Below are 57,447 nucleotides of genomic sequence, written 5' to 3' on the forward strand. Positions count from 1 at the left end.
TTGCTCAGCGTCACAACCGCTGCGCTGTCGGCGGCATGAACTCATCCGCAAGGAAAAGTGAATTGTTCAGGGCCGACTACAGAAGACCGCTTGAAACGACCGGGCGGCCCGGCGGCGGGAAAAACGCGGCGGCCTGCGGGCCGTTGCGTTTTCGATGGACGAAAAAAAGCGGGCTTATTAGCCCGCTAAAAACCACACGCTACGGGGTTAGCGCGAGGAGACCAAAGATGAAACCGAATCCGGCGGGGGGCCGGAAACGACTCCAACAGGGATGCCCCTCGGAAGGGCTTCGGTACGTGACCGACTGGCTCGCAGCGCTTCGCGTCCGCTCACACTTGGCACACGAGACCGCATCCGTGTTGAAACCGTTGAGGCCATTGTGGGCGAATTAATGACCCCTCGCGGTAACAAAGTGTTTCAGGTTGTAACGCCCGCCAGATAAGGCTTCCCGGGATTTTTTGCTGTTTTCGGGGTCCTGAAAAAGGTCATATTTACTCATCTTTTCCGCAGAGTTTTCATCGGGTGCGCGCAGTGCGTTTTTCATGCGTATCGGCATCGATGAATTGCCGATTTACGCGCCGGAATGTGCATCGCACGACAGATAGCGCATATGACGATTCAATCGTCGGAAAGATTTTGAAACGTGATTGGCGTGCGCGGTAGTCGGCCATTCGGCCGGTTTTCGAGGTTTCACGCCTGCTGCCGGATGCGCCGATGTGTAACCGCGGGGCACCGGACCGCGGGCGGAATCCGCCGCCCGTATCCTGTTCGCCGACTGCAATAGCGGGGTCGGTGTGCGTAATCGGGCGCCGTTGCAGCGCACGATCGCGCTCACTTCAGCCATTTGTCGGCGATCGCCTGGTACTCGCCGGTCGACAGCGCGAGGTGCAGCCACTGGTCGACGTACTGCTGGAACACGACGTCGCCGCGCGGCACCATGTACGCCTTCTCGCCGAACTGGAATGGCTTGTCCGGGTGAACCGAGCACAAGCCCGGATTCAGCTTTTGCTGCAGCAGCGTCTCGGATGCATCCGTCACCATCACGTCCGCCTTGCCCGCGAGGATCTGCTTGAAGATCGTCACGTTGTCCGGATAGACGGTCAGGGTCGCATGCGTGAAGAACTGCTTCGCGAAGCGCTCGTTGGTGCCGCCCGGGTTCACGATCACGCGGGTCTCGGGCCGGTCGATCTGCGCGACGGTCTGGTACTTGTCCGCGTCCGCGCAGCGCACGATCGGCGTCTTGCCGTCGACCACGTACGGCTGCGTGAAGAACACGCGCTTCTGGCGCTCGAGCGTCGTCGATACGCCGCCCACCGCGATATCGCACTTCGCAACGAAGTCGGTGGTGAGGTTCGGCCAGCTCGTCTTCACGAAGTCGGCCTTCACGCCGAGCGATTTCGCGAGCGATTCGGCCATGTCGATGTCGATGCCCTCGAAGCGGGCGTCGGTCCGGTAGTACGAATACGGCTTGTAGTCGCCCGTCGTGCATACGCGCAGCGCGCCGCGTGCGAGCACGTCGTCGAGCCGTGAGCCGGCCGCGGCGGCGGTCGTAGCCGCGGTTGCCGGCGTGCCCTGCGCGTGCGCGGCAGCGCAGCAAAGCAGGGCGGCGGTGAGCGTGGCCAGCGTGGCGGATGTCTTCATCGGTCTCCTCCTTCGTTCGGTTCGATATCAGCGTCCGATCATAACGGAGCCATCGCGCGTGTCATATGGCCGCCATCGCATCGGGATACGCAGCCGTGCGGCCCCGCTCCGGTAAAATGCCGGTTTGCCTTCGCATCGTCGCTCCTACCGTGGCCCATAATCTGCTCAACGACACCTTCCTGCGTGCGCTTCTGCGCGAGCCGACCGACTACACGCCGATCTGGCTGATGCGCCAGGCCGGCCGCTACCTGCCCGAGTACAACGCGACGCGCGCGCGCGCCGGCAGCTTCCTCGGTCTCGCGAAGAATCCCGACTACGCGACCGAGGTGACGCTGCAGCCGCTCGAGCGCTTCCCGCTCGACGCCGCGATCCTGTTCTCGGACATCCTGACGATTCCCGACGCGATGGGCCTCGGCCTCGACTTCCAGGTCGGCGAAGGGCCGAAGTTCGCGCATCCGGTGCGCACCGAGGCCGACGTCGCGAAGCTCGCGGTGCCTGACATCGAGGAAACGCTCGGCTACGTGACCGGCGCGGTGCGCGAGATCCGCCGCGCGCTGACCGACGGCCAGGGCCGCCAGCGCGTGCCGCTGATCGGCTTCTCGGGCAGCCCGTGGACGCTCGCGTGCTACATGGTCGAAGGCGGCGGGTCGGACGATTTCCGCACGGTGAAGTCGATGGCATATTCGCGCCCCGACCTGATGCACCGGATCCTCGACATCAACGCGCAGGCCGTGGCCGCGTACCTGAACGCGCAGATCGAAGCCGGCGCGCAGGCCGTGATGATCTTCGATACGTGGGGCGGCGCGCTGGCGGACGGCGCGTACCAGCGCTTCTCGCTCGACTACATCCGTCGCGTGGTCGAGCAGCTCAAGCGCGAGCACGACGGCGAGCGCGTGCCGGTGATCACCTTCACGAAGGGCGGCGGGCTGTGGCTCGAGGAGATCGCGGCGACCGGCGTCGACGCGGTCGGGGTCGACTGGACGGTCAACCTCGGCGCGGCGCGCGAACGTGTCGCGGGGCGCGTCGCGCTGCAGGGCAACCTCGACCCGACGATCCTGTTTGCGCCGCCGGCCGCGGTGCGCGAGCAGGCGCGCGCGGTCCTGGACAGCTACGGCAATCATCCGGGCCACGTATTCAACCTCGGCCACGGCATCTCGCAGTTCACGTCGCCCGACCACGTCGCCGAACTCGTCGACGAAGTGCACACTCACAGCCGCAAGATCCGTAGCGGAGCGGCGGGCTGAGCGCAAGCGCTGTCATGCTGCACTGCGGGGTGACGGTGTTTCGCTGTCGGCGCTAAACAGGGCGCAACCCCGCCCCGGTTGCCGATTCATGGCTTGTCAAGACTTGACTTATGCACATTTTCCACGTTGCAGCGCGGTAGAGCCCTGTATCGGTCGAATTGTCTCGCTATGGTTGGGTAATTTGAATAGCAGCCTTATGGAATAAGGCTCCGCGGGGCGCGGCACACGGCGGCCGAAAACAGCGCAAAGCACGGCCCCGCGCGCTTTGCGGCTATTGAACGGCGAGTTCTCAACAAAGTTATCCACAGGCTGGTCAGGGTATACGGCGATTCCTAATGCGAATCCAAAACTTAGCGCCGAATCTGAAGTTTTACTTTAAGTTCGCCACCGTGACGCGGATTCGGGGGCAGGTCGTCCGTGCGCTGTGCGCTGCCGCCGGAGCCCGGTGATGGACGGTACCTACCTGCGGGTCGCCCTCGACCATCCGCTCGCCACCCTGTTCGACTACCGCTGCGACGTCCAGCCGGCGCCCGAGCCCGGCACCCTGGTGCAGGTGCCGTTCGGCAAGCGGCAGGTCGTCGGCCTCGTTTGCGAAGTGACGACTCACACCGACGTGCCGCCGTCCCGGTTGCGGGCGATCGATGCGATCTGTACCGAGTTGCCGCCGCTGGCGCCGGACTGGCTCGCGCTCGTCTCCTTCGCGGCCGACTACTATCAGCGCGGTCGCGGCGAAGTCGCGCTGCCGGCGCTGCCGCAGGCGCTGCGCGACGCGGAGCGCTGGGGGCGGCTGCTGGCGCCGGAGGTGCGTCATCGGCTGACCGAAGCCGGCCGCGCGGCGCTTCCCGATGCACTGCCTGCACGCGGGGCCGCGCTGCGGCGGCTCGCGCAGGCGCTCGCCGACACCGATTCGCTGACGTTGCCCGATGCACGCGCGTTGCATCCGAAGGCGGCGGCCACGCTCGACGACTGGGCGGCGCGCGGCTGGGTCGCGATCGAGGAGATCGGCTGGGCCGATGCGCCTGTGCCCAAAGCTGTGGATAACCTGTCGACAACCGGTGGACGAACTGTGCCGCCGGCGCTCACCGACCAGCAGGCCGAGGCGCTCGACGCAATTCGTGCCGGCCAGGGCTTCGCGCCGTTCCTGCTGCATGGCGTGACCGGGAGCGGCAAGACCGAGGTCTATCTGCATGCGCTCGCCGCGCTGCTCGATGCACGGCCCGACGCGCAGGCGCTCGTCCTCGTGCCCGAAATCAACCTGACGCCGCAGTTCGAGGCCGCGTTCCGCGCGCGTTTCGCGGGCACGCTCGCCGACGACGCGATCGTCACGCTGCACAGCGGGCTCGCCGAGGGCGAGCGTGCACGCAACTGGCTTGCCGCGCACACGGGCCGCGCGCGGATCGTGCTCGGCACGCGGCTCGCGGTGCTCGCGTCGCTGCCGACGCTCGCGCTGATCGTCGTCGACGAGGAACACGAGCCCGCGTACAAGCAGCAGGAAGGGCTGCGCTATTCGGCGCGCGATCTTGCCGTGTGGCGCGCGAAGCATCTCGGCATTCCGGTCGTGCTCGGTTCGGCGACGCCGTCGCTCGAGAGCTGGTGGCAGGCCGAGCAGGGCCGTTACACGCGGCTCACGCTGTCGCGCCGCGCGGTGGCCGACGCGACGCTGCCGACCGTGCGGCTGATCGATCTCGAAGAGGAGCGGCGGCGCGGGCGCGCGTCGATGGGCGGGCTGTCGGGGCCGCTCGTCGCAGCGCTGAAGGCGCGGCTCGAGCGCGGCGAACAGAGCCTCGTATTCCTGAACCGGCGCGGCTACGCACCACAGCTTGCGTGCGACGCGTGCGGCTGGGTCGCCGGTTGCCCGCGCTGCAGCGCCTATGTCGTGCTGCACAAGCCCGAGCACGCGCTGCGCTGCCATCACTGCGGCTGGGAGGCGCGCATTCCGCGTTCGTGCCCGGAATGCGGGAACGTCGATATCGCGCCGCTCGGGCGCGGCACGCAGCGCATCGAGGAGGCGCTCGCCGAGGCCGTGCCGGGTGCACGGATCCTGCGGATCGACGCGGACAGCACCCGCCGCAAGGGCAGTGCGCAGGCGCTGTTCTCGGACGTGCACGCCGGTGAAGTCGACATCCTGGTCGGCACGCAGATGATCGCGAAGGGGCACGACTTCCAGCGCGTGTCGCTCGTCGGCGTGCTCAATGCCGACACCGCGCTGTTCTCGCACGACTTCCGCGCGAGCGAGCGGCTGTTCGCGCAGCTGATGCAGGTGAGCGGCCGCGCGGGACGCGCCGGGCTGCCGGGCGAGGTGCTCGTGCAGACGCGATATCCGCGTCACGCGCTGTATCACGCGCTCGGCCGGCAGGATTACGTCGGCTTCGCCAACTCGACGCTCGGCGAGCGCCGCGACGCGCACCTGCCGCCGTTCGTCTACCAGGCGCTGCTGCGCGCCGAAGGGCGCACGCTCGATGCGGCGCTCGCGTTCCTGCTGCAGGCCGCGGCCGCGTTGCCGGGGCTGCCGGGCGCCGATCGCGTGACCGTGTACGACGCGGTGCCGATGACGATCGTGAAGGTCGCGAACGTGCACCGCGCGCAGCTGCTGCTCGAAAGCGCGTCGCGGGCCGCGCTGCAGCATGCGCTGCGCGCGTGGCAGCCGGAACTGCGCGCGCTGAAGGGCGTGCTCCGGTGGAGCGTCGAGGTCGATCCGCTGGATATCTGAACGGCGCGGCGGCAGGCGCCGTGCCGCTTCCCGGCACCGAACCCGCCGAACCCGCCGCGTGCGATCCCGTTACCGCCCCTCTTTCCACGCCTGTCTGCGGGACCCGCCGGCCGGCCCAGTGCAACCCGTTTTTCCCGTCCGCCGTGCGCACCGCGGGTTGCCCACGCGCGCAAACTCGCCCTCGCTCAGGGAAAACACCGATCCACCGACCACGGGCAACCCCTAGGTTGCAACCTTCTAAGTGGCTGATTATATTGAGTAACTTATGGGTGCAACCAATCTCTTAATTCGGTTGCACCTTTTTATTGCGTGCCGTAGGATTTCGCGCATCCTCTCACACCACATTGCCGGGCTCGCACCGGCGCACGAACCCACCATGGCAAGCACGACTCTCGGCGTCAAAGTCGACGACCTTCTCCGCTCGCGCCTGAAAGACGCGGCAGCGCGACTCGAGCGCACTCCCCACTGGCTGATCAAGCAGGCGATCTTCGCGTATCTCGAGCGGATCGAGCACGGCCAGCTGCCGCCCGAGCTGTCGGGCAGCAGCGGCGTGACGGAGCTCGCCGACGGTCAGGCGACGGACGGCGATGACGACAACTCGCCGCATCCGTTCCTCGAGTTCGCACAGAACGTGCAGCCGCAATCGGTGCTGCGCGCGGCGATCACGGCCGCGTATCGCCGTCCCGAGCCGGAATGCGTGCCGTTCCTGCTGGGCCAGGCGCGCTTGCCGGCGAACCTGCAGGCCGACGTGCAGACGCTCGCGACGGCGCTGGTCGAGGCGCTGCGCGAGAAGAGTTCGGGCGGCGGCGTCGAAGGGCTGATCCACGAATTCTCGCTGTCGAGCCAGGAAGGCGTCGCGCTGATGTGCCTGGCCGAAGCGCTGCTGCGCATTCCCGATCGCGCGACGCGCGATGCGCTGATCCGCGACAAGATCAGCAAGGGTGACTGGCGCTCGCACGTCGGCCACGCGCCGTCGCTGTTCGTGAACGCGGCGACCTGGGGGCTGATGATCACCGGCAAGCTCGTGACGACCAACAGCGAAGCGGGCCTGTCGTCGGCACTCACGCGCCTGATCGGCCGCGGCGGCGAGCCGCTGATCCGCAAGGGCGTCGACATGGCGATGCGCCTGATGGGCGAGCAGTTCGTCACCGGCGAGACGATTTCCGAAGCGCTGGCCAACAGCCGCAAGTACGAAGCGCGCGGCTTCCGCTACTCGTACGACATGCTCGGCGAAGCGGCGACGACCGAAGAGGACGCGCAGCGTTACTACGCATCGTACGAACAGGCGATCCACGCGATCGGCAAGGCGGCCGGCGGCCGCGGCATCTACGAAGGCCCGGGCATCTCGATCAAGCTGTCGGCGCTGCACGCCCGCTACTCGCGCTCGCAGCAGGACCGCACGATGAGCGAGCTGCTGCCGCGCGTGCGCTCGCTCGCGCTGCTCGCGCGCCGCTACGACATCGGCCTGAACATCGACGCGGAAGAAGCCGACCGTCTCGAACTGTCGCTCGACCTGCTCGAGGCGCTGTGCTTCGATCCGGAACTCGCTGGCTGGAACGGCATCGGCTTCGTCGTGCAGGGCTACCAGAAGCGCTGCCCGTTCGTGATCGACTACCTGATCGACCTCGCGCGCCGCAGCCGTCACCGCCTGATGATCCGCCTGGTCAAGGGCGCGTACTGGGATACCGAAATCAAGCGTGCGCAGGTCGATGGCCTCGAAGGCTATCCGGTCTACACGCGCAAGATCTACACGGACGTGTCGTACCTCGCGTGCGCGAAGAAACTGCTCGCGGCACCGGATGCCGTCTACCCGCAGTTCGCGACGCACAACGCGTACACGCTGGCCGCGATCTATCATCTGGCCGGCCAGAACTACTACCCGGGCCAGTATGAATTCCAGTGCCTGCACGGGATGGGCGAGCCGCTGTACGAGGAAGTCACGGGCCGCGACAAGCTGAACCGCCCGTGCCGCGTGTACGCGCCGGTCGGCACGCATGAAACGCTGCTCGCGTACCTCGTGCGCCGTCTGCTGGAGAACGGCGCGAACACGTCGTTCGTCAACCGCATCGCCGACAAGACGGTTTCGGTGAAGGAACTGGTCGCCGATCCGGTCGACGAGGCGTCGAAGGTCGTGCCGCTCGGCGCACCGCACGCGAAGATCCCGCTGCCGCGCCACCTGTACGGCGACGAGCGTCCCAACTCGATGGGTCTCGACCTGTCGAACGAACACCGTCTCGCATCGCTGTCGTCCGCGCTGCTCGCGAGCGCGCACCATCCGTGGCGCGCGGCGCCGATGCTCGCCGACGACGCGCTCGCCGACGCCCCGGCGCGCGACGTGCGCAACCCGGCCGACCAGCGCGACCTGGTCGGCACGGTGAGCGAGGCGACGGCCGAACACGTGAGCGCGGCGCTCGCGCACGCGGTGGCTGCCGCGCCGATCTGGCAGGCGACGCCGGTCGATGCGCGCGCCGACTGCCTGGTGCGCGCGGCCGACCTGCTCGAAGCGCAGATGCACACGCTGATGGGCCTGATCGTGCGCGAAGCCGGCAAGTCGTTGCCGAACGCGATCGCCGAAATCCGCGAAGCCGTCGACTTCCTGCGCTACTACGCGGCGCAGATCCGCGACGAATTCTCGAACGACACGCACCGTCCGCTCGGCCCCGTGGTCTGTATCAGCCCGTGGAACTTCCCGCTCGCGATCTTCATGGGCCAGGTGGCCGCCGCGCTCGCAGCCGGCAACACGGTGCTCGCGAAGCCGGCCGAACAGACGCCGCTGATCGCCGCGCAAGCCGTGCGCCTGCTGCGCGAGGCCGGCGTGCCGGCCGGCGCGGTGCAGCTGCTGCCGGGCACCGGCGAGACCGTCGGCGCGGCGCTGGTCGCCGATCCGCGCACGCGCGCGGTGATGTTCACCGGCTCGACCGAAGTCGCGCGCCTGATCAACAAGACGCTGTCCGCGCGCCTCGATCCGGACGGCAAGCCGATTCCGCTGATCGCCGAAACGGGCGGCCAGAACGCGATGATCGTCGACTCGTCGGCGCTCGCGGAGCAGGTCATCGCGGACGTGATGCAGTCGTCGTTCGACTCGGCCGGTCAACGGTGTTCGGCGCTGCGCGTTCTGTGTCTGCAGGACGATGTCGCGGACCGCACGCTGACGATGCTGAAGGGCGCGATGCACGAGCTGGCGCTCGGCAACCCGGACCGGCTGTCGACCGACGTCGGCCCGGTGATCGACGGCGAAGCGAAGCAGACGATCGACACGCACGTCGCGACGATGAAGGAGAAGGGCCATACGGTCACGCAACTGACGTCGCCGGAAGCCTGCGCGCACGGTACGTTCGTGCCGCCGACGCTGATCGAGATCGGCAGCATCGACGAGCTGAAGCGTGAAGTGTTCGGCCCGGTGCTGCACGTCGTGCGCTATCGCCGCAGCCAGCTCGACAAGCTGCTCGAGCAGATCCGCGCGACGGGTTACGGCCTGACGCTCGGCATCCACACGCGGATCGACGAGACGATCGCGCACGTGATCTCGAACGCGCACGTCGGCAACATCTACGTGAACCGCAACGTGATCGGCGCGGTGGTCGGCGTGCAGCCGTTCGGCGGCGAAGGACTGTCGGGCACGGGCCCGAAGGCCGGCGGCGCGCTGTACCTGCAGCGCCTGCTCGCGACGCGTCCATCGGGCCTGCCGCGTTCGCTCGCGCAGACGCTGATCGCGGACGGCGCGGTCGATGGTGAACAGCGCGGCAACCCGGCGGCGGCGCTCATCGCGCTGCGCGACTGGCTGATCGAGCAGCGCGAGCCGGCACTGGCCGCACGCTGCGACGGTTATCTGGCGCAGGTGCCAGCCGGCGCGACCGCGGTGCTGACCGGGCCGACGGGCGAGCGAAACACGTATACACTCGGCCCGCGCGGCACGGTGCTGTGTGTCGCGGCAACGCCGGGCGGCGCGCGCGCGCAGTTCGCGGCGGTGCTGGCGACGGGCAACCGCGCGCTGTTCGCCGGTGCGGCGGGCGAGGCGCTGGTGGCCGCGCTGCCCGCGGCGCTGAAGGCGCATGCGACCGTGCGCAAGCAGGCCGATGCGCCGTTCGACGCGGTGCTGTTCGAAGGCGACAGCGACGAACTGCAGACGCTCGTGAAGGACGTCGCGCAGCGGCCGGGCCCGATCGTGTCGGTGCAGGGCGTGTCGGCAGGCGCGTTCGAGAACGGCGATGCGGACGACTATGCGCTCGAGCGCCTGCTGACCGAGCGCTCGGTCAGCGTGAACACGGCCGCGGCGGGCGGCAACGCGAATTTGATGACGATCGGCTGACCATCCTTGCCGTTCGGATCAAACAAAGGAAGCGGCTAGGCGATCCCGAAGCCGCTCCATTTACCCTGGTACCAAGGAGATGCTATGCAACACACGATGAAAAAGCTGGCAGGCGCGACGTTCGTCGCTGTCATGTCGCTGGCGGGGACGGCTCATGCGGACGACGTGAAGATCGGTTACGCAGGGCCGATGACGGGCGCCCAGGCTCACTACGGCAAGGATATGCAGAACGGGATCGCGCTCGCGCTGGAAGACTTCAACGCGACCAACCCGAAGATCGGCGGCAAGCCGGTGAAGTTCGTGCTCGAGACGCAGGACGACCAGGCTGACCCGCGCACCGGCACGACGGTCGCGCAGAAGCTCGTCGACGACGGCATCAAGGGCATGCTCGGCCACTTCAACTCGGGCACGACGATTCCCGCTTCGCGCATCTACGCGAACGCCGGCATTCCGGAAATCGCGATGGCGACGGCACCGGAATACACGCAGCAGGGTTACAAGACGACCTTCCGCATGATGACGTCCGACACGCAGCAGGGCTCGGTGGCGGGCACCTTCGCGTCGAAGGATCTCGGCATGAAGAAGATCGCGATCGTCGACGACCGCACGGCCTACGGCCAGGGTCTCGCCGACCAGTTCGAGAAGGCCGCGAAGGCCGGCGGCGCGACGATCGTCGACCGTGAGTTCACGAACGACAAGGCCGTCGACTTCAAGGCGATCCTGACCAAGCTGAAGGCGGCGAAGCCGGATCTCGTCTACTACGGCGGCGCGGATTCGCAGGCAGCACCGATGGTCAAGCAGATGAAGACGCTCGGCATCACCGCACCGCTGATGAGCGGCGAAATGGTGAAGACGCCGACGTTCCTGAAGATCGCGGGCAACGCGGCCGACGGCACGATCGCATCGCTGGCAGGCCTCCCGCTGGAAGAAATGCCGGGCGGCAAGACCTACGCCGACAAGTACAAGAAGCGCTTCGGCGAAGACGTGCAGACCTACTCGCCGTACGCGTACGACGGCGCGATGGCGATGCTCAACGCGATGAAGAAGGCCGATTCGACCGATCCGGCGAAGTACCTGCCGGTGCTCGCGAAGACCGACATGGCCGGCGTCACGTCGTCGCACGTCGCGTACGACGCGAAGGGCGACCTGAAGAACGGCGGCATCACGATGTACAAGGTCGAGAAGGGCGAGTGGAAGCCGCTGAAGAGCATCGGCGGGAAGTAAGCAGTCAGTCTTGACGTGGGGAGCGGGCGGCGGCACAACGTTGCCGTCTCGCGCCTCGTGCGGAAAAGCCTCCAGTCCCGTCGGGGCCGGTGGCTTTTTCTTTGGGGGTACGCAGGCGGCAGGACATAGGGGGCTGGCTTGCAGGCGGTGGTGCAGGCGGGTCGCCGCATGCGTACGTGCCACCGCATCGCCGTGATCGGCGGCAGTATGACGTTAATTGCCGTCGCAGCACTTGTTAGGGCAATCGGGCAGGAAGGAAATTTCCACACGCCGCCCATTGTCCACGTCGCCATGCGAATAGACGCGAGCGCTCTTCTTGATGGTCCCGCGTAAAAAACCTAGTTCCTCCAACAGCGCATACGCGGTTTGCAATCTCGATTGCGCAAGGGCCAGTGCTCCCGGTTCACTTTCCTCGGCATGGCCGCTGATCAGTGTCGTTTCTTTGGTTAGGTGATTTGCATAATTGAGTTTTTAGTCGGCTACCCATTTTGCAATGCGGACGATCTCCGAATTCGATATGTGCGAGCTATCTCTCGAAAAGTAGACGTCGAAGTTCTCGCTGGCGATGCATGCGAATACCGGATTGGAGGTGAGGAGACTTAGGCCAAGAATAAACTTAAGCATTGTAAATGACGTATCCTGCAATACTGTCGGCATTGTTGATTGCTTGATTCGGATTTTCGGCTCCAAACGTCAAACACTCCTCCATGAAGTATCTGTGATCCTTGGTTCCCATTGTGTCATCGAAATGACTCACCTCATGAATCAGAGTGGAAACTACGGAATCTTTTCCCATGAGAAGTCTCGCATTGTACAAAAATCGGGATGTATTGCGATCGTATGAGTTAGGGTATCCGGCGAACACACTGATGCAGCGACTCCCGATTTGTTCGGATTTGGAACGCATCCAATATGTCTGAATCGCTCGCTATCCCATCGCGTGAAATTGTAGCCTGTGAGTGCCTTTAGTACTCGAGCGATTGCAGTCAGGCCTGTTAATGGCGTTATGCGGGTGCCTTCATCGGTTCTGCCGAACCACTGTAATACGCGTGCCTTGTCAGCGTTCGACCAGCGCTGCAAATCCTCGATTCTTTTGTCGACGAGAGAAATGGCTCGATCGCGCTTACTCAATACCATTTCCCGGAATTCCTTGTTTGTCATGTTGTGACATATTTTTTCGGTATTGATTGTTACTTCCACCATCGACCCCGGATTGGTGTTGGTGACTGCACCTGAGTGTACGAGGAACCACTCTCCGCCGTCATTCACATCAAAATTTTTCATTGCTTCAATGTTCCGTCGTATAGATTTTCAGAGTTGCAGAGTCGTCGGTGGCGATCCGATGTGTTTGCCCGGCCGTGTCCGTGGTGCCCGTGAAAATCTGGCCAGTGTCGGTAACGATTCGGTAGCGGATGTTCGCGAGCGGGCGGCGGGAGTCATCGAGCAAGGTGAATTGCTCGTCGTGTACGGCAGCCGATCGAGCAAATGACCGCACGGCTGCATCAGATTTGCGCCCATTCAGCGCCGCAGTCTCTCCAGCAGTAAAAATCATCCGCATGCCGCGCTCAGCATAGAAGATCGGCGGCGGGTTGCATCCGCAGACATTGATATCCCCGCTCAATGCCCACTGTTTGCCGTTCGGGCCGGTACCGGGCCAGCGCGGCCCTTGCGGTGCGATGTACCCTTCACGCTTGCAGGCCGTACAGTAGGTCTTCATATCGAGCGTGGCGATATGGACCCTCGGCGGAGGATTGGAACAGGTCACGGTGTCGAGGCCTTCGACAATCACCGCTTCCCCGGCGCGGTCGCCTTTGGCAAGAAAGTAGCGGATCATGGGCGCTACCTCAGTGGGGCATGGACGAGCGGGTGACGACGCTAAATACAACTGACGACGCTACGCCTTGTCGCTCGGGGCTATCGGTGATCGTGTCGCCGTTATCGAGTCCGCTGCCAACGAATGCGAGCGGCGCGAAGTCGGGCCCGTCGGCCAAACCCAGACCGCTCGTCACGCGCGCGGTTGAACCGTCCGGATAGTGGATCAGGTCACCCACCGTGGCAGCCTTTCCCAGGTGCGGCGCTACTTCCCACGTCCCGGAAGGCTCGCGCAATACACCACCGCGCGCTGTTGTCGCGCCACGTACCGCCAGTCTGTAGGCGGGCGGCGGCACATAGGTCGGATCGAACAGGCCCGCAACGCGTTGCCCATCCGCCACGTGAATGCCCCATGAACTGCGCAGCGTTTCGGTAATGCGGTCGCCGTTGCTCAACCGGCTGCCCACCAATGCGAATGGCTTGCCTCCGCTATGGTTGTTTCCCGCGCCGTCGATAATCGCGGCCTCGCTGCCGTCGTCATAGGTCACTACATCGCCGACGCAGGCGACTTCCAATCCAGCCAAGGTCAGGCCGCTGGTTGCGGTGGTGACACGTCCACCGCGTTCCGTGAGCGCGCCAACGGTGGCGAAAAGATGGGTCGGTGCTTTGAGTTCGTTTTTCATCCGGCTTCCCTGTTTCAGTAAATGAAACGGCTGCCTAGAGACGCTATTCCAGATAAGAAACGTCGATCAATCGGACGAATATGATTCAGTACGGGTAACTTCTATTACTTGTTCCGTTCCACTGGTTGCATTGACCGCGCGTGCGCGAATGCGTTAGGTCAGATGTCGCGGATAGGCAATGGTGCCGTATTCCGCTTTTGGGTTCGCAAGAGGGATATGAGTGTGCGAGCTACCAGTGCGCCGGCTCAATCGCGGATACTTAGTCTCTGCGCATGCGCAACAGGAACTTCTGCAGCTTGCCGGTCGGCGTGCGCGGCAGCGTTTCCGCGAACACGAATTCGCGCGGGATCTTGTACGCGGCGAGCCGCTCGCCGCAGAATGCGCGCAGCGCATCCGCATCGCGCGCTGCGCCCGCGCGCAGCACGACATGCGCGACGACCGTCTCGCCCCAGTCCGGATGCGGCACGCCGACGACGGCCGCTTCCGCGATGCCCGGATGCGCACCGAGCACGTCCTCCACTTCCTTCGAATAGACGTTCTCGCCGCCCGTCACGATCATGTCCTTCAGCCGGTCGACGATGAACAGGTAGCCATCCTGATCGATTCGCGCGATGTCGCCGGTGCGGTACCAGCCGTCCGGCGCGAACGCGGCGCGTGTCGCGGCCGCGTCGTCGAGATAGCCGAGCATCATGCTGTCGGCCTTCAGCCAGATCTCGCCGATGTCGCCCGGTTGCGCGTCGACACCGTCGAGCCGCACGACCCGCAGGTCGACGCCGGGGCCGCCCTGGCGGCCGATCGAGCCGGCCTTCGCGATCTGCTCGTCCGGATACAGCGTGGTGCCGGCCGGCCCCGTTTCCGTCATTCCATACACCTGGAAGAACGCGGTGCTGCGATACGCACGCATGAGCCGTTCGGCCTGCGCGGTGCCGATCGGGCCGCCGCCGTACAGCCACGCACGCACGGTCGACAGGTCGAACGCGGCGAAGCCGTCGATCGTGTCGAGCGGCAGCGTGTACGACACCGGCGCGCCGAAATACAGCGTCACGCGTTCGCGCTCGACGGCCTGCAGGAAGCGCAGCGGATGGTATTCGCGCAGCAGCACGACGGTGCCGCCCGCGTACAGCGTGCCGCCGAACCAGTTGTTCAGCGGCGACGAATGCCAGATCGGCATCGCCATCAGTGTGCGCTCGTTGCGGCCGATGCCGGTCGCGAGCGCCGCCTGCATCGCTGCGAGCGTCACGGTGCGGTGGCTGTGCACGCAGCCTTTCGGGCGGCCGGTCGTGCCGGACGTGTAGAGGATCTGCGCGACGTCGCCGTCGGCCGGCTCGATACCCGCGACGCCGTCCATCGCCGCGCGCATCGCGTCGAAGTTCGGCACACCGGCGGCGTGGCCTTCGGTGACGAGCCGCCGCACCGGATGGATCACGCGCGTCAGCACCGACGCGAGCGCTGCGTCGAACAGGAGGACCTTGCTGCCGCTGTGCTCGAGCACGTAGTCGACTTCCGGCGCCTGCAGCTTGTGGTTGATCGGCACGAACGCGGCGCCGATCCGCCACGCGCCGAACATCAGATCGACGAACGCGGGCGTGTTCAGGCACATCGCGGCGACGCGGTCGCCGGCCGCGACGCCGAGCGCACTCAGCACGGCCGCCGCGCGGTGCGAGCGCTCGCGCGCGGCGGCGTAGGTGATCGTCGTGTCGTCATGGATCAGGAACGGTTTGTCGGGCGTCGCGCGGGCGGCGCGGTCGAGGGCGGCGACGAGGTTCATCGGGGGCTCCGGGCTGGGCGGGCGAAGCGAGTGAGCAACCGGCCGGCCGGGCGTCAGGCCGGGTACGCGCGCTGCAGCAGCGCGGCGACGTCGAGCGCGCGCGGATCGAAACCGCCCGCGATGCGGCCCCAGTCGGGCGCGGCGAGCCGCGTCGCGACGAACGCGTCGGCGACGAACGCGGGCGCGTCGCGCCGCAGCAGGCACGCCTGCGCGACGAGCGCGAGCCGCTGCGCGAACACGCGGGCCGACGCCTCGAGCGTGTCGGCGGGCGCCGCGAGCATCGCGCGCAGCGCGTCGAGCGCCGCGCGGATGCGTGGTTCGCCTGCGCCGAAGTCAGCGAGTTCGGCGAACAGCGCGGCAGCCGCGTCGGGCTCGCGCGACACCGCGCGCAGCACGTCGAGGCACATCACGTTGCCGGAGCCTTCCCAGATCGAGTTGACTGGCGCTTCGCGGAACAGCCGCGCGATCGGACCGTCGTCGACGTAGCCGTTGCCGCCGAACACTTCCATGATCTCGCCGGTCAGCTCGACCGCGCGCTTGCAGACCCAGAACTTCGCGGCGGGCGTGACGATCCGCTTCCACGCGCGTTCGCGCGGCGAGTCGTCGCGTTCGAACGCGTCGGCGAGGCGCATCGCGAGCGCGAGCGCGGCCTCGCTTTCGAGCGCGAGATCGGCGAGCACGGTGCGCATCAGCGGCTGCTCGGCAAGCGCGCGGCCGAACGCATGGCGCTGGCGCGTGTACGCGATCGCCTGCACGACGCCCTGGCGCAGCATCGCCGCGCTGCCGAGCACGCAGCTCAGTCGCGTGTAGGTGGCCATCTCGATGATGGTCGGAATCCCGCGGCCTTCGTCGCCGAGCATGATCCCCCATGCGTCGTTCAGCTCGATCTCGCTGCTCGAGTTGCTGCGGTTGCCGACCTTTTCCTTCAGCCGCTGGATCTCGACCGCGTTCTTCGTGCCGTCGGGCCGCCAGCGCGGCACGTAGAAGCACGACGGGCTGCCGGCTTCGGTGTGCGCGACGACCAGGTGCGCGTCGCACATCGGCGCGGAGAAGAACCACTTGTGGCCGCGCAGCCGGTATTCGCCGCCGCGCCCGCCCGCGCCGACCGCGGTCGCCAGCGTCGTGTTCGCGCGCACGTCGGAGCCGCCCTGTTTCTCGGTCATCCCCATGCCGAACCAGATCGAGCGCTTGTCGGCGACCGGCACGTCGCGCGGATCGTAATCGTCGCTGTACAGCTTGTCGCGCAGCAGGCCCCACAGTGCGGGCTCCTTCTGCAGCACCGGAATCGCGGCCTGCGTCATCGTCGCCGGGCACAGCGTGCCGGCCTCGATCTGGCCGTGCAGGTAGAAGCCGGCCGCGTTCGCGGCCCAGCGGCCGGGGCGCGTGTCGCGGAACGCGAGCGACACGAAGCCCTCGTTGCGGTACATGCCGAGCAGCGTGTGCCACGCCGGATGGAAGTCGACGCGGTCGATGCGCCGGCCGCGCCGGTCGAACGCGTTCAGTTCCGGCGCGTGGCGGTTCGCCTCGTCGGCGAGTTGCGCGGTGTCGGCGCTGCCGAGCCGCGCGCCGTACGCGTCGAGCCGCGGCACGGCCCAGTCGGCGCCCGCGCGGGCGAGTGCCTCGCGCAGCGCGACGTCGGTGGCGAAGAGGTTATAGTCGACCAGTTCGTCGAACTGGTTCGTGACGGCATGGGTCGATTCGGTCATCGGGCTGTCTCCGGTCTCGTGCGTCGCGGTCTGCCGGTCAAACGCGTTTCCGCTGAATTTCAGAGTAGCAAATATGCCGCCGCGACATGTTCAGGTTCCGGCGCCGCCCGGCCAGCCGGCGGCGCAACCCGCGCCCGCATTGCGCCGCCGGCCGCGCCAGTCGCGCGCGCAGGCCACGTCCGAGGCGCTCCAGCAGGCATTCGTTCAGCTTTTGCTCGAGCGCGGCTACGCGAAGGCGACGATTCGCGAGATCGCGGCCGTCGCGGGCGTGAGCATCGGCACCTTCTACGAATACTTCGGCGACAAGCAGAGCCTCGCCGCGCTGTGCATCCACCGGCGCGTGCTGGCGCTGGCCGACCGGCTGCGCGACGCGGCGCACGGGCTGCGCGGGGTGCCGCGCGCCGAACTCGCGGCCGCGCTCGTCGACCTGCAGGTCGACGCGATCGGCGCCGACGCCGCGCTGTGGAGCGCATTCTTCGCACTGGAGCGGCAGGTGTCGCCGCTCGCCGCGTACCGCCGGCATTACGACGCTTATGTCGCGCTGTGGCGCGACGCGCTCGCGCAGGCCGCCGATCCGCCGCCGGCCGGGCGGCTCGACGGGATCGCCCGGATGGCGCATACGCTCTGCTACGGCGGCGTGTCTCAGGCGCTGCTCACGCTTGGGCCCGCGCTGGACTTCGATGCGTTGCGTGGCGAGTTGCTGGCCGTGCTGAGCGCCTATCTGGCGGCCGCGTGACGCGCGGCGTGACCGCACGCCTCCAGGGGAAATGCCTGACGCGCATGCGTTGCCGGCCACACGGTCTGGGCGTTGAGCCCTTCGTATGGCCAGTCATGAGAAAAATGCATGCTCTCCATGACGAAGTTTCGATTGTCCGCCGATATTGGCTCGGGCTAAATCATCCTGCATGAGAACGGGCTGCGCGCGTCGCGCGGGCTGGCCCGGAGGACATCAGAAGGAGGATTCATGCGAAGCGCCACCACGCCCCGATCGAAACTGCCGGACGTCGGGACGACGATCTTCACGGTGATCGGCCAGCTCGCCGCGCAGCACGATGCGCTGAACCTGTCGCAGGGCGCACCGAATTTCGCGCCCGATCCGGCGCTCGTCGAGGGTGTCGCGCGCGCGATGCGCGACGGCCACAACCAGTACGCGCCGATGGCCGGCATAGCGTCGCTGCGCGAGCGGCTCGCGGAGAAGACCGAGGCGCTGTACGGCACGCGCTACGACCCGGGCACCGAGATCACGGTGATCGCGAGCGCGAGCGAAGGGCTCTACGCGGCGATCAGCGCGCTCGTGCACCCGGGCGACGAAGTGATCTATTTCGAGCCGTCGTTCGACAGCTATGCGCCGATCGTGCGGATGCAGGGCGCGACGCCGGTCGCGATCAAGCTGTCGTCCGAGCATTTCCGCGTGAACTGGGACGAGGTGGCCGCGGCGATCACGCCGCGCACGCGGATGATCATCGTCAACACGCCGCACAACCCGACCGCGACCGTGTTCTCCGCCGACGATCTCGAGCGGCTCGCGCAGCTCACGCGCAATACGGACATCGTGGTCCTGTCGGACGAGGTCTACGAGCACGTCGTGTTCGACGGTGCGCTGCACCAGAGCGTCGCGCGTCACCGCGAGCTGGCCGAGCGCAGCGTGATCGTGTCGTCGTTCGGCAAGTCGTTCCACGTGACGGGCTGGCGGGTCGGCCATTGCGTCGCGCCGGCCGAATTGATGGACGAGATCCGCAAGGTGCACCAGTTCATGGTGTTCTCGGCCGATACGCCGATGCAGGTCGCGTTCGCGGAGTTCCTCGCGCGGCCCGAAAGCTATCTCGCCCTGTCGGCGTTCTACCAGGCCAAGCGCGACTTGCTCGCGCGCGAGCTGGCCGATTCGTGCTTCGAGCTGCTGCCGAGCGAAGGCTCGTTCTTCATGCTCGCGCGGTTCCGACACTTCTCGGACGAGCGCGACAGCGACTTCGTGTTGCGCCTGATCCGCGATGCACGCGTCGCGACGATTCCGCTGTCGGCGTTCTACACCGACGGCACCGACGCGGGCGTGATCCGCCTCAGTTTCTCGAAGGACGACGCGACGCTGATCGAGGGCGCGCGGCGGTTGCGTTCGCTGTAATCGCGGGCGCGGCCCGCACCCAAGCAGGCGACGGGTACGTCGCACCGAAAGTCACGGACGGGACCGACGCACGTGCTGAAGCACGGCGCCGACCGACAAGCCAGGAGATCATGATGAAGCATGCACACACCCTGAAACTCGCGTTCGCATTCGCGTGCGCACTCGGCTCCGGCGCGGCGTTCGCCGACGGGCAGACGCTGCGTTTCGGCCTCGAGGCGCAATACCCGCCGTTCGAGTCGAAGGCGCCCAACGGCGACCTCCAGGGCTTCGATATCGACGTCGGCAACGCCGTCTGCCAGACCGCGAAGCTGTCGTGCAAGTGGGTCGAGACGTCGTTCGACGGCTTGATTCCGGCACTGCAGGGCCGCAAGTTCGACGCGATCAACTCGGCGATGAACGCAACCGAGCAGCGGCGCCAGGCGATCGACTTCACGACGATCATCTACCGGGTGCCGACGCAACTGATCGCGCGCACCGGCAGCGGCCTGCTGCCGACGCCGGAATCGCTGAAGGGCAAGCGCGTCGGTGTGCTGCAGGCGTCGATCCAGGAGACCTACGCGAAGGCGCACTGGGAGCCGGCCGGTGTGTCGGTCGTCGCGTACCAGGACCAGAACCAGGTGTATGCGGATCTCGTGGCGGGCCGCCTCGACGCGACGCTGGTGCTCGCGCCGGCGGGCCAGCGCGGCTTCCTGTCGCGCCCGGACGGCAAGGGCTTCGCGTTCGTCGGTCAGCCGGTGCGCGACGACAGGATTCTCGGCAGCGGGATCGCGTTCGGCCTGCGCAAGGGCGACGACGCACTGAAGGGGAAACTCGATGCGGCGATCGACAAGCTCAAGGCGGACGGCACCGTGAAGTCGCTCGGCCAGAAGTACTTCGGCGATATCGACATCTCCACCAAGTAAGCGGACGCGCACGATGCAGAGCCTGGATACGGCCGCCGCGAGCGGCGGCCACGGTGCGGCGGCGCCGGCGGACGACGCGCTCGAGGCGGCGCTCGTCGCCGGCCTGGGCGACACGCTGGTCACGCGGGCGGCCGAGATCGATCCGCGCTATTTCACCGCGTACAACGAGCCGGCCGGCGTGCGGCCGCGCGCGCTGGTGCGGCCGCGCAGCGTCGACGACGTGTCGCGCACGCTCGCGCTGTGCACGCGGCTCGGGCAGCCGGTCGTGCCGCAGGGTGGCCTCACCGGGCTCGCGCGCGGCGCGGTCGCGCTGGGCGGCGAGATCGTGCTGTCGATGGAGCGTTTCGCCGGCGTCGAGTCAATCGACGCGGCCGCGGGCACGATGACGGTGCGCGCCGGGACGCCGCTGCAGACGGTGCAGGAGGCCGCGGACGCGGCGGGCTTCACGTTCGGTGTCGATCTCGGCGCACGCGGTTCTTGCCAGATCGGCGGCATGCTCGCGACCAACGCGGGCGGCACGCGCGCGATCCGCTACGGCATGATGCGCGAGCAGGTGCTCGGACTCGAAGCCGTGCTCGCCGACGGCACCGTCGTGTCGTCGATGAACCGGATGCTGAAGAACAACGCGGGCTACGACCTGAAGCAGCTGTTCATCGGCAGCGAAGGCACGCTCGGCGTCGTCACGCGCGCCGTGCTGCGGCTGCATCCGAAGCTGGCCGCACCGGCCACCGCGCTCTGTCGCGTGCACGGCTTCGACGCCGTCGTCGGATTATGGAACCGCCTGCGCGCACTGCCCGAGATCATCAGTTTCGAAGCGATGTGGCCGGCCTTCTACGACTACGTGGCGCGCCATACGCCCGGCGTCGTCGCGCCGTTCGCGGGCGACGGCGGCTTCGCGGTGCTGATCGAGTGCGCGACGAGCGCGCCGGGCGGCGATGCGCGCGAGGCGCTGGAAAACGGCCTCGCGGATGCGATCGACGCGCGGCTCGTCGACGATGCGGCGCTTGCAACGTCCGAGCGGCAGGCGCGCGACTTGTGGACATTGCGCGAAGGCCTCGCAATCGATGCGCTGCCGCATCTGGTGAATTTCGACGTGAGCCTGCCGACGGGCGAACTCGGCCTGTTCGCCGAGCGCTGCAAAGCCGCATTGCGCGCAGTCTGGCCCGACATCGTGTGCCTGTTCTTCGGCCACGTCGGCGACGGCAACGTGCATATCGGCGTATCGCTCGACGGCATGCGCGACGCGGACGCCGACGCGATCGATCGCTGCGTCTACGCGGTCGTCCGGGACATGGGCGGCTCGGTGTCGGCGGAGCACGGCATCGGCATGCTCAAGCGCCCCTATCTCGCCCACACGCGCAGCGAAGCCGAAATCCGCGTGATGCGGCGCCTGAAGGCTGCGCTCGATCCCGCCGGCCTGCTCAATCCCGGCAAGGTGCTTTGAGCGGCGCGTGCCGATGGTGACGCGCGTCAGCCGTCGACCCAGCGCAGCGCGCCGATCTTCAGGTGTTCGACGACGCTGCGCGCCCAGTCGAGTTCCGCGTTGAGCAGCACGAGCGCGTGCTCGTTCTGCAGCAGGAACAGGCGCGGCACCTGGTCGTTCTGCGCGGCGTTGCGCAGCGACTCGAGACGTTCGCGTTCGGCTTCGAGCGCGGCGATGCGGCGCTCGAGCTGCTGGCGCGCATCGTCGGCGTCGAGCAGCGGCAGGAACGCGAGGCCGGCGCCGAACGCCGGAAATTCGCGCGCGGGCTCGGCGAGCAGCGCATGCAGCCACGCCTGGCCGGCCGTATGTCCGGTCTCGGTCAGCGTGTACAGCGTGCGCTCGGGAAACGCACCGTCACGCTCGGTGTCGTGCACGGCGATCAGCCCGTCGCGCGCCAGCCGGTCGATCGTCTGGTAGAGGCTCGTGCGCTGCCGCACGTTGACGACTTCGTCGTAGCCGCGCGCCTTCAGTTGTTGCAGCATCCCGTACGGATGCATCGGCGTTTCGGTGAGTGTCGCGAGGACCGCGAGCGCGAGCGGAGACGGGCGGCTTGTTGCCATGAATAGTTGGAATATGTCTAGTTAGAATATAACTAGTATCGACTAGACCATCATATTCCACAAGGGTTTCAGCCGAGGTGCGAGCGCTTCGCGGCCGGTGCGACGGTTTCCATCGTCGCGAGACCGTGCACGATTCCGCAGTTCTCGACCGAATGTTCGCCGACACACTGGCGGCGCAATTCGGTGAGCTGGTTGCGCAGATGCGTCAGTTCAGCGAGGCGCGCGTCGACGTGGCCGATGTGTTCGTCGAGCAGTGCGTTGATCGAATCGCACGGGTCGGCCGGCGTGTCGGTGAGCTGCAGCAGCGCGCGGATTTCGTCGTGCGCCATGTCGAGCGCACGGCAGTTGCGGATGAAGCGCAGCCGTTCGACGTGCACGTCGGTGTAGTTGCGGTAGTTCGAATCGGTGCGCTCCGCATCCGGCATCAGGCCCTCCTTCTCGTAGAAGCGGATCGTTTCGGGCGTGCAGCGGGCCGCCTTGGCCAGTTCGCCGATCTTCATGCTTTCTCCGTTGTAAGGGTTGACCTTGTAGTGGCTTCAGGGTGTTAACTCTACACCGTCAAGCCATAGAGGAGGTTGTCATGACCGACGCCCAGCGTACCCCCGACCCACGACACCGTCACGCCGGCGGCGCCGATGCGTGCTGCGCCGATTCGCGCGCCACGCAGGCGGCGACCATTGCCGACGCGGCGCCGGTGGCCGGCGAGCACGCGCACGGCGATGCAGCGCACGGCGCGCAGTCGCGTGGATGTGGTCACGAGCATGACCATGACCACGATCACGCGTCCGCACACGGCACGGGACATGATCACGACCATGGTGACCACGCCGGCCACGTGCACGGCGACGGGCATGGCCATGGTGCGGCGTGCTCCCACGACCACGCGGCGCATGACCATGCGGGTCACGACCACGACCACGACCATGACCACGAGGCCGGCGCCTGCTGCGCGCCGGCCGCGCTGACGCTCGCGCCGCTGCCGGTCGCGCGGGCAACCGCGTCGGGTCACGTGCGCTCCGCGTTCCGGATCATGCAGATGGACTGTCCGACCGAGGAAACGCTGATCCGCAAGAAGCTCGGCGGGATGCAGCAGGTGTCGGCGCTCGAATTCAACCTGATGCAGCGGATGCTGACCGTCGACCACGTGCCGGGCGCTCAGCCGGCGATCGAAAGCGCGATCCGCACGCTCGGGATGACGCCGGAGGCCGCGTCGGCCGACGCGCCGACAACGCCGGTCGCGCCGCCGCCCGCGAAGCCGTGGTGGCCGCTCGCGCTGGCCGGCGTCGCCGCGATCGCATCCGAGGCAGTGAGCTGGGCCGGCCTGCCGGTGTGGCTGTCGGCGGTGCTGGCGCTCGCGGCGGTGCTCGCGTGCGGGCTGACCACGTACAAGAAGGGCTGGATCGCGATTCGCAACGGCAACCTGAACATCAACGCGCTGATGAGCATCGCGGTGACGGGCGCGATGGCGATCGGCCAGTGGCCGGAAGCCGCGATGGTAATGGTGCTGTTCACGATCGCCGAGCTGATCGAGGCGAAGTCGCTCGACCGTGCGCGCAACGCGATCCAGGGTCTGATGCAGCTCGCGCCGGACACCGCGACCGTGCAGGCCGCCGACGGCACGTGGCGCACGATCGAGGCCGCACAGGTCACGCTCGGCGCGATCGTGCGCGTGAAGCCGGGCGAGCGGATCGGGCTGGACGGCGAAGTCGTCGCGGGCCGCTCGACGGTGAACCAGGCGCCGATCACCGGCGAGAGCCTGCCGGTCGACAAGACGGCCGGCGACGCGGTCTACGCGGGCACGATCAACGAAGCGGGTTCGTTCGACTATCGCGTGACGGCGGTCGCGGCCAACTCGACGCTCGCGCGGATCATTCACGCGGTCGAGGAAGCGCAGGGCGCGAAGGCGCCGACGCAGCGGTTCGTCGACCAGTTCGCACGCGTCTATACGCCGATCGTGTTCGCGGTCGCGTTGCTGGTCGCGGTGGCGCCGCCGCTCGTCACGGGCGGCGCGTGGCACGACTGGATCTATCGCGCGCTGGTGCTGCTCGTGATCGCGTGCCCGTGCGCGCTGGTGATCTCGACGCCGGTGACGATCGTGTCGGGGCTCGCGGCCGCGGCACGGCGCGGGATTCTCGTGAAGGGCGGCGTGTATCTGGAAGAGGGCCGCAAGCTCGCGTGGCTCGCGCTCGACAAGACCGGCACGATCACGCACGGCAAGCCGGTGCAGACCGATTTCGACCTGCATGCGACGGACGTCGACGCGGCGCGCGTGCGTCACCTCGGCGCGAGCCTCGCGGCGCGCTCCGATCACCCGGTGTCGCAGGCGATCGCCGCGGCGGCGCGCGACGCGCAGGCGGCAGCGTTCGCAAATGTAGAGGACTTCGAAGCACTCGTCGGGCGCGGCGTGCGCGGCACGATCGACGGCGCACGCTACTGGCTCGGCAACCACCGGCTCGTCGAGGAGCTCGAACGCTGCTCGCCGGCGCTGGAGGCGAAGCTCGACGCGCTCGAGCGGCAGGGCAAGAGCGTCGTGATGCTGGTCGACGACACGCGCGTGCTCGGCATCTTCGCGGTGGCCGACACGATCAAGGACACCAGCCGCGCGGCGATCGCCGACCTGCACGCGCTCGGCATCCGCACCGCGATGCTGACCGGCGACAACCCGCACACCGCGCACGCGATCGCGCGGCAGGCCGGCATCGACGATGCGCGCGGCAACCAGTTGCCCGAGGACAAGCTCGTGGCGGTCGAGGAGCTGTCGGCCGGCGGCGCGGGCGCGGTCGGGATGGTCGGCGACGGGATCAACGACGCACCGGCGCTCGCGCGCGCCGACATCGGTTTCGCGATGGGCGCGATGGGCACCGACACGGCGATCGAGACGGCCGACGTCGCGCTGATGGACGACGACCTGCGCAAGATCCCCGCGTTCGTGCGGCTGTCGCGCGCGACGCACCGCGTGCTGGTGCAGAACATCGGCTTCGCGCTCGGGGTGAAGATCGTGTTCCTCGGCCTCACGGTCGCGGGGCTCGGCACGATGTGGATGGCCGTGTTCGCCGACGCGGGCGCCAGCCTGATCGTCGTCGGTAACGGGTTGCGGCTGCTGTCGAAGACGGGTGTGTTCGACGGCGCGACGGCGAAGCGCTGAGGAGCGGGCGATGCGCTTTCTGAAACGGATCCTGGGCGGGCACGGCGGTGGGCACGGAAGTGGCCACGGTAGCGGCGGGCATCACGGCGGAGCGGGCCATGGCGGCCACGGCGGCCACGATGCGCGCGGCCGCGACCGGCACGGCTGGGGCTGGCAGCCGTCGGCCGATGCGCGGGGCGGCCCGGGCAGCAACGTACCGCTGCGCCAGCTCGCCTGCGCGGGTTGCGGCGCCATCAATGCGGCGGATGCGCGATTCTGCGCGCAGTGCGGGATATCGCAGTGCGGCAAGGCGTGCGGTCGCTGCCACGCTGCGCTGGCCGCCGACGCGCGCTTCTGTCCGGGCTGCGGAATGCAGGCCGGGTAAGGCTCGATCGCCGGCCGTATTGCCGGCGTGACGGCCGATCTTCAAGGACGGCATGGCGCCTGCAACGGGCGTCGCCTGGCACGGCGTGCCGGTTCGCACCGAGTCCCCGAGAGCCAGAGAGCCGGAGCCCGGCTCGACGCTCGACGCCCGACGCTCAACGCTCAACGCTCAACGCAGCGGCAAGTGAATCTCGGTGCGCAGGTCGGCCGGCGCCGCATCCATCGGCGTGTTCAGATACAGTTCGAACGGCGGCGCGTCCGCGGCTTCGCGGCCGGAGTGACGCAGCCAGTCACCATACAGCCACTGGTAGGCCGTCTTCAGGTCCGCATACGGTCCCGTATGCAGCAGCACCGCGTACTCGCCACCAGCGATCGTCATGCGCTCGACCGGCGGCGTCGGCTCGACGTCGGGCGCGCCGTCGGCCGGCACGAAGCACGCCTTCGCGTGCAGTTGCGCTTCCGGCGTGGTATCCGGATCGTCGTAGAAGATCCCGATCATCCTCGCGCCGGGGCCGATCAGCCCATGCTGCCCGACCCACGCGCCGATCTGCCCGAACGCGTCGCCGACCTTCAGGTAAGCACCCGTGTGCGCAACCGCATAGCCGCGCAGCTCCGGCTGCCGCCGGATCTCGACTTCATGCTTGAACATGTCTCCCTCTCCTCGCTGTAACGGATAGATCGGCCGGTGGACCCCGGCGCGACGGTGCTGCGCGGGCGGCACGCCGTAAGCATCCCGAAATGCGCGAGCGAACGCATGCGTCGAGCCGTAGCCGGCGCGCCGCGCGATCGCGTCGAGCGGCAGCGCCGTGCAGACGAGATCCTCGGACGCGCGCACGATCCGCATCCGCCGCACCGTCAGCACGATCGATTCGCCGTACAGCGCACGATAGACGCGCTGCCAGTGATACGGCGACAAAGACGCGATGTCGGCGAGCCGGTTCAGGTCGAGCGTGTCGTCCAGATGCGTGCGGATGTAGTCGTGAACGCGCGCGACGCGTGTCGCATAGCGGACCCACGCGGGCGTTTCGGCTTTCGTGTCGACGGTCATGCGTGCGTCCCCAGGCAGGAATCGACGTCACGGTAGCACGCCGCCGATTGATAAATCTTGCGGAGATGCGTAGGGCCGATAAATCCGCCCCTTTTTTATTTCGACGAAATTGGGTCTCGTCCCCGCCGATAACTGTCTAAAGTTAAAGACGGTGAAATCGGGTGATCGCGTCATTTTTCTCGGGTAAGTTGCTTGGGGCGGCAACGCACGGTTTTCGAAGTACGCAGGTAGTTCGTCGATGTTCAATCGCAACGCCACGTTTTTCGGGAGAAGAAGAAATGGATGCTTCCAGCTTCATCACGTCGCTGCAGACCACGCTAGGCGGATACCTGCCGAAGATCGCCGGCGCGATCGGCATCCTGGTGATCGGCTGGCTGATCGCCGTGGCGGTGCGGGCCGGCGCGCTCCGGCTGCTCGGCGCGCTGAAGGTCGATCAGCGGATCAACGAAAGCACCGGCCAGGGCGCGTATGTCGAGCGGATCATCGCCGGCGGGCTGTTCTGGCTCGTGCTGCTGGTCACCGCGGTGGGCATCTTCAACGTGCTCAACCTGTACGCGGTGTCCAATCCGTTCTCGCTGCTCGTCACGCACATCGTCAACTACCTGCCGAACCTGATCGGCGGCGCGGCGCTGACGCTGATCGCGTGGCTGATCGCATCGCTGCTGCGCAGCCTCGCCAACCGCGCGCTGAAGGCGAGCAAGGTCGACGACAAGCTGTCCGAAAGCGCGGGCATGCAGCCGATGAGCGGCTATCTGGGCGACGTGCTGTTCTGGCTCGTGATCCTGATGTTCCTGCCGGCGATCCTCGCGTCGTTCGCGCTGTCGGGCCTGCTGTCGCCGGTGCAGGGGATGGTCGACAAGCTGCTCGCGATCGTGCCGAACCTGTTCGCGGCCGCGGTGATCGGCTTCGTCGGCTGGATCGTCGCGCGCGTGCTGCGCGGCCTCGTGACGAACCTGCTCGTCGCCGCCGGCGCCGACCGTCTCACGCAGAATCTCGACAGCCCGACGCCGGTGCGCGTGTCGAGCCTGATCGGCACCATCGTCTACGTGTTCGTGTTCGTGCCGACGCTGATCTCCGCGCTCGACGCGCTGAAGATCGACGCGATCTCGATTCCGGCCACCAACATGCTGAACCAGTTCCTCGGCGCGGTGCCGGACATCGTCGCGGCGATCGTGATCGTGCTCGTCACGTTCTATTTCGCGCGCTTCGTCGCGTCGCTCGCGCAGAAGCTGCTGGAAGCCGCCGGCGCCGACGGGCTGCCGGCCGTGCTCGGCGTCGAGCGCGTGTTTTCGGGGATCCTGCAGCCGTCGGTGCTGGTCGCGCGGCTGATCGTGTTCTTCGCGATGCTGTTCGCGGCGGTCGAGGCCGCGAACCGGCTCGGCTTCTCGCAGGTGCGCGACGTCGTCACGCTGTTCATCGAATTCGGCGGCCATGTGCTGATGGGCGGCGTGATCCTCGTGATCGGCGTGTGGCTCGCGGGCCTCGCGCGCCGCGTGATCGAGCAGGCCGATCGCGAGCACAGCGTGCTGTTCGCTCGGATCGCACAGTTCGCGATCCTCGGCCTGGTGTTCGCGATGGGGCTGCGCGCGATGGGCATCGCCAACGAGATCGTGCAGCTCGCGTTCGGCCTCGTGCTCGGCGCGATCGCGGTGGCGGTCGCGCTGTCGTTCGGCCTCGGCGGCCGCGAAGCAGCCGGCAAGCTGCTCGACCGCTGGTTCAACCAGCGCGGCGGCGGCCAGTAAGGTCAGTCGGCGTCGGCCGTCCGGCACGCTTCGTGCGGCCGGCCGGCGCGTGCCTGACGACCGCGGAGCGCGGCCGCCGTTGCCATCGGCGAAACGTCGGCCGTCATCTTTGCCGAATTTCGATAACACGTCGTTTAATGACTCTCTAGCATCGATTCTCAGTCGCGCGGGCCGGCAGGCCGGCGCCTTTCAGGAGAATCGCATGAAAGCAGAGTCGAATGGCCGGCCCGCCGCCGGCGCCAAGTCGTCCGGCCAGCCCGCGCTGCAGCAGACGCTCGGGACCTGGCAACTGTGGGGCATCGCGGTCGGCCTCGTGATTTCCGGCGAATACTTCGGCTGGAGCTACGGCTGGGCGAGTGCCGGCACGCTGGGTTTCGTCGTCACGGCGCTGTTCGTCGCGGCGATGTACACCACCTTCATCTTCAGCTTCACCGAACTGACGACGTCGATCCCGCACGCGGGCGGCCCGTTCGCGTATGCGCGCCGCGCGTTCGGCCCGGCGGGCGGCTATCTCGCCGGCGCGGCGACGCTCGTCGAGTTCGTGTTCGCGCCGCCCGCGATCGCGCTCGCGATCGGCGCGTACCTGCACGTGCAGTTTCCGGGGCTCGAACCGAAACACGCGGCGATGGGCGCGTATCTCGTGTTCATGGCGCTGAACATCGTCGGCGTGCAGATCGCCGCGACGTTCGAGCTGGTCGTCACGCTGTTCGCGATCTTCGAGCTGCTGGTGTTCATGGGTGTCGTGTCGCCGGGCTTCGCGTGGAGCAACTTCATGAAGGGCGGCTGGTCGGGCGCCGATCACTTCAGCGTCGGCGCATTCCACGGCATGTTCGCGGCGATCCCGTTCGCGATCTGGTTCTTCCTCGCGATCGAAGGCGTCGCGATGGCCGCCGAGGAAGCGAAGAACCCGAAGCGCTCGATCCCGATCGCGTACGTGGCCGGCATCCTGACGCTCGTCACGCTCGCGATCGGCGTGATGGTGTTCGCCGGCGGCGCGGGCGACTGGACCAAGCTCGCGAACATCAACGATCCGCTGCCGCAGGCGATGAAGTACATCGTCGGGGCGAACAGCGGCTGGATGCACATGCTCGTGTGGCTCGGGCTGTTCGGGCTCGTCGCGTCGTTCCACGGGATCATCCTCGGCTATTCGCGCCAGATCTTCGCGCTGGCCCGCGAAGGCTACCTGCCGGAGTGGCTCGGGAAGGTGCATCCGCGCTTCAAGACGCCGCATCGGGCGATTCTCGCGGGCGGCGTGGTCGGCATCGCGGCGATCTACAGCGACGAGCTGATCCAGTTCGGCGGCCAGACGCTCACCGCGAACATCGTGACGATGTCGGTGTTCGGCGCGATCGTGATGTATATCGTAAGCATGGCGGCGCTGTTCAAGCTGCGCCGTTCGCAGCCGAACATGGCGCGACCGTTCCGCGCGCCGCTGTACCCGTTCTTCCCGGCGTTCGCGATCGTTGCGGCCCTGATTTGCCTCGCGACGATGGTGGTTTTCAACGGGCTGGTGGCCATGGTGTTCGTCGCGTTCCTCGCGCTCGGCTACGCGTACTTCCTCGCGACCCGTTCGCAGCGCGCGAGCGCGCCGGCCGACGTGCTGCTCGAGGAATGAGGATGGCGAACCCGAACGGCCGTTCGTGACGGCATCCGGCGCGCCCCGTCGAACGGGCGCGCCGTCGGCGTTCGGCAAGGACTGGCAAGGACAGGCAAGGAGATTCGAACGATGTCCTACACGGAGACGATCGGCCCGCGCACGTACCGCTTCGCGGACCTGAAGACGCTGCTCGCGAAGGCGAGCCCGCTGCGCTCCGGCGACCAGCTCGCCGGCGTCGCGGCCGCGAGCGAGGAGGAGCGCGTCGCCGCGAAGATCGCGCTCGCGGGCGTGCCGCTGAAGGCGTTCCTGAACGAGGCGCTGATTCCGTACGAACACGACGAGGTCACGCGTCTGATCCTCGATGATCACGACGCGGTCGCGTTCGCGGAAATCTCGCACCTCACCGTCGGCGACTTCCGCAACTGGCTGCTGTCGCCCGCGGCCGACGGCGCCGCGCTCGAGCGGATCGCGCCGGGCCTCACGCCCGAGATGGTCGCGGCCGTGTCGAAGCTGATGCGCAACCAGGACCTGATCGCGGCGGCGAGGAAGCGCCGCGTCGTCACGCGCTTTCGCAACACGGTCGGGCTGCCCGGCCGGATGTCGGTGCGGCTGCAGCCGAACCACCCGACTGACGACGTCAAGGGCATCGCCGCGTCGATGCTCGACGGGCTGATGTACGGCTGCGGCGACGCGATGATCGGCATCAACCCGGCGACCGACAGCCTCGCGGCGATCGTGAAGCTGCTCGCGATGATCGACGGGTTCCGCGAGCGCTACGGCGTGCCGACGCAGTCGTGTGTGCTCACGCACGTGACGAACACGATCGCCGCGATCGAGAAAGGCGCGCCGGTCGACCTGGTGTTCCAGTCGATCGCGGGCACCGAGAAGGCGAACGCGAGCTTCGGGATCTCGCTCGCGCTGCTCGGCGAGGCGCACGAGGCCGCGTTGTCGCTCAAGCGCGGCACTGTCGGCAACAACCTGATGTACTTCGAGACGGGCCAGGGCAGCGCGCTGTCGGCGAACGCGCACTTCGGCGTCGACCAGCAGACCTGCGAGGTGCGCGCGTATGCGGTCGCGCGCAAGTTCGATCCGTTCCTCGTGAACACGGTGGTCGGCTTCATCGGGCCCGAATACCTGTACGACGGCAAGCAGATCATCCGCGCGGGGCTCGAGGATCACTTCTGCGGCAAGCTGCTCGGCGTGCCGATGGGCTGCGACATCTGCTACACGAATCACGCGGAAGCCGACCAGGACGACATGGACACGCTGCTGACGCTGCTGGGTGCGGCCGGCATCAACTTCATCATGGGGATTCCGGGCGCGGACGACGTGATGCTGAACTACCAGAGCACGTCGTTTCACGACCAGCTCTACGTGCGCGAGGTGCTCGGCCTGCGTCGCGCGCCCGAGTTCGAGGAATGGCTGGAGACGATGGAGATCGCCGACGCGCACGGCGCGCTGCGCGCCGCGACGTCACGCGTGCCGCTGCTCGCGGGCGCGAACGACTGGATGGGGATTTCTGCATGAGCGACGCCGTCGAAAAGAACCCGTGGGCGCAGCTGAAGTCGTTCACGAACGCGCGGATCGCGCTCGGCCGCGCGGGCAACAGCCTGCCGACCGCGCCGCTGCTGGCCTTCAACCTGTCGCATGCGCAGGCGCGCGACGCGGTGCACCAGCCTCTCGACGCGGATGCGCTGCGCCGCGAGATCGAGGCGGCTGGCCTGCTGCCGACACTGGGCGTGCAGAGCGCCGCGCCGGACCGCGACCACTATCTGCGTCGGCCCGATCTCGGTCGCAAGCTGTCGGATGACAGCCGCGGGCTGCTGGCCGGCTACGGCGCGGCGCTCGACGACGCGCCGGACGTCGTGTTCGTGGTCGGCGACGGGCTGTCGGCGTTCGCGGCCGCGAAGCAGGCGCTGCCGCTGCTGCAGGCCGTGTGCCCGCGGCTCGCCGCGGACGGCTGGCGGATCGGCCCGGTGGTGGTCGCGACGCAGGCGCGCGTCGCGCTCGGCGACGAGATCGGTGAACTGCTGCGCGCACAGGTCGTCGCGATGCTGATCGGCGAGCGGCCGGGACTCAGCTCGCCGGACAGCCTCGGCGTGTACCTGACCTGGGCGCCGAAGGTCGGCTGCCACGACGCGCTGCGCAACTGCATCTCGAACGTGCGGCCAGAAGGGTTACCGCATGCCGCCGCCGCGCACAAGCTGCATTACCTGATGACGCACGCGCGCCGGCTCGGGCTCACGGGCGTCGGGTTGAAGGACGACAGCGACGCGCTGTTGCCGCAGGCGGAAGCGGAGAGGATCGGCGCGGCGTGACGGGGCGGGGTGAGCGTGCGGTGGTGCGCGCCATCCGTCTACTTGCGCCGTCCGTCTACTTGAACAATCGCTCGCACAGGAAGTCGACGAACACGCGCAGCTTCGGCGACAACTGCCGGCTCGACGGCCACACGATCGAGAACTGCCCCGGCGCGATCCGGTAGTCGTCGAGCACGGTGACGAGCGCGCCCGTGTCCAGCGCGTCGCGCGCGAGGAAGTCGGGCATGTAGCCGATGCCGAGCCCCGCCATCACCGCGCCGCGCAGCGCTTCCATGTTGTTGCAGGTCATCGCGGTGCGCAGTTTCAGCGGCGTGCCGTCATCGGCGGCGAGCGCCCAGTCCTGCAGCTTGCCGGTGGTCGGGAAGCAGTAGCGCACGCAATCGTGCGCTTCGAGATCGTGCGGCGCCCGCGGCGTACCGGCTTGCGCGAGATACGCGGGCGTCGCGCACAGCACGAACGCGAACGGGCCGAGCCGCCGCGACATCAGGCTCGAATCCGACAGCGGGCCGCTGCGGATCACCGCGTCGAAGCCGCCTTCGACGACATCGACCATCCGGTCGTTGAAATCCAGGTCGAGTTCCACATCCGGATAGCGCTGTCTGAATTCGGGCAGCACGGGCAGCAGGAACCGGTAACCGATTACCGGCAGGCTCACGCGCAGCTTGCCGCGCGGGCGCTGCGCGGAGGCCGTCACGGTCGCTTCCGCATCGCGAAGATCCTCGAGGATCCGCTGGCAGCGTTCGTAGAAATGGCGCCCTTCGTCGGTCAGCGTGACGCGCCGCGTCGTGCGGTTGAACAGGCGCACGCCGAGCGACTGCTCGAGCCGCGCGATCGTCTTGCCGACGGCGGAGGCCGAGATGCCGAGTGCGCGGCCGGCCGCGACGAAGCTGAGCGCTTCGGCGGTGCGGACGAAGGCGGCGATGCCGTTCAGGTTTTCCATCGGCGTAGATGGGCGAGCGGGTGTGACGCGGAGAATTACGGAATTTTAGTCCGTTATATCCGGAGCAGCGTGTGGTTTTTCGTCGATTGAATCGGAATTATCTTTGATCGCTCGTGAGGCGCATCCGCGCCGGCTTTTCGAGGAGCGATGATGGATCACCCGTTTTCAGCCGATTCAGCCACGTCGGCACGCCGGCGCGCGTGGGTGCTGGCTGCCGTCTGCATGGCCGCCGTCGCGCTGCCGCTGTCGTTTTCGGGCGGTGCGGTCGCGACGCCCGCGATCGGCCGCGACCTGCATGGCGGGCCGGTCGCGATGAACTGGATCACCAATGCGTTCATGCTCGCGTTCGGCAGTTTCCTGATGGCGGCGGGCGCGCTGGCCGACCAGTTCGGCCGCAAGCGCGTGTTCGCGATCGGCGTCGGCGGGTTCACGCTGATGTCGGTCGCGCTCGCGTTCGCGCCGTCGATGCTCGCGGTCGACCTGCTGCGCGCCGCGCAGGGGCTTGCGGCCGCCGCGGCGCTCGCGGGCGGCACGGCCGCGCTCGCGCAGGAGTTCGACGGCGCGGCGCGCACGCGTGCGTTCAGCCTGCTCGGCACGACCTTCGGGATCGGGCTCGCATTCGGGCCCGTGCTCGCCGGCGGCCTGATCGCGCACGGCGGCTGGCGCGCGATCTTCGTCACGGGCGCGGCGGCCGGCGCGTTGTCGCTCGGGTTCGGGCTGCCGCGCATGCACGAGTCGCGCGATCCGCACGCGACGGGGCTCGACTGGCCCGGCACGGCTGCGTTCACCGCCGCGCTCACGCTGTTCACGTTCGGCGTGATCGAGGCGCCCGCGCGCGGCTGGACGCATCCGCTCGTCGTCGCGCTGCTGGCGGGCGCAGCGCTCGGCGCATGCGCATTCGTCGCGATCGAGACGCGCGTCGCGAGGCCGATGCTCGACCTGTCGCTGTTCCGGATTCCGCGCTTCGTCGGCGTGCAGGTGCTGCCGGTGTCGACCTGCTGCTGTTATATCGTGCTGCTCGTCGTGCTGCCGCTGCGCTTCATCGGCATCGACGGCTTCAGCGAAATCGACGCGGGCTGGCTGATGCTCGCGATCTCCGCGCCGATGCTCGTCGTGCCGCTCGTCGCGGCGACGCTCACGCGCTGGCTGTCGGCCGGCGTGATCTCGGGGCTCGGGCTCTTGCTCGCGGCGGCGGGTCTCGTGTGGCTGGGTATCGCGCTGCGCGGCGGGGCGGGGCCGGCGGCGATCGCGCCGATGCTCGCGATCGGCATCGGGGCCGGCATGCCGTGGGGGCTGATGGACGGGCTGTCGGTCAGCGTCGTGCCGAAGGAGCGCGCGGGGATGGCGACCGGGATCTTCAGCACGACGCGCGTGGCGGGCGAGGGGATCGCGCTCGCGATCGTCGGCGCGGTGCTGGCGACGCTCGTTCACGCCGATTTGCGGCAGGCGGCGGGAACGTCCGATACGACGCTGCGGGCAGCCGCGCGGCTCGCGACGGGTGACCTCGGCGGCGCGGCGGCGGTGTTGCCGGGCGTCGAGCGTGCGGCGCTGCTCGCGAGCTATACGCACGCGTTCGATCGGCTGCTGATCGGGCTTGCGGTTGTCACGGTGCTGTGCGCGGGCGTGGTGTTCGCGTTTCTCGGTGCGCGGCCGGCGGTTGCGGAAGGGTGCGGCGATGACGGCGCGCCGCTGCATGGCGAAGCGCCGGCGCGGCGCCGGAACGAGCCGGCGTGTGCGCAGGCAGACGTGCGGTGAGCGGTGGATCGGAAATCGCAGACAGCGCCCGCCTATCCTGCGATCACGCGTATCCGCGTACTGACGATCGGCCCCGCGCGTGGATGATCGTTGAGCGTTGAATTGCCGGGCATGCGTCTATCGGCAATGACGTTGGAGTGCGCTTGTATCGGCTGTACCGCCTGTATCGACGACCCGCCCGGCGTATCACGCGGCACAAGCGGCCGCGGCGTCGCGCCCGCTCGTGCATGCCCGCTTTACTGCTGCGACGGCATCGCGCCGCGCATCACGCCAGCACGAGCGGCGGCAGCCCCGCATCGGCCCGCGCTTGTGCGCTTTCGATTTCAACGATCACATAGCGCAGCGCATCCGGCCACAGATGCGCGTGGCTTCCCGCATCCTCGTCGATCGTCGCGCGCCCCTGCACGAGCCATGTCGTCTGCCGGACGAAATCGACGAACAGCAGCGCGATCGCCGGATTCACGAGCAGGTTTCCGAGCGTGTTGAACAGGTTGTTGCCCGCGAAGTCGGGCAGCACGAGCGTCCGGCGATCGGGCAGGTCGACGAGCGGGGCGAACGAACCGTCCGCGCGCGGCTGCCGGCCGCGATACGAGCAGTCGCTGTCGCCCGCTGCGTTCGCGGTCGCGACGATCAGGAACGGCTGTTCATGGATGAACGCGACGGCATCGTCGCTGAGGGGGGCCGGGTCGTTCATGGTTCGGTCGGCGCGTGGCCGATGCGTGCGGATCCGTGTTCCGCACGCAAGCGACATGCCACGCCGCGAGCGTGGCGCGCAGCGGCGCATGCAACGGTGCGCTGTGAAAAATCCGAACACCCGCCGTGCCGCTGTGCCGTCCCGATGTTCAGAAACGGGACACTCGTGTTCCGTGCGCCGGCACCGCCCACGGCGAGCGGCCGGACGCACCGCTCCTGTTCCGTTTTTGCTCCGTGTGGCACGCATGTTGCGTAAATCGTGCAGCGCGATCCAACCGGCGCTGTATTCACACAAGCACGATGAACAGGAGACATGTATGAACCCGTTTGACCTGAAACAACTGGGCCTCGACGTCGAATATCCGTATCGTCAGCAGTACGACAACTACATCGGCGGCAAGTGGGTTGCGCCGGTGAAAGGCGAGTATTTCGAGAACGTGTCGCCGATCAACGGCAAGCCGTTCTGCCGCGTGCCGCGCTCGAGCGCCGACGACATCGAGGTCGCGCTCGATGCCGCGCACGCCGCGCGCCGCAAGTGGGGCAAGACGTCGGTCGCCGAGCGCGCGAACCTGCTGCTCGCCGCCGCCGACCGGATGGAAAAGAACCTGAAGCTGCTCGCGGTGGCAGAGACGATCGACAACGGCAAGCCGCTGCGCGAGACGATGGCGGCCGACCTGCCGCTCGCGATCGATCACTTCCGCTATTTCGCGGGCTGCATCCGCGCGCAGGAAGGCGGCATTTCCGAGATCGACGACAACACCGTCGCGTATCACTTCCACGAGCCGCTCGGCGTCGTCGGCCAGATCATCCCGTGGAACTTCCCGCTGCTGATGGCCGCGTGGAAGCTCGCGCCGGCGCTCGCGGCCGGCTGCTGCGTGGTGATGAAGCCGGCCGAGCAGACGCCCGCGTCGGTGCTGGTGCTGATGGAACTGATCGGCGACCTGTTCCCGGCCGGCACGATCAACATCGTGAACGGCTTCGGCAAGGAAGCGGGCGAGGCGCTCGCGACCAGCAAGCGCATCGCGAAGATCGCGTTCACCGGCTCGACGCCGGTCGGCAAGCACATCCTGCGCACGGCGGCCGACAACCTGATCCCGTCGACGGTCGAACTGGGCGGCAAGAGCCCGAACATCTTCTTCGCCGACGTGCTCGACCAGGACGACGCGTTCCTCGACAAGGCGCTCGAAGGCCTCGCGATGTTCGCGCTGAACCAGGGCGAAGTGTGCACGTGCCCGTCGCGGATCCTGATCCAGGAATCGATCTACGAGCGCTTCATCGAGAAGGCCGTCGCGCGCGTCGAACGCATCAAGGGCGGGCACCCGCTCGACCTGCAGACGATGATCGGCGCGCAGGCGTCGCAGCAGCAGCTCGACAAGATCCTGTCGTACATCGACATCGGCCGCGGCGAAGGCGCGCAATGCCTGACGGGCGGCGAGCGCACGGCACCGGCGGCCGACCTCGGCACGGGCTACTACGTGAAGCCGACGATGCTGCTCGGCAACAACAAGATGCGCGTGTTCCAGGAAGAGATCTTCGGGCCGGTCGCGTCGGTGATGACGTTCAAGGACGAGCAGGAAGCGATCGAACTCGCGAACGACACGTTCTACGGGCTCGGCGCGGGCGTGTGGACGCGCAACGGCACGCGTGCGTACCGGATGGGCCGCGAGATCGAGGCCGGCCGCGTATGGACCAACTGCTACCACCTGTACCCGGCGCACGCGGCGTTCGGCGGCTACAAGCAGTCGGGCATCGGTCGCGAGACGCACAAGATGGCGTTGTCGAACTATCAGCAGACGAAGTGTCTGCTGGTCAGCTACCAGGCCGAGGCGCTCGGGTTCTTCTGATCGCCGGAGCAGGGGGCGAAGTGCCGGGGCCGGCCGGGCGGCGGCGGAACGCTGCCCGGTACGGCAGCCGGTTCCGGACGGCGACCACGCGTCCGGCGCCGGCTTTCCGTGGAAGGTTCGACGGCCGGGCGATGGCGGTCCGGCCGTCGGGCGGTTCCCGCGGCGAGGCAGCAATGCGCTGACGACCGTTCGTCCGGCACTTCGCCGTTTTCGTGTTTCGAGATTCGATACGCAGCGTCGGCTGTGCGTCGCGGTCGGCCAGCCTCGGCAACCGCACCGGCCGTCGCGCCTTCGCGGCCGCATCGCGCGCCGATGGCCCAGACGGAAACCAGCATGGCAGAAGCGCCCGGATCCTATTCGCGTCACCCGGTGTTTCATGCGGGCGAACTCGACGCACATCACCGGTTCGGCGTCGCCGACGAAGCCGAGCGGATGAGCGACGTCGTGACGACGCGGCTGAGCATCGGCGTGCGTCAGTTCGTCGAATCGCAGCCATTCATGTTCGTCGGCACGACGCACGGGCCGGCGCGTGTGACCTGCGACATCGTGCAGGGCATGCGCGACGCGAACGGCGATCAGTGGCCGGTCGTGCGCGTGATCGACACGAAGACGCTGCGCTTCGCGCTGCCCACGCACGGCGACGGCAACCGGATCGATGCGCTCGCGTGCGACGGCAGCGGCGTCGGGCTGCTGTTCGTCGATTTCGTGCGCGGCATCCGCTACCGGATCAACGGCCGCGCGACGTTGCGGACCGACCTGCAGGAAGCGGATGCGGCGCCGTGGCGGGCGGGCAGTCCGATCGTCGAACTGGCGGTCGCGCAGGCGTACGGCAATTGCGGCACGCGGGTCGTGCGGTTGAGGCCGGGCGCGTAGCGCGCCGCCGCGCCGCCGGTGGCGCGCATGCCGCACCCGCGCGGTGCGTGGCATGCCGCCTCCGGGTGCGCCCGCATGGCGCGCATCGGCCGCATGGCGTGGAATGACGGGCTTGTCGCCGAACCGCGCGGTTCGGCACGGGACTTGCGTGATGGACGCGGTCCCGGGCAGGTGAGGAGAACACGATGGATCAACGAGTGGAGCGGATGGCCGAGCCGACGGCCGAGGACACGCGGTGCAGCGCGCAGGGTGACGACGCGCTGGCCGGTCAGGCCGTGGTCAGCGTCGCGCACGACGCCGACGAGCAGGCGCGCAACCTGATCGGCTGGCGGCAGACCTACGACCAGCTCGCGGCCGGCCGCTTCGTCGGCACGCTGACCGAGCTGCCGCTCGACACGATGAAGCTGTTTCGCGAATCGACCAGCCACCTGCTGCGCCAGGCGTGCGAGGTGCGCGGCGACGCGTACTGGTTCGGCATCCCGCTGGTCAGCGACGGCACCGCGCGCGTCGATGCGTGTCGCATCGGGCCCGGTGCGCTCGCGTTCCGGCCCGGCAACGTCGAATTCGAATTGCTGACGCCTGCGCAGTTCTCGATCTACGGCGTGGTCGTGCGCGGCGACGTGCTGCGCCGCTACGCGGAGGAAGTCGAACGCCGCGCGCTCGACGAGCGGTTGTTCACGCGGCGCGTGATCCAGGTCGGCGATACGCGGCTCGCGCGCCTGTGCGCGCTGCTCGGTCGCCGGCTCGACGGCGCGGCGGCCGTGGGCGGGCCGCTGCCCGACGCGCAGCGCGACGACCTGCAGGCCGAGGTCCTGGCCGCGCTGTTCGACGCATGCGCGCAACCGGCGGACGACGGCGCGGGCGGCGCACCGTCGACACGGCGCTGGATCGTCGAGCAGGCGCGCGAGTACGTGCTCGCGCACCGCACGCGCCCGGTCGGCGTGCCCGAGCTGTGCGAGCAATTGCATGTGAGCCGGCGCACGCTGCAGTACTGCTTCCAGGACGTGCTCGGCATGGCGCCCGCGACCTATCTGCGCACGCTGCGGCTGAACGGCGCGCGGCGCGACCTGTGCGGGCGGGCGGCCGGTTCGGTGCAGGACGTCGCGGAGGCGTGGGGCTTCTGGCACCTGAGCCAGTTCGCGACCGACTACCGGCGGCTGTTCGGCAAGCGGCCGTCGGAGACGCTGCGCGATCGTGCCGTGATGGTGGCGGCCGGGTGAGCGGCGCGGCGGCGCGTGGAGGCCGCCGCGCATCCGATCTTTCGGGCGACTTGCGCTCTTCTATTCCGTCGCAGCGGCCGCTGCGCGTGGCGCCGGCCACGGTAGTGCATCCCAGTCGATCGCCCGGTAAGCGGCTTCGACCGCCGCGATGTCGTCCGGCCGTTCGCTGCGATGCAGCCCGTGCAATCCGGCCGGCACGTCGAGCGCGACCGGTACGCAGTGCGGATAGTCGCGTGCGCGCAGCGCTGGCCCAATCGTCGTGAAACAGCCGAGCGTCGGCACGTCGAAGCCGTCGGCGAGATGCAGCGCGGCCGTATCGGGCGCGAACAGCACGCTCGCCCCTTTGACCCAGGCGATGAAGTGCGCGGTATCGGCCGCGTCGCGGCTCACGTCGACGTAGGCGGGATGCGCGACGGGGCCGAACCCGACCACCGGCAGCCCGTAGCGCTGCGCGAGCCGCTCGACGAATGCCGCGCGCAGCGCCGGCGGCACGCTGCGCACCGCGGTGCTCGCCGCCGGGCAGAACAGCACGTACGGTCGCCGCCATTCGGCCGGCAGCGCGGGCAGCCGCAGCCGCGCGAGCCAGCGATTGCGCTTCGCGGCGGCCGGCACCGTGACCGGATCCACGCCCAGTGCGTCGACAAAGAAGTCGATCATCGGCTGCCGCGCGAACGCGGGCCAGTACAGGTGATTGCCGAGATCGATGCACGGCGCGTGCGCGGGCAGTGCGCCGGCGGCGCACGGCAGCGCACGCGACGGCGCGACGACGTCGGCGGCGAGCGCATACAGCGCGTCGACGTAGCGCGGCGCGCGGGCGGGCCGGTACAGCGTGAAGCGCAGGCCGGGATGCATCGCGCGCAGCGCGGCGAGCGCGGTCAGCCCGATCACCGAGTCGCCGAGTGCGACGCCCATTCCGTTGATCACGTGCACATCCGTCGTGCGGTCGTAGTCGAGCCGGAACGGCCGGTGGGCGGCGTGCAGCAGGCCGAGCGCCGGCGCGGCCGGCACGCAGCCCTCCGCGCGATCGCCGCCGTGCTCGATGTCGTAGGGCGCGACGAGCGTCCCGTCGGGTGCGAGCAGCGTGCCGGGGTGGACGAGTGCGTCGTCGTGCGACAACGCGAGGCCGGCCGGCGCGACGCACATTCCCACGATCATTCGCCGCGCGCGCGGCGACCTTGCTCGCGGATTTGCTCGAGCGTCGCGGCGGGTGTGCTGGCGTCCTGCGGGATGCGGATCTCGATCAGCGCCGGCAGCCCGCAGGTCAGTGCGCGCTCCAGTGCCGGCGCGAAGTCGGCGGTGCGCTCGACCGTCTCGCCATGCGCGCCGAACGCGCGCGCATACGCGGCGAAATCGGGATTCGTGAGTCCCGTGCCGTGCACTCGCCCGGGATAGTTGCGCTCCTGATGCATGCGGATCGTACCGAAATGCCCGTTGTTGACGACGATGGCGACGATGTTCAGCCCGTACTGCATCGCGGTCGCGAGTTCGTTGCCGGCCATCATGAAGCAGCCGTCGCCGGCGAGCGCGACGACGGCGCGCGACGGATACAGCGCCTTCGCGGCGAGGGCGGCGGGCAGCCCGTAGCCCATCGCGCCGCTGGTCGGCGCGAGCTGCGAGCGGAAGTGCCGGTACGCGAAGTGGCGATGCAGCCAGATCGCGTAGTTGCCGGCGCCATTGGTCAGGATCGCGTCGTGCGGCAGGCGCTCGCGCAACTGCACCATCACGTCGCCGAGCTGGACGTCGCCGGGCATCGGCAGCGGCGCATGCCATTCACGGTACGCGCGGTGCGCGTCGGCGGCCGTGCCGGCCCACGCGGGGTGCGCCGGCGGTTCGAGCGCGGCGAGCGGCGCCGCGATCTCCGGCATCCCCGACACGATCGGCAGGTCGGCCGCATACACACGGCCGAGCTCGTCCGCGCCCTGGTGCACGTGGATCAGCGTCTGGCGCGTCTTCGGGATGTCGAGCAGCGTGTAGCCGCCCGTCGTCGCCTCGCCGAGACGCGGGCCGAGCACCAGCAGCAGGTCGGCGTCGCGGATCCGCTTGCCGAGCGCGGGATTGATCCCGAGGCCGACGTCGCCCGCATAGTTCGGGTGTGCGTTGTCGAAGGTGTCCTGGAAGCGGAACGCGCACGCGACCGGCAGTTGCCAGCGCTCGACGAAGGTGCGCAGGTTCGCGCATGCGTCGGGCGTCCAGCCGCTGCCGCCGACGATCGCGAACGGCCGCTCGGCGCGCGCGAGCCGTTCGCGCAGCTCGTCGATCTGCGCGGCCGACGGCGACGCCGCGACGCGTTTCGCGGCCGGCACGACAGGCTGCGGCGCGCACGCTTCGGACAGCACGTCCTCCGGCAGCGCGAGCACGACCGGGCCGGGCCGGCCGGACGTCGCGACGTGGAATGCATGGCTCAGGTATTCGGGAATGCGGCGCGGGTCGTCGATCTGCGCGACCCATTTGGCCATCTGGCCGAACATCCGGCGATAGTCGATTTCCTGGAAGGCTTCGCGGTCGAGGTGCGCGCGCGCGCACTGGCCGACGAACAGGATCATCGGCGTCGAATCCTGGAACGCGGTGTGCACGCCGATCGACGCATGGGTTGCGCCGGGCCCGCGCGTGACGAATGCGATGCCGGGATGACCGGTCAGCTTGCCGACTGCCTCCGCCATGTTCGCGGCCGCCGCCTCGTGGCGGCAGACGACCGTCTGGATGCGCGCGGTGTCGTCCGCCAGCGCATCGAGTACGGCGAGGAAGCTCTCGCCGGGCACGCAGAACACGCGTTCGACGTGATTGGCGAGCAACGCATCGACGAGCAGTCGCGCACCGGTGGTGGCGCGCGGCTCGAGATCCTTGGAATGCGACATGGGCTGCCGTCTCCCTGGGTAGCGGGACGTACAGCTTACGCCCGTTGGCGGGGCCGTGAAAGTGTCGGAACGCTGAGTGACGAGGGGAGCACGCCTGGGTTTCGAGCCCTCGTGACCAACTACGAGCGGGATTTTGTCAGCTGCCCGGGATTGCGGCTGGAGAACTGGCTGAACGATTAATGTCCGCTGCTGCGTCCGGCGTAATGCGGGATATCGATCCGCCCCGCATTACCGCCGGATCCGGCATCAGCACTCGACGATATTCACCGCCAGCCCGCCGCGCGACGTTTCCTTGTACTTCGTCTTCATGTCGGCGCCCGTCTCGCGCATCGTCTTGATCACCGAGTCGAGCGACACGTAGTGCGAGCCGTCGCCGCGCAGCGCCATGCGCGCCGCGTTGACGGCCTTCACCGACGCCATCGCGTTGCGCTCGATGCACGGAATCTGCACCATCCCGCCGACCGGGTCGCAGGTGAGGCCGAGGTTGTGCTCCATCCCGATCTCGGCCGCGTTCTCGACCTGGCGCGGCGTGCCGCCGAGCACGGCCGCGAGCGCGCCGGCCGCCATCGAGCACGCGACGCCCACTTCGCCCTGGCAGCCCACTTCCGCGCCCGAAATCGAAGCGTTGAGCTTGTATAGAACGCCGATCGCCGCGGCGGTCAGCAGGAAGTCGATCACGCCCTGTTCGTTCGCGCCCGGCGTGAAGCGCGTGTAGTAGTGCAGCACGGCCGGGATGATGCCGGCCGCGCCGTTGGTCGGCGCGGTGACGACGCGGCCGCCGGCCGCGTTTTCCTCGTTGACCGCGATCGCATACAGGTTGATCCAGTCGACCATCGACAGCGGATCCTGCAGCGCGCGCTCCGGGTGGCCGGTCAGCGCGCGATACAGCTGCGGCGCGCGGCGCTTGACCTGGAACGGGCCGGGCAGGTTGCCGTCGGCGTCCGGGTTGCCGATCCCGCAGCCGCGCGACACGCACGATTGCATCACGGCCCAGATCTTCAGCAGCCCGTCGCGCGTCTCGTCCTCGGTGTGCCACGCACGCTCGTTTTCCCACATCAGCTGCGCGATCGACTTGCCGGTCGACTCGGTCAGCGCGAGCAGCTCGGCGCCGGTGCGGAACGGATGCGTCATCTGCTCGGCCGCGCTCAGCACCTTCGTGTTCGCCGCGCCGGCCGTCACGACGAAGCCGCCGCCGACCGACAGGTAGGTGCGCTCGACCAGCACCGCGCCGTTCGCGTCGGACGCGCGCAGCTTCATGCCGTTCGGGTGCTCGGGCAGCGCCTGCCGGTAGAACGCGATGTTCTCCTTCAGCACGAACGGCACCGGATGCGTGCCGAGCAGCGCGAGCTGCTTCGACTTGCGGACGTCCTCGAGCCGCGCGTCGATCGTTTCGGGATCGACGGTGTCGGGCGCGTCGCCGAGCAGGCCGAGCATCACGCCGCGGTCGGTGCCGTGGCCCTTGCCGGTTGCGCCGAGCGAGCCGTACAGCTCGACCTTCACGTGGGCCGTCGCGTCGAGCAGCCCGTCGCGCTCGAGGCCCTGGACGAACATCAGCGCCGCGCGCATCGGTCCGACCGTATGCGAACTGGACGGGCCGATGCCGATCTTGAAGAGGTCAAACACGCTGACTGCCATTTTGATACCTGCCTTGCTTTAAGAATAATGCTAGCGCGCCTGCAATGGCAGGCACGCGGCGAGCCATGCGGGCGGCATGGGGGAGAGCTGCCGCGCGACGCGGGCATACCGCCCGTCGAGCCGCGCGGCCAGATGAAAGAGTTCAGTGGCGTTTTTCGGGTCCCACTGCCCCGCGTAGCCCGGCAAGCCGGCTTCGCGGCGCTTCGCGTCGAACGGGACCGGCGAATTCACGAATTCCTCGTGCGTTTTCTCGCCGAGCGCATAGGGCACGAGCCAGTCGAGCGCGGCCGCGAGCGTCGCGCCGTTCGCGCCGCGCTCGCGCAGCCAGTTGCGGTTGAAGCGGCGCGCGGCGAGCGCGGCCGTGACCAGCGGCTGCAGGTCGTACACCGCGTAGTGCAGCGCGTCGCGTTCCTCGAAATCCCAGGTCTTGCCGTCCGGGCTGATGTTGTCGGCGAGATGCTCGACGAACAGCCGCTGCGCGGCGTTCATCATCTTGCGGTCGCCGAGCGTGAACGCGGACAGCGCGATCAGCTTGATCCGGTGGCTTTGCCAGTTGTTGCGCCAGGTGCCGGTAAGCGGGCGCTTCTGCGCATCGATCTGCGCGACGTAACCGGCACCGAGCTTCGCGATGAACGCCGCCGCCGCGTTGCGCGTTTTCACCGGCAGCGCGCTCGCCGTCATGTCGTACGCGACGATCAGGCTGTCGAAGCGCGTCTCGTCGATCGGGTTGAAGCTCGGCTGGTAGGTCGACACCCAAGCGGACAGGAAGCGGTCGACGAGCTGCAGGTAGCGCGGCGCATTCGTCACGCGCCACGCGAGCGCGGCGTCGCGCATCAGCTCCATGTCCTTCAGCGCGTCGGCGCTCTGGTCGTAGATGCCTTCGTGCGGCAGCGTGCCCTCGGTGTGCACGCGCGCCATCGCCTTCGGCTGCTCGCCGATGCGCGCGTCGACGCTGCGGATCAGCGCCTGCACACCCGGCTCGGCCTGCGTCGTCTCGCTCGCCTGCAGCGCGGGCGCCGCGCAGAAATTCATCGCCGCGCGCGCACTGCCGGCCGTGCCGAGACCGGCGGCGGCAAACGACAGCGACGCGACGAGCAGCGGCACGAAGCGGCGCGTGCGCGGCCGTTCCTGCGTTGCACCCTGGCCCGGAAACATCGGACGCACCATGCGGAACTCCTTGATTGGCTGGATCGCGTGTGATGTTAGCCGGATTGACGGGTGAACGTGAACCGGTTCGAGCGGCGAACAAAAAAACCGCACGCAACCCCGGGTTGCGTGCGGTGCGGTCACCATCGGACGGCTCCCGGCCTGGCGTGCGTTATGCGTATTCCGACATCGGCACGCACGAGCAGAACAGGTTGCGGTCGCCGTAGGCGTTGTCCGCGCGGCCGACCGGCGGCCAGTACTTGTTCGTGCCGAGCGACGCGACCGGGTACGCAGCCTGCTCGCGCGAGTACGCGTGCGGCCATTCGTTCGCGGTGACGACGGCTGCCGTGTGCGGCGCGTGACGCAGCGGGTTGTCCTCGCGGTCGGCGCGGCCTTCCTCGACGGCGCGGATTTCGTCGCGGATCGCGATCATTGCGGCGATGAAGCGGTCGAGTTCTTCCTGCGATTCCGATTCGGTCGGCTCGACCATCAGCGTGCCCGGCACCGGGAAGCTCATCGTCGGCGCGTGGAAGCCGTAGTCCATCAGGCGCTTCGCGACGTCGTCGACGGTGATGCCGCTCGTTTCCTTGAGCGGACGCAGGTCGAGAATGCACTCGTGCGCGACCAGCCCGCCCGGGCCCGAATACAGCACCGGGTAGTGCGGCGCGAGGCGCTTCGCGATGTAGTTCGCGTTGAGGATCGCGGTTTCGGTGGCGGCGGTCAGGTTCTTCGCGCCCATCATCGCGATGTACATCCACGAGATCGGCAGGATCGATGCCGAGCCGTACGGCGCGGCGGACACCGCGCCGATGCCGTCTTCCTCGCGCGCATAGCCGGTCGAACGCTGGTTCGGCAGGAATTTCGCGAGGTGCGCGCCGACCGCGACCGGGCCGACGCCCGGGCCGCCGCCGCCGTGCGGGATGCAGAAGGTCTTGTGCAGGTTCAGGTGCGACACGTCGCCGCCGAACTGGCCCGGCGCGGTCAGGCCGACCATCGCGTTCATGTTCGCGCCGTCGACGTACACCTGGCCGCCGTGCGCATGCACGATCTCGCAGATCTCGCGGACGTTCTGCTCGAACACGCCGTGCGTCGACGGATACGTGATCATGATCGCCGCGAGGTCGTTCGCGTGCTGCTCGGCCTTCGCCTTCAGGTCGGCGATGTCGACGTTGCCCTGCGCGTCGCACGCGACGACCACGACCTTCATGCCGGCCATGTGGGCCGACGCCGGATTCGTGCCGTGCGCGGAGGCCGGGATCAGGCACACGTCGCGATGCGCTTCGCCGCGCGATGCGTGGTAAGCGTGGATGATCAGCAGGCCCGCGTACTCGCCTTGCGAGCCGGCGTTCGGCTGCAGCGACACGGCCGCGTAACCGGTGGCCGCGACGAGCATCTGCTCGAGCTGGTCGATCATCTCGCGGTAGCCGACGGTCTGCTCGGCCGGCGCGAACGGGTGGATCTGGCCGAATTCGGGCCACGTGACCGGCAGCATTTCCGACGTCGCGTTCAGCTTCATCGTGCACGAGCCGAGCGGGATCATCGAGCGGTCGAGCGCGAGATCCTTGTCCGACAGGCTGCGCAGGTAGCGCAGCATTTCGGTTTCGGAATGGTGGCGGTTGAACACGTGGTGCGTCAGGTACGCGCTCGTGCGCTCGAGGCCGGCCGGCAGCGCGGCGACGCCTGCGAGGCCCGCGTCCAGCGCGTCCACGCCCGGCGCGGTGCCGCCCGCGGCCTGCGCGAACACGGCGAGGAGATCGGCGAGGTCGTCGCGGGTCGTCGTTTCGTCGACCGACACGCCGACTTGCGTGTCGCTCACGCGGCGCAGGTTGATGCGCGTGGCCTTCGCGAATTCATGGACCTGCGCGGTGCGCGCGCCGGTGTCGATCGTCAGCGTGTCGAAGAACGTGTCGTTGACGGTCGCGAAGCCGAGCTGCTTCACGCCGGCGGCGAGGAGCGCCGCGATGCGGTTCACGCGCAGCGCGATCGTCTTCAGGCCGTGCGGGCCGTGGTAGACCGCGTACATGCTCGCCATGATCGCGAGCAGCGCCTGCGCGGTACACACGTTCGACGTCGCCTTCTCGCGGCGGATGTGCTGTTCGCGCGTCTGCAGCGCGAGGCGCAGCGCGGGCTTGCCTTGCGCGTCGATGGTCACGCCGACGAGGCGGCCCGGCATCTGTCGCTTGAATTCGTCACGCACGGCCATGTAGGCGGCGTGCGGGCCGCCGAAGCCCATCGGCACGCCGAAGCGCTGCGTGTTGCCGACCGCGACGTCCGCGCCCCATTCGCCGGGCGGCGTCAGCACGGTCAGCGCGAGCAGGTCGGCCGCGACGACGACGTGGCCGCCGGCCGCGTGGATGGCGTCGGTGAGCGCGCGGTAGTCGCGCACGTCGCCGTTTACGCCCGGATACTGGAGCAGCACGCCGAATGCGTTCGCTTGCGCGGCGTCGGCCGCCGGGCCGGTCTTCACTTCGATGCCGATCGGCAGCGCGCGCGTGCGGACCACCTCGAGCGTTTGCGGCAGCACGTCGTCGGCGACGTAGAACACGTTCGACTTCGGCTTGCCGGTGCGCTGCAGCAGCGTCATCGCTTCGGCCGCGGCGGTGGCTTCATCCAGCAGCGATGCGTTCGAGATCGCGAGGCCCGTCAGGTCGGCGACCATCTGCTGGAAGTTCAGGAGCGCCTCGAGGCGACCCTGGGAAATTTCGGGCTGGTACGGCGTGTAGGCCGTGTACCACGCCGGGTTTTCGAGCACGTTGCGCAGGATCACGGCCGGCGTGTGCGAGTCGTAATAGCCCTGGCCGATATACGAGCGGAACACCTGGTTCTTGTCCGCGAGGGCGCGCAGCGCGGCGAGGGCTTCGGCCTCGCTCTTCGGTTGCGCGAACGGGCCGAGCGGCAGCGTTTCGGCGCGGCGGATCGAGGCCGGGATCACGGCGTCGATCAGGGCGGCGCGCGACGCGAAGCCGAGCGTGTCGAGCATGGCCTGCTGGCTGGCGGCATCGGGGCCGATGTGGCGTTCTGCGAACGCGTCGTGCGTTTCGAGCGCGGCGAGCGAGAGGGGCGTGCGGTTCATCAGGCGGTCCGGGTGTTCGAGCTTCATGGCGTGACTCTGGTCCCGCGCGGGCCGGCTGGCCGGCCGCGCGCGGTTCGGGTAAGGAAAATTAGTCGATCAGCTTGCTGTAGGCGTCGGCGTCGATCAGTTTGTCCGTCGAGGCGCCGGCCGCGAGCTTGATCTTGAAGAGCCATACGCCGTAGGCGTCGCTGTTCACTTCTTCCGGTGAGTCGGCGGCTTCTTCATTGATGGCGACGACTTCGCCGGACACCGGCGAGTAGATGTCGGATGCCGCCTTCACCGATTCGACGACGCCGACGGCGTCGCCCGCGTTCACCGACTTGCCGACTTGCGGCAGTTCGAGGAAGACGATGTCGCCGAGCGTGCTCTGCGCGTGATCGGTGATGCCGACCGTCAGCGTGCCGTCGGCTTCGGTGCGGATCCACTCGTGTTCGTCGGTGTACTTCAGATCGGCCGGGACGTTGCTCATCGGATGCTCCTGGATAAAAGGTGTGTTCGTTATGCTGGCGCGCCGCCGGGGGCGCGCCGGGTGTGGTTGCGCCGGGCGCCATTTCCCGGCTTTCCGGGAGGCGGCCTCCCGGTCGCTTCTCGGTCGTTACGCAGCGAGGACCTTGCCGTTGCGCACGAACGGCAGTTTTACCACGCGCGCGGGCAGTTGCTTGTCTCGAATCTGCACATGGATCGTGTCGCCGACCTGGACGGCCGCCGGTACGCGCGCGAACGCGATCGATTCCTGCATCGACGGCGAGAACGTGCCGCTCGTGATCTCGCCTTCGCCGTGCGGCGTGACGACCTTCTGGTGCGCGCGCAGCACGCCGCCCGCCTTGCCGTTTTCCTTCTGCAGGATCAGGCCGACGAACGCGGCGCGCGTGCCGTCGCGCTCGAGCGCGGCGCGGCCGACGAACTCGCGCGGCGCCGACAGGTCGACCGTCCATGCGAGGCCCGCGTCGAGCGGGGACACGGTCTCGTCCATGTCCTGGCCGTACAGGTTCATGCCGGCCTCGAGGCGCAGCGTGTCGCGCGCGCCGAGCCCGCACGGGCGCACGCCGTTTTGCTGCAGCGCGGTCCACAGTGCTTCGACGTGCACGGCCGGGACGATCACTTCGAAGCCGTCCTCGCCGGTGTAGCCGGTGCGCGCGACGGTAAGATCGCCGAACGGCGTGCCGGCGACCTGCACGGCGTTGAACGGCTTCAGTTCGCTGGTCGCGGCGCGCGCGGCGGGCACCGTCGTCCAGACCTTTTCACGGGCGTTCGGGCCCTGAACGGCGACGATCGCGAATTCGCGGCGCGGCGCGATGGTCAGCCCGTAGCCGCCTTGTTCGTTGAGCTGGTTGAACCACGCGATGTCCTTCTCGGCCGTGCCGGCGTTGACGACGACGCGGAAGAAGTCTTCGGTGAAGTAATAGACGATCAGGTCGTCGACGACGCCGCCCTGCGGATTGAGCAGGCACGAGTAGAGCGCCTTGCCGGGGATCTTGAGCTTGCCGACGTTGTTCGCGATCGCGTGCTCGAAGAACGCGCGCACGCGGCTGCCGGTGAAGTCGACGACGCACATGTGCGACACGTCGAACATGCCGGCGTCGGTGCGCACGGCTTCGTGTTCTTCGATCTGCGAGCCGTAGTTGACGGGCATGTCCCAGCCGCCGAAGTCGACCATGCGGGCATTGAGCGCGCGGTGCGCGGCGTTGAGCGGGGTTTGATTCAGTGCAGTCATCGAGGCCTCAGGCAAGGCGCTTGCGCGCGGGTCAGAACGGCCATGTGCCGACCGTCGCGGCCTTGGGGCCTGCGAAGATCCGGTACATGCCCCTCTGTCCTCGATACCTGAGAGATTGCGCTGCGGGCAAGGCCGGCGAACGCGCGCCCCTTCGGTGGGCAGCCTGCCCGCGCTGCCATTGCGCAGCGGGCTACTGCCGCTCTCCAGAGTGCGGGGAGTACGGCCCGCGCAATGCGCGGACGGGCTTCCCCGACGCGGTCGGTCCTTTTGCCTGAGAGTTTGCGGGTGTGCCCCTTCGGCGGCGCGACCGGCGTTGCTAGCTACACGGTCACACGCTCTCCCGACGCGTGCGGGCGACTGTACGCGAGCGGGTGAGCATTGTCAATTTGAGCAAAAGAATGTCGCTTCGCGACAAGCGGTGGCGTGCGGCGCCATCGCTTTTGCCGGCGCCGGCGGGCGCCGGCATGGCCGGTATCACTCGCCGATCGCGCGCGCGGCCGTGTCGAGTTCCTGGTTCAGCACGTGCTGCTCGTCGCCGGACAGGCCGCCGTTGTGCTGGGCCGACATGTCGTTCGCTTCCTGGCGGATCACGTCGAGGCGGTGGTGCAGCTGCGCGCCGTACGGCGGCGGGTAGTAGCCGCCGTTGACGCGCGCGTCGATCCGGCGGTGCAAGTTGTCGATCCGGCCCTGGACCTCCAGCAGGCGATCGTTCGCGACGACCTGCGGATTCGGCCGCGGTGGGGGCGGGGGCGCCTGTCGGGCCGGCCGCTGCGGCTGCACGATACAGGCCGCGAGCGAGGAAACCAGGACGCAGCATGCCGCTGCGCGAATCAACCGTTGCATCACATTCTCCTGACGGTTTGGTGTCGGATCGACTTTTTGAGAAACGCTTCAGACCGGACGACCGCTGACTTTCGTTCCCGCACCATTTGTAACGGAATGTTCGGGATCGTGCCGCGGTGGCGGCCGACGCACGGCCGGCGGCCGTCAGACGGTGCGGCGCACGAACGGTACCCGGCGGCCTTCGTGCTCGCTCTGCGCGGCGAGCTCGATGATCGTCATCACGTCGACGGCATCCTGCGGCGTGACCGGGAACGGCGCGCCATCGTGGACCGACGCGGCGAGCGCGCGATAGAACTCCGCGTACTGGCCGTCGAGCGTCGGCACCGGCCGCTCGACCTCGATGTCGCCGTCGAGCGTGCGCAGCACGCCGGGCGGGTTGCCGCCGCCGAACTCGACGTGGTCGGGCGTGAGGCCGGCCTTCAACTGGTCTTCCTGCGTGTCGAGCCCGAACTTCTGGTAGCTGCCGCGCGTGCCGTGCAGCGTGAAGCGCGCGGGCTCGATCGCCGACAGCGCGCTCGCGTGCAGCGCGACGTCCTTGTCCGGATAGCCGAGCAGCAGGTGCACGAAATCGGGCGCCGTGCCGTTGTCGCGGCGCGTCTTGACCGTGGCGCTGACCGTTTCCGGCAGCCCGAACAGCGCGAGCGCCTGGTCGATCAGGTGCGGGCCGAGGTCGAGCAGCAGGCCGCCGCCGCGTGCGGGCTCCTCGCGCCAGCGCGTGCGCGGCGTCGGGCGGAAGCGGTCGAAGTGCGACGCGAAATAAGTGAGCCGGCCGAGTTCGCCGGACTGGACGATGCGGCGCACGGTGAGGAAGTCACCGTCCCAGCGGCGGTTGTGGAACGGTGCGAACAGGCGGCTGCGCGCGTTCGCGAGCCGCGCGAGCGCGAGCGCTTCGTCGGCGGTGAGCGTGACGGGCTTGTCGACGACGACGTGGCGGCCGGCTTCGAGCACCTGGCGCGCGAGCGTGAAGTGCGTGTCGTTCGGCGTGGCGATCACCACGCAGTCGATGTCGTCGAGGCGGAGCAGCGTGTCGAGATCGGGGACGATGCGTGCGCCCGGATACGCGGCGCGCGCGCGATCGGGCTGCCCCGTCGCGATCGCGGTGACCTCGGTGCGGCCGCTCGTGGTGATCACGGGCGCGTGGAACGTCGCACCGGCGAAACCGAAACCCATCAAACCAATCCTGAGCAATGACGACATGGCAATCCTTGGCTGCGTACGAAACGAAAGGAGGGCGCGCCGTGGAGGCGCGAGGACGACCGACTATTCTGGCATGGCGCGGCCGCATGCAACGGCGCGTCCGGCAAAGCGCGCGGCACCGCCGCGTGCGCCTATTGTGGCCGATCGGCGCGTGGATGGGGCCGGATTGGCCGTTCGGACAGGGGGCGAAGCGGCAGCCTGCCCGCGCAGTCCCGCCCGGCGGTGCTTCCAAAATGCATGCCGCCGACGTGTTAACATGCGCGTCCTGCCCCGCGTGTCCGCCTGCATTCCAGGCCTGCCGCGCGCGGCATCCTCCCGGCGTTCCGCCGTCAACCGCAACATCATCCGACATCATGTCCGCAGGCCTCAACCCCGCTCAGAACGAAGCGGTGCGCTACCTCGACGGTCCCTGCCTCGTGCTCGCCGGCGCGGGCAGCGGCAAGACCCGCGTGATCACGCAGAAGATCGCGCACCTGATCGAAGCGAAAGGCTTCGAGCCACGCCACATCGCGGCCGTCACGTTCACGAACAAGGCCGCCGCCGAAATGCGCGAGCGCGTGTCGAAGCTGCTGGAGGGCAAGACGCTCACCACGCCCGGCAAGGAAGGCCGCAAGGTGCCCGTCAACCAGCTCACCGTGTGTACGTTCCACTCGCTCGGCGTGCAGATCCTGCGTCAGGAGGCCGAGCACGTCGGCCTGAAGCCGCAGTTCTCGATCATGGATTCGGACGACTGCTTCGGGATGATCCAGGAGCAGATCGGCACCACCGACAAGGGCCTGATCCGCAAGATCCAGAGCACCATCTCGCTGTGGAAGAACGGCCTGATCATGCCCGAGGAGGCGATGACGATCGCGGCCAACGAGGACGAGCACCAGGCGGCGCTGGTCTACCGCAACTACGTCGCGACGCTGCATGCGTACCAGGCGGTCGACTTCGACGACCTGATCCGCCTGCCGGCCGAGTTGTTCGCGAAGAACGAGCAGGTGCGCGACCGCTGGCAGAACAAGCTGCGCTACCTGCTGATCGACGAATACCAGGACACCAACGCGTGCCAGTACGAGCTGCTGAAGCTGCTCGCCGGCCCGCGCGCCGCGTTCACGGCGGTGGGCGACGACGACCAGGCGATCTACGGCTGGCGTGGAGCTACGCTCGAGAACCTTGCACAGCTCGGCAAGGATTTCCCGAAGCTGCACGTGATCAAGCTCGAGCAGAACTACCGGTCGACGGTGCGGATCCTGACCGCCGCGAACAACGTGATCGCGAACAACCCGAAGCTGTTCGAGAAGAAGCTGTGGTCCGAGCACGGGATGGGCGACTCGATCACCGTCACGCCGTGCAACGACGAGGAGCATGAAGCCGAATCGGTCGTGTTCCGGCTGTCCGCGCACAAGTTCGAGCGGCGCACGCAGTTCCGCGACTACGCGATCCTGTATCGCGGCAACTTCCAGGCGCGGATCTTCGAGCAGGTGCTGCGGCGCGAGCGGATTCCGTACGTGCTGTCGGGCGGCCAGTCGTTCTTCGACAAGGCCGAGATCAAGGATCTGTGCGCGTACCTGCGCCTGATCGCGAACGCCGACGACGATCCCGCATTCATCCGCGCGGTCACGACGCCGCGCCGCGGGATCGGCAACACGACGCTCGAGGCGCTCGGCTCGTTCGCGGGCCAGGCGAAGGTGTCGCTGTTCGAGGCCGTGTACATGGGCGGGATCGAGGCGCGGCTGTCCGCGCGGCAGGTCGAGCCGCTGCGGATGTTCTGCGACTTCATCCAGCGCCTGACCGATCGCGCGGACAAGGAGCCCGCGACCGTCGTGCTCGACGACATGATGGAAGCCATTCACTACGAGGCCTATCTGTACGACGCGTTCGACGAGCGGCAGGCGCAGTCGAAGTGGCAGAACGTGCTCGAATTCCTCGAATGGCTGAAGCGCAAGGGCACCAAGCCCGAGACGGAAGCCGTCGACGGCGAGGCCGAAGGGTTCCACAACGCGGACGGGCTTGCCGACACCGGCAAGAACCTGCTCGGCCTGATCCAGACCGTCGCGCTGATGTCGATGCTCGAAGGCAAGGACGAGGATCCGGACGCCGTGCGGCTGTCGACCGTCCATGCGTCGAAGGGGCTCGAGTATCCGCACGTGTTCCTGGTCGGCGTCGAGGAAGGCATCATGCCGCACCGCGGCGGCAGCGAGGACGACGGCCCGATCGACAGCGAGCGGATCGAGGAAGAGCGCCGGCTGATGTACGTCGCGATCACGCGCGCGCAGCGCAGCCTGCACCTGAACTGGTGCAAGAAGCGCAAGCGGGCGCGCGAGACGGTCGTGTGCGAGCCGTCTCGCTTCATCCCCGAGATGGGCCTCGACGAAGCGCCGCCGCCGACGCCGGAGGAAGCGCCGATGACGCCGAAGGACCGGCTCGCGAGCCTGAAGGCGCTGTTGCAGAAGTGATGCGGTGCGTGTCGGCGCACTGACGCCCGGGCGATCCGGATAAGCAAAACCCCCGCGATGCGCGTGCGCCGCGGGGGTTTTTTCTGGCTGGCAGGCGTTACTTCGACGCGTTGACCATGTAGTCGACGGCCGCCTTCACGTCGGCGTCGGACGCGCTCGACCCGCCCTTCGGCGGCATCGCGCCCTTGCCGTGCAGCGCGTAGTTGTAGACGGTATCCATCGAGTCCTTCAGGCGCGGCGCCCAGTCCTCCTTGCTGCCGAACTTCGGCGCGCCGAGCACGCCGGCCGCGTGGCATGCCTGGCAGACCTGCGTGTACAGCGCCTTGCCGGCCGACGCGGCGTCGGCGCTGGTCGGCGCGGCGGCGGGCTTTTCGCCTGCCTTCGGAATCGCGGCGATCGCGGCCATCGCGGCGGCGGCCTGCGCGTTCGATGCATCGGCGCCTGCCGCACCCGCCGCGCCGCTCGCTGCCGGCGCCGCATTGGCGGCCGGGGCAGCCGGTTCGGGGAAGTTCGCGCCGTCGTTGTTCGCCATGTAGACGATCGCCCGCGCGATTTCATAGTCGCTGACATCGTCGGGGCTCGTGCCGCCGCGCGGCGGCATCGCGCCCTTGCCCGACAGCGCCGTCTTCAGCAGCGTGTCGAAGCCCTGCGAGATGCGCGGCGCCCAGTCGTCCTTGTTGCCGAACTTCGGCGCGCCGGCGGCGCCCGTGCCGTGACAGGTCACGCACACGGCCTTGTAGACATCCTCGCCGGTCTTGTACGTGCGGGGCGCATTGGCGTCCTTCACGTCGACCTTCGCGAGCGGTGCGATCCGCGCGGCGACCTGTTCGTCGGATAGCGCATCCGTGCCGGCGCCCGAACGGAACGCGTGGTTGGCATAGGTGGCAAACAGGACGATCAGGGCGATCGGAATCGCGAATGATGCGATGACGACGGCAATCAGCTGCCCGGGGGTTTTGACGGGAGATTCGTGGGGTGCTTCGCTCATGCTTGCCTCGTCTCCGTGATTAGGAATTGTGAGCGCGGTGCAACGGCAAAATGGCAGTCCAATGAAGCACGGACGATTATAGACGGAACGTTTACATCACGGCGAGCGGTGCGAAGGCGCGTGTTTACCCGCACGAATTGGGGGCCTGACGGGGATTCGGCGGGCAAGGTGGACGCGTCTTGGGAAACCGGGTATCCTTGCCGTCTTGCCAATGGTGGGCGGCCGGTTTATTGGGTCGTTTCGCTGTTGTCACTGTCATCGTTGTCGTCGTTGTCGTCGTTGTCATACGCGCCCGTAGCTCAATGGATAGAGTACTGCCCTCCGAAGGCAGGGGTTGCTGGTTCGATCCCAGCCGGGCGCGCCAAAATTCGAAGTGATGCTAGGTCGATAAAACCTAGAGAAATCAAGGCCCTGAGGCGAACGCCAAGGGCCTTTTTTCATTTCGGATGCCACCGGAAACCCCACCTTATGCGCCATTTGGCGAAAAAGTGGTGGAGTGGCGGCGCTTCGGCTTCGCTATGCAGTCGCGCCGATCAGTTATGCGAGTCCGGTAGGTTGAAGAGCAATCGCAATCGCCAGTTTTCGTGGGCAGATCGTATTCAGAGCCGTGCTTGCAGAAGTTGCGCCGGCCTGGACGTCGGCATGTGCCGCAGGGCGCTGATTTGGCGGGAGTAGCGTTCATCGCGACGTGTGCCAAACATGCGCGGGATGAGGTGTCGGTGAGTTGGTGCGGAGCAGGCCGTTCATCGGATCGAAGCGATGAACGGCCGGGCCGGAAGTAAACGTCCGGCGCGAAGTGCCGCTCGCGACGTACTTGGCGGCAATGCGGTTACAGTTGCGCGATCTGCTGATATCGGCCAGCAGCTTCGGTCCGTCCGAGTGCGGCCTGAAACTCCGCATGCAACTCCCGCTGCGTCGTTTCCGCGTCGGCCGCGATGGCTGTGTCGATCGCCTGTATGCGGCGGATGATGGCCAGTGCATCGGGCGTTTGCGGTGCGCTCAGCGACATCAACAGGGGCGAGCGCGCTTCCGCGAGACGTGCCGCGCCGCACCAGTCCGCCAGCGACGCAGCGTGTTCGATTGCCTGCGTCAGTTGCCACACGCGTGCGAGTAATGCGGGTTGATCCATCGTGACGATTACTCCAGTGCCAATTCAAAAGTACCGCGAGGCTCGATACATCCAGTGGGCCGTATTACTTGTTGGTGGCGAGTGCGCCGGCGCTATTGGTGCCGCCGAACAACTGCGTCAGATACTGCGAGTTGTTCTGCATCTGCGCCATGAGCGTATTGAGGGCGGTGAATTGCGCATTGTACTGATCGGTCAACTGACTCGCATACGCTTGCAGGGTCTTTGCTTGCGTCTTCGCGTCGGCGAGGTCGCTGTTCAGCGCGTTGACGCGTGTATCGATGATCCCGCCCGTCTGCAGATACGACGTGATGTTGTTGTTCAGCACTGCGCCGATGCCATTCGTCGCGTTGAAGGCGGTCGCTACCGAGGCCGAATTGTGCGTCAGGGCGTTCGACAAAGACGCACTATCGACGCTGAGCGTGCCGTCCGGCGTCAGGTTGATGCCGATCGCGCTCAGGCTCACCGTGCTGCTGCCGCTTGTTACGCCCTTGGAAATGGCCGTCGCGAGCGTGCTGACGATCGAATTCAGCATCGAATCGCCGATGAGCGGCCCGCCCTGGCTGCCGGCAGCGGCGGTCGAGTCGAAACTCGACAGCGACGAGGCGGTGCTCACGAATGAGTTGTATGCCGAGACGAAGCCGTTGATCGCGTTGGTCGCTGACGTGTTGTCCGCCGCGACCGTAAGGGTTTGCGTCGTGTTTGCCGCCGCCGTGGCGAGGTTGAGCGT

Annotated in this window: 45 protein-coding genes, 1 tRNA gene and 2 riboswitches (1 of these 48 only partly in view); of the genes, 20 read left to right on the forward strand and 26 right to left on the reverse strand. The window is 67.9% G+C overall.

Annotation, left to right across the window (positions count from 1 at the left end):
* Positions 1-388 precede the first annotated feature (388 nt).
* Together DIE06_RS38340 and DIE06_RS19485 are read right to left on the reverse strand one after the other, a co-directional pair.
* On the reverse strand, positions 389-544 hold the full coding sequence (locus DIE06_RS38340; RefSeq protein ID WP_185733427.1) for a hypothetical protein: 156 nt from the start codon (positions 542-544) through the stop codon (positions 389-391).
* 287 nt (positions 545-831) lie between these two features.
* A complete protein-coding gene (locus DIE06_RS19485; RefSeq protein ID WP_124662754.1) occupies positions 832-1,641 on the reverse strand; it encodes a transporter substrate-binding domain-containing protein in 810 nt (269 codons plus the stop codon).
* A gap of 149 nt (positions 1,642-1,790) precedes the next feature.
* Between DIE06_RS19485 and hemE the strand changes: the two genes are divergently transcribed.
* The 4 genes from hemE to DIE06_RS19510 all read left to right on the forward strand — a co-directional run bounded on the left by hemE (position 1,791) and on the right by DIE06_RS19510 (position 11,128).
* A complete protein-coding gene (gene hemE / locus DIE06_RS19490; protein ID WP_311767633.1) occupies positions 1,791-2,885 on the forward strand; it encodes a uroporphyrinogen decarboxylase in 1,095 nt (364 codons plus the stop codon).
* Between the two features lie 448 nt (positions 2,886-3,333).
* The gene (locus tag DIE06_RS19500; protein ID WP_124662756.1) at positions 3,334-5,595 is read left to right on the forward strand and encodes a primosomal protein N'; all 2,262 of its coding nucleotides are present in this window, start codon (positions 3,334-3,336) and stop codon (positions 5,593-5,595) included.
* Positions 5,596-5,971: 376 nt separating this feature from the next.
* Positions 5,972-9,904: a trifunctional transcriptional regulator/proline dehydrogenase/L-glutamate gamma-semialdehyde dehydrogenase gene (gene putA / locus DIE06_RS19505; RefSeq protein ID WP_124662757.1), complete on the forward strand. Its 3,933-nt coding sequence runs from the start codon at positions 5,972-5,974 to the stop codon at positions 9,902-9,904.
* Positions 9,905-9,988: 84 nt separating this feature from the next.
* Positions 9,989-11,128 carry a branched-chain amino acid ABC transporter substrate-binding protein gene (locus tag DIE06_RS19510; protein ID WP_124662758.1) on the forward strand — a complete coding sequence of 380 codons (1,140 nt, stop codon included), beginning with the start codon at positions 9,989-9,991 and terminating at the stop codon, positions 11,126-11,128.
* A 616-nt stretch (positions 11,129-11,744) separates the two neighbouring features.
* Here DIE06_RS19510 and DIE06_RS39040 read toward each other — a convergent pair.
* The 6 genes from DIE06_RS39040 to DIE06_RS19540 all read right to left on the reverse strand — a co-directional run bounded on the left by DIE06_RS39040 (position 11,745) and on the right by DIE06_RS19540 (position 17,097).
* Positions 11,745-11,924: a M35 family metallo-endopeptidase gene (locus DIE06_RS39040; RefSeq protein WP_260433654.1), complete on the reverse strand. Its 180-nt coding sequence runs from the start codon at positions 11,922-11,924 to the stop codon at positions 11,745-11,747.
* Positions 11,906-12,412, reverse strand: coding sequence for a hypothetical protein (locus DIE06_RS19520; protein WP_260433655.1), 507 nt, complete (start codon positions 12,410-12,412; stop codon positions 11,906-11,908). The genes DIE06_RS39040 and DIE06_RS19520 overlap by 19 nt, the downstream gene beginning before the upstream one ends.
* 4 nt (positions 12,413-12,416) lie before the next feature.
* Positions 12,417-12,962, reverse strand: a complete 546-nt coding sequence (locus DIE06_RS19525; protein WP_124662759.1) for a hypothetical protein — start codon at positions 12,960-12,962, stop codon at positions 12,417-12,419.
* 10 nt (positions 12,963-12,972) lie between these two features.
* Positions 12,973-13,623, reverse strand: coding sequence for a PAAR domain-containing protein (locus tag DIE06_RS19530; RefSeq protein WP_124662760.1), 651 nt, complete (start codon positions 13,621-13,623; stop codon positions 12,973-12,975).
* Positions 13,624-13,882: 259 nt separating this feature from the next.
* A complete protein-coding gene (locus DIE06_RS19535; RefSeq protein ID WP_124662761.1) occupies positions 13,883-15,391 on the reverse strand; it encodes a class I adenylate-forming enzyme family protein in 1,509 nt (502 codons plus the stop codon).
* 53 nt (positions 15,392-15,444) lie between these two features.
* Positions 15,445-17,097 (reverse strand): acyl-CoA dehydrogenase family protein, encoded by a 1,653-nt coding sequence (locus DIE06_RS19540; protein WP_124662762.1) that lies wholly within the window; start codon positions 17,095-17,097, stop codon positions 15,445-15,447.
* A gap of 73 nt (positions 17,098-17,170) precedes the next feature.
* On the opposite strand from DIE06_RS19540, the gene DIE06_RS19545 reads away from it, so the two are divergent.
* From DIE06_RS19545 to DIE06_RS19565, 4 genes are all read left to right on the forward strand, one after another.
* Complete coding sequence (locus DIE06_RS19545; RefSeq protein ID WP_124662763.1) at positions 17,171-17,833, forward strand: TetR/AcrR family transcriptional regulator; 663 nt, start codon at positions 17,171-17,173, stop codon at positions 17,831-17,833.
* A gap of 228 nt (positions 17,834-18,061) precedes the next feature.
* Positions 18,062-19,216 (forward strand): pyridoxal phosphate-dependent aminotransferase, encoded by a 1,155-nt coding sequence (locus tag DIE06_RS19555; protein ID WP_124662764.1) that lies wholly within the window; start codon positions 18,062-18,064, stop codon positions 19,214-19,216.
* Between the two features lie 113 nt (positions 19,217-19,329).
* Positions 19,330-20,118, forward strand: a complete 789-nt coding sequence (locus DIE06_RS19560; RefSeq protein WP_124662765.1) for an ABC transporter substrate-binding protein — start codon at positions 19,330-19,332, stop codon at positions 20,116-20,118.
* Positions 20,119-20,131: 13 nt separating this feature from the next.
* The gene (locus tag DIE06_RS19565) at positions 20,132-21,562 is read left to right on the forward strand and encodes an FAD-binding oxidoreductase (RefSeq protein ID WP_124662766.1); all 1,431 of its coding nucleotides are present in this window, start codon (positions 20,132-20,134) and stop codon (positions 21,560-21,562) included.
* Positions 21,563-21,588: 26 nt separating this feature from the next.
* On the opposite strand, the gene DIE06_RS19570 is transcribed toward DIE06_RS19565, so the two are convergent.
* From DIE06_RS19570 to DIE06_RS39045, 3 genes are all read right to left on the reverse strand, one after another.
* Positions 21,589-22,161 carry a PadR family transcriptional regulator gene (locus DIE06_RS19570; protein WP_124662767.1) on the reverse strand — a complete coding sequence of 191 codons (573 nt, stop codon included), beginning with the start codon at positions 22,159-22,161 and terminating at the stop codon, positions 21,589-21,591.
* A gap of 68 nt (positions 22,162-22,229) precedes the next feature.
* The gene (gene cadR, locus DIE06_RS19575) at positions 22,230-22,661 is read right to left on the reverse strand and encodes a Cd(II)/Pb(II)-responsive transcriptional regulator (RefSeq protein WP_124662768.1); all 432 of its coding nucleotides are present in this window, start codon (positions 22,659-22,661) and stop codon (positions 22,230-22,232) included.
* A 50-nt stretch (positions 22,662-22,711) separates the two neighbouring features.
* Positions 22,712-23,170, reverse strand: coding sequence for a hypothetical protein (locus DIE06_RS39045; RefSeq protein WP_260433656.1), 459 nt, complete (start codon positions 23,168-23,170; stop codon positions 22,712-22,714).
* Between the two features lie 27 nt (positions 23,171-23,197).
* On the opposite strand from DIE06_RS39045, the gene DIE06_RS19580 reads away from it, so the two are divergent.
* Both DIE06_RS19580 and DIE06_RS19585 read left to right on the forward strand, forming a co-directional pair.
* A complete protein-coding gene (locus tag DIE06_RS19580; protein WP_260433657.1) occupies positions 23,198-25,306 on the forward strand; it encodes a heavy metal translocating P-type ATPase in 2,109 nt (702 codons plus the stop codon).
* A gap of 10 nt (positions 25,307-25,316) precedes the next feature.
* The gene (locus tag DIE06_RS19585) at positions 25,317-25,670 is read left to right on the forward strand and encodes a zinc ribbon domain-containing protein (protein ID WP_124662770.1); all 354 of its coding nucleotides are present in this window, start codon (positions 25,317-25,319) and stop codon (positions 25,668-25,670) included.
* 168 nt (positions 25,671-25,838) lie between these two features.
* Here the strand turns inward: DIE06_RS19585 and DIE06_RS19590 are convergent, their stop codons facing one another.
* On the reverse strand, positions 25,839-26,717 hold the full coding sequence (locus DIE06_RS19590; RefSeq protein ID WP_124662771.1) for a GyrI-like domain-containing protein: 879 nt from the start codon (positions 26,715-26,717) through the stop codon (positions 25,839-25,841).
* A gap of 278 nt (positions 26,718-26,995) precedes the next feature.
* Between DIE06_RS19590 and DIE06_RS19595 the strand changes: the two genes are divergently transcribed.
* The 4 genes from DIE06_RS19595 (at position 26,996) to eutC (ending at position 32,374) form a co-directional block, all read left to right on the forward strand.
* A complete protein-coding gene (locus DIE06_RS19595; protein WP_124662772.1) occupies positions 26,996-28,459 on the forward strand; it encodes a mechanosensitive ion channel in 1,464 nt (487 codons plus the stop codon).
* A 202-nt stretch (positions 28,460-28,661) separates the two neighbouring features.
* Positions 28,662-30,074 (forward strand): ethanolamine permease, encoded by a 1,413-nt coding sequence (gene eat / locus DIE06_RS19600; protein WP_124662773.1) that lies wholly within the window; start codon positions 28,662-28,664, stop codon positions 30,072-30,074.
* Positions 30,075-30,185: 111 nt separating this feature from the next.
* Complete coding sequence (locus tag DIE06_RS19605) at positions 30,186-31,583, forward strand: ethanolamine ammonia-lyase subunit EutB (protein ID WP_124662774.1); 1,398 nt, start codon at positions 30,186-30,188, stop codon at positions 31,581-31,583.
* On the forward strand, positions 31,580-32,374 hold the full coding sequence (eutC, locus tag DIE06_RS19610) for an ethanolamine ammonia-lyase subunit EutC (protein WP_124617007.1): 795 nt from the start codon (positions 31,580-31,582) through the stop codon (positions 32,372-32,374). Before DIE06_RS19605 ends, eutC begins: the two co-directional genes overlap by 4 nt.
* Positions 32,375-32,429: 55 nt before the next feature.
* On the opposite strand, the gene DIE06_RS19615 is transcribed toward eutC, so the two are convergent.
* Complete coding sequence (locus DIE06_RS19615; RefSeq protein WP_124662775.1) at positions 32,430-33,314, reverse strand: LysR family transcriptional regulator; 885 nt, start codon at positions 33,312-33,314, stop codon at positions 32,430-32,432.
* Between the two features lie 150 nt (positions 33,315-33,464).
* Here DIE06_RS19615 and DIE06_RS19620 point away from each other — a divergent pair, with 150 nt between their 5' ends.
* Positions 33,465-35,069 carry an MFS transporter gene (locus DIE06_RS19620; protein WP_124662776.1) on the forward strand — a complete coding sequence of 535 codons (1,605 nt, stop codon included), beginning with the start codon at positions 33,465-33,467 and terminating at the stop codon, positions 35,067-35,069.
* Positions 35,070-35,334: 265 nt separating this feature from the next.
* Here the strand turns inward: DIE06_RS19620 and DIE06_RS19625 are convergent, their stop codons facing one another.
* Positions 35,335-35,763, reverse strand: a complete 429-nt coding sequence (locus tag DIE06_RS19625) for a pyridoxamine 5'-phosphate oxidase family protein (protein WP_124662777.1) — start codon at positions 35,761-35,763, stop codon at positions 35,335-35,337.
* A 316-nt stretch (positions 35,764-36,079) separates the two neighbouring features.
* On the opposite strand from DIE06_RS19625, the gene DIE06_RS19630 reads away from it, so the two are divergent.
* From DIE06_RS19630 to DIE06_RS19640, 3 genes are all read left to right on the forward strand, one after another.
* Positions 36,080-37,606: an aldehyde dehydrogenase family protein gene (locus DIE06_RS19630; protein ID WP_124662778.1), complete on the forward strand. Its 1,527-nt coding sequence runs from the start codon at positions 36,080-36,082 to the stop codon at positions 37,604-37,606.
* 333 nt (positions 37,607-37,939) lie between these two features.
* Complete coding sequence (locus DIE06_RS19635; protein WP_124662779.1) at positions 37,940-38,479, forward strand: pyridoxamine 5'-phosphate oxidase family protein; 540 nt, start codon at positions 37,940-37,942, stop codon at positions 38,477-38,479.
* Positions 38,480-38,664: 185 nt separating this feature from the next.
* Positions 38,665-39,699: a helix-turn-helix domain-containing protein gene (locus DIE06_RS19640; RefSeq protein WP_124662780.1), complete on the forward strand. Its 1,035-nt coding sequence runs from the start codon at positions 38,665-38,667 to the stop codon at positions 39,697-39,699.
* 60 nt (positions 39,700-39,759) lie between these two features.
* On the opposite strand, the gene DIE06_RS19645 is transcribed toward DIE06_RS19640, so the two are convergent.
* From DIE06_RS19645 to DIE06_RS19690, 9 genes are all read right to left on the reverse strand, one after another.
* Entirely contained in the window at positions 39,760-40,854 is a 1,095-nt protein-coding gene (locus DIE06_RS19645) for an ADP-heptose--LPS heptosyltransferase (protein ID WP_124662781.1), read from the reverse strand.
* Complete coding sequence (locus DIE06_RS19650; RefSeq protein ID WP_124662782.1) at positions 40,851-42,554, reverse strand: thiamine pyrophosphate-binding protein; 1,704 nt, start codon at positions 42,552-42,554, stop codon at positions 40,851-40,853. Before DIE06_RS19650 ends, DIE06_RS19645 begins: the two co-directional genes overlap by 4 nt.
* 246 nt (positions 42,555-42,800) lie before the next feature.
* Positions 42,801-44,189 (reverse strand): L-serine ammonia-lyase, encoded by a 1,389-nt coding sequence (locus DIE06_RS19660; RefSeq protein ID WP_124662783.1) that lies wholly within the window; start codon positions 44,187-44,189, stop codon positions 42,801-42,803.
* Between the two features lie 30 nt (positions 44,190-44,219).
* Positions 44,220-45,356 carry an alginate lyase family protein gene (locus tag DIE06_RS19665; RefSeq protein WP_124662784.1) on the reverse strand — a complete coding sequence of 379 codons (1,137 nt, stop codon included), beginning with the start codon at positions 45,354-45,356 and terminating at the stop codon, positions 44,220-44,222.
* 151 nt (positions 45,357-45,507) lie between these two features.
* Complete coding sequence (gene gcvP, locus DIE06_RS19670) at positions 45,508-48,435, reverse strand: aminomethyl-transferring glycine dehydrogenase (RefSeq protein WP_124662785.1); 2,928 nt, start codon at positions 48,433-48,435, stop codon at positions 45,508-45,510.
* 61 nt (positions 48,436-48,496) lie between these two features.
* Positions 48,497-48,877 (reverse strand): glycine cleavage system protein GcvH, encoded by a 381-nt coding sequence (gene gcvH, locus DIE06_RS19675; RefSeq protein WP_014895535.1) that lies wholly within the window; start codon positions 48,875-48,877, stop codon positions 48,497-48,499.
* 126 nt (positions 48,878-49,003) lie between these two features.
* The gene (gene gcvT / locus DIE06_RS19680; protein ID WP_124662786.1) at positions 49,004-50,122 is read right to left on the reverse strand and encodes a glycine cleavage system aminomethyltransferase GcvT; all 1,119 of its coding nucleotides are present in this window, start codon (positions 50,120-50,122) and stop codon (positions 49,004-49,006) included.
* Between the two features lie 84 nt (positions 50,123-50,206).
* Positions 50,207-50,339: riboswitch (glycine riboswitch) on the reverse strand.
* 31 nt (positions 50,340-50,370) lie between these two features.
* Positions 50,371-50,475: riboswitch (glycine riboswitch) on the reverse strand.
* Between the two features lie 121 nt (positions 50,476-50,596).
* The gene (locus DIE06_RS19685) at positions 50,597-50,965 is read right to left on the reverse strand and encodes a hypothetical protein (protein ID WP_124662787.1); all 369 of its coding nucleotides are present in this window, start codon (positions 50,963-50,965) and stop codon (positions 50,597-50,599) included.
* A 144-nt stretch (positions 50,966-51,109) separates the two neighbouring features.
* Complete coding sequence (locus DIE06_RS19690) at positions 51,110-52,162, reverse strand: oxidoreductase (protein WP_124662788.1); 1,053 nt, start codon at positions 52,160-52,162, stop codon at positions 51,110-51,112.
* A 353-nt stretch (positions 52,163-52,515) separates the two neighbouring features.
* Here DIE06_RS19690 and DIE06_RS19695 point away from each other — a divergent pair, with 353 nt between their 5' ends.
* A complete protein-coding gene (locus DIE06_RS19695; protein ID WP_124662789.1) occupies positions 52,516-54,603 on the forward strand; it encodes a UvrD-helicase domain-containing protein in 2,088 nt (695 codons plus the stop codon).
* A 97-nt stretch (positions 54,604-54,700) separates the two neighbouring features.
* On the opposite strand, the gene DIE06_RS19700 is transcribed toward DIE06_RS19695, so the two are convergent.
* The gene (locus tag DIE06_RS19700; protein ID WP_124662790.1) at positions 54,701-55,591 is read right to left on the reverse strand and encodes a cytochrome c5 family protein; all 891 of its coding nucleotides are present in this window, start codon (positions 55,589-55,591) and stop codon (positions 54,701-54,703) included.
* 288 nt (positions 55,592-55,879) lie between these two features.
* On the opposite strand from DIE06_RS19700, the gene DIE06_RS19705 reads away from it, so the two are divergent.
* A tRNA-Arg gene (locus DIE06_RS19705) sits at positions 55,880-55,955 on the forward strand.
* A gap of 465 nt (positions 55,956-56,420) precedes the next feature.
* Here the strand turns inward: DIE06_RS19705 and DIE06_RS19710 are convergent.
* Both DIE06_RS19710 and fliD read right to left on the reverse strand, forming a co-directional pair.
* The gene (locus tag DIE06_RS19710; RefSeq protein WP_124662791.1) at positions 56,421-56,720 is read right to left on the reverse strand and encodes a flagellar protein FliT; all 300 of its coding nucleotides are present in this window, start codon (positions 56,718-56,720) and stop codon (positions 56,421-56,423) included.
* A 64-nt stretch (positions 56,721-56,784) separates the two neighbouring features.
* Positions 56,785-57,447, reverse strand: partial view of a flagellar filament capping protein FliD gene (fliD, locus tag DIE06_RS19715; protein ID WP_124662792.1) — the final stretch only. It continues 801 nt past the right edge of the window; 663 of the gene's 1,464 nt are visible here — the last part of the coding sequence; its start codon lies beyond the right edge, outside the window; its stop codon occupies positions 56,785-56,787.

The sequence above is a fragment of the Burkholderia sp. Bp8998 genome (genome assembly GCF_003854235.1).
Taxonomy (GTDB): domain Bacteria; phylum Pseudomonadota; class Gammaproteobacteria; order Burkholderiales; family Burkholderiaceae; genus Burkholderia.

Coding starts and splice junctions, on each gene's coding strand:
- DIE06_RS38340 (WP_185733427.1), bottom strand. CDS start 544: ATGAAAAACGCACTGCGCGCACCCGATGAAAACTCTGCGGAAAAGATG.
- DIE06_RS19485 (WP_124662754.1), bottom strand. CDS start 1,641: ATGAAGACATCCGCCACGCTGGCCACGCTCACCGCCGCCCTGCTTTGC.
- DIE06_RS19500 (WP_124662756.1), top strand. CDS start 3,334: ATGGACGGTACCTACCTGCGGGTCGCCCTCGACCATCCGCTCGCCACC.
- putA (WP_124662757.1), top strand. CDS start 5,972: ATGGCAAGCACGACTCTCGGCGTCAAAGTCGACGACCTTCTCCGCTCG.
- DIE06_RS19510 (WP_124662758.1), top strand. CDS start 9,989: ATGCAACACACGATGAAAAAGCTGGCAGGCGCGACGTTCGTCGCTGTC.
- DIE06_RS39040 (WP_260433654.1), bottom strand. CDS start 11,924: ATGGGAAAAGATTCCGTAGTTTCCACTCTGATTCATGAGGTGAGTCAT.
- DIE06_RS19520 (WP_260433655.1), bottom strand. CDS start 12,412: ATGAAAAATTTTGATGTGAATGACGGCGGAGAGTGGTTCCTCGTACAC.
- DIE06_RS19525 (WP_124662759.1), bottom strand. CDS start 12,962: ATGATCCGCTACTTTCTTGCCAAAGGCGACCGCGCCGGGGAAGCGGTG.
- DIE06_RS19530 (WP_124662760.1), bottom strand. CDS start 13,623: ATGAAAAACGAACTCAAAGCACCGACCCATCTTTTCGCCACCGTTGGC.
- DIE06_RS19535 (WP_124662761.1), bottom strand. CDS start 15,391: ATGAACCTCGTCGCCGCCCTCGACCGCGCCGCCCGCGCGACGCCCGAC.
- DIE06_RS19540 (WP_124662762.1), bottom strand. CDS start 17,097: ATGACCGAATCGACCCATGCCGTCACGAACCAGTTCGACGAACTGGTC.
- DIE06_RS19545 (WP_124662763.1), top strand. CDS start 17,171: ATGCCGCCGCGACATGTTCAGGTTCCGGCGCCGCCCGGCCAGCCGGCG.
- DIE06_RS19555 (WP_124662764.1), top strand. CDS start 18,062: ATGCGAAGCGCCACCACGCCCCGATCGAAACTGCCGGACGTCGGGACG.
- DIE06_RS19560 (WP_124662765.1), top strand. CDS start 19,330: ATGAAGCATGCACACACCCTGAAACTCGCGTTCGCATTCGCGTGCGCA.
- DIE06_RS19565 (WP_124662766.1), top strand. CDS start 20,132: ATGCAGAGCCTGGATACGGCCGCCGCGAGCGGCGGCCACGGTGCGGCG.
- DIE06_RS19570 (WP_124662767.1), bottom strand. CDS start 22,161: ATGGCAACAAGCCGCCCGTCTCCGCTCGCGCTCGCGGTCCTCGCGACA.
- cadR (WP_124662768.1), bottom strand. CDS start 22,661: ATGAAGATCGGCGAACTGGCCAAGGCGGCCCGCTGCACGCCCGAAACG.
- DIE06_RS19580 (WP_260433657.1), top strand. CDS start 23,198: ATGGACTGTCCGACCGAGGAAACGCTGATCCGCAAGAAGCTCGGCGGG.
- DIE06_RS19585 (WP_124662770.1), top strand. CDS start 25,317: ATGCGCTTTCTGAAACGGATCCTGGGCGGGCACGGCGGTGGGCACGGA.
- DIE06_RS19590 (WP_124662771.1), bottom strand. CDS start 26,717: ATGACCGTCGACACGAAAGCCGAAACGCCCGCGTGGGTCCGCTATGCG.
- DIE06_RS19595 (WP_124662772.1), top strand. CDS start 26,996: ATGGATGCTTCCAGCTTCATCACGTCGCTGCAGACCACGCTAGGCGGA.
- eat (WP_124662773.1), top strand. CDS start 28,662: ATGAAAGCAGAGTCGAATGGCCGGCCCGCCGCCGGCGCCAAGTCGTCC.
- DIE06_RS19605 (WP_124662774.1), top strand. CDS start 30,186: ATGTCCTACACGGAGACGATCGGCCCGCGCACGTACCGCTTCGCGGAC.
- eutC (WP_124617007.1), top strand. CDS start 31,580: ATGAGCGACGCCGTCGAAAAGAACCCGTGGGCGCAGCTGAAGTCGTTC.
- DIE06_RS19615 (WP_124662775.1), bottom strand. CDS start 33,314: ATGGAAAACCTGAACGGCATCGCCGCCTTCGTCCGCACCGCCGAAGCG.
- DIE06_RS19620 (WP_124662776.1), top strand. CDS start 33,465: ATGGATCACCCGTTTTCAGCCGATTCAGCCACGTCGGCACGCCGGCGC.
- DIE06_RS19625 (WP_124662777.1), bottom strand. CDS start 35,763: ATGAACGACCCGGCCCCCCTCAGCGACGATGCCGTCGCGTTCATCCAT.
- DIE06_RS19630 (WP_124662778.1), top strand. CDS start 36,080: ATGAACCCGTTTGACCTGAAACAACTGGGCCTCGACGTCGAATATCCG.
- DIE06_RS19635 (WP_124662779.1), top strand. CDS start 37,940: ATGGCAGAAGCGCCCGGATCCTATTCGCGTCACCCGGTGTTTCATGCG.
- DIE06_RS19640 (WP_124662780.1), top strand. CDS start 38,665: ATGGATCAACGAGTGGAGCGGATGGCCGAGCCGACGGCCGAGGACACG.
- DIE06_RS19645 (WP_124662781.1), bottom strand. CDS start 40,854: ATGATCGTGGGAATGTGCGTCGCGCCGGCCGGCCTCGCGTTGTCGCAC.
- DIE06_RS19650 (WP_124662782.1), bottom strand. CDS start 42,554: ATGTCGCATTCCAAGGATCTCGAGCCGCGCGCCACCACCGGTGCGCGA.
- DIE06_RS19660 (WP_124662783.1), bottom strand. CDS start 44,189: ATGGCAGTCAGCGTGTTTGACCTCTTCAAGATCGGCATCGGCCCGTCC.
- DIE06_RS19665 (WP_124662784.1), bottom strand. CDS start 45,356: ATGGTGCGTCCGATGTTTCCGGGCCAGGGTGCAACGCAGGAACGGCCG.
- gcvP (WP_124662785.1), bottom strand. CDS start 48,435: ATGAAGCTCGAACACCCGGACCGCCTGATGAACCGCACGCCCCTCTCG.
- gcvH (WP_014895535.1), bottom strand. CDS start 48,877: ATGAGCAACGTCCCGGCCGATCTGAAGTACACCGACGAACACGAGTGG.
- gcvT (WP_124662786.1), bottom strand. CDS start 50,122: ATGACTGCACTGAATCAAACCCCGCTCAACGCCGCGCACCGCGCGCTC.
- DIE06_RS19685 (WP_124662787.1), bottom strand. CDS start 50,965: ATGCAACGGTTGATTCGCGCAGCGGCATGCTGCGTCCTGGTTTCCTCG.
- DIE06_RS19690 (WP_124662788.1), bottom strand. CDS start 52,162: ATGTCGTCATTGCTCAGGATTGGTTTGATGGGTTTCGGTTTCGCCGGT.
- DIE06_RS19695 (WP_124662789.1), top strand. CDS start 52,516: ATGTCCGCAGGCCTCAACCCCGCTCAGAACGAAGCGGTGCGCTACCTC.
- DIE06_RS19700 (WP_124662790.1), bottom strand. CDS start 55,591: ATGAGCGAAGCACCCCACGAATCTCCCGTCAAAACCCCCGGGCAGCTG.
- DIE06_RS19710 (WP_124662791.1), bottom strand. CDS start 56,720: ATGGATCAACCCGCATTACTCGCACGCGTGTGGCAACTGACGCAGGCA.